We start from the raw sequence: 40715 nt of genomic DNA, 5'->3' as shown, positions 1-40715 counted from the left end.
CCCTTCCAGGAGAACTGCTCCACCTGGGAGACACCGAAGACGTCGTCCTCACCGGGGTCGGTGAAGTCGATCGGCTTGCCGCCGGAGGTCATCGGCTGCAGAGCACCGAGAGCGGTCTCACCGGTCGCGTTGCGCTTGAACCAGATGTTCGGGAACGCCAGGAAGCGGTGCCAGGCCACACCCATGCTGGTGTTCAGGCCGATGGTACAAGCCCACGCGAGCGAGATGGTCACCTTCAGGCCCGCGAACAGGTAGACCAGATTCTCCAGTGTGCCGGTGCTCAACCCCTCGAGCGCGCTGGCGATCGGGTAGGAGACAAGGTGCCGTACCCCGTAGCCGGACGGGTTCAAGGCGCCTTCCAGCGCCCGCAGCATCACGATGCACACGCCGATACCGACAATGGTGAACGAGACGTAGTAGCCCTGCCAGGCGGTGGAGCCCGCGAAGCGCGACTTGCGGCCCGGCCTCGACGGGCGGCTCAGCAACCGGATGACGATCAGGGTGGCGCAGCCCAGGGCGATCAGCGCGCCCAACAGCTCGGTATAGACCTCGTAGAGCACCCAGTGCCCGACGACGGGCAGGACGAAGCGAGGGTCGAAGAGTTCCCCGTACGCCGATACCAGGCTGAGCAGCAGGGTGTAGAAGCCGATGGCCACGAACCAGTGCGCGAAGCCCACCATGCGCCATTGGTTCATACGGGTGTGTCCGAGGAACTCCCGCACCAGCGTGGCCGTACGCCGCACGGGGGCGTTCGTGCGGGAGGAGACGGGTACTGACTGCCCCGACCTCACCAAGCGGAAGATATAGGCGGCTGCACGGGTCGCCAGCGCGACACCAGCCACGCTGACAACCAGTGAGACCACAATCGCGGCAATCTGCATGGGCTCCCCTGCCCCTCTCGTCCCTCTACTTGTTCTTCTTCCAACGGCCCCTGCGACACCCGGAATTACCGGACAGTAACATACTGGACGGTGTCGCCGGGGCCAGGCGGGACCGGCCACGCTGCGGCCCCCGGCGGGTGCGGCCGGGAGGTTCTCAGCGTCCGTGGGCAGGCTCTCAGGAGGCGCTGCGCCGGTCTTGACCGGACGGCTCGGGGTTGAGCAGGCCCAGCTCCGCGGCGCGCACCCCCGCCGCGAAGCGGCTGGTGACCCCGAGCCGCTGCATCAGCTCCGCAATCTGACGGCTGATGGTACGGGGCGAGACTCCGACGTTGCGGGCGATCTTCTCGTCCTTGACACCCTCCGCCAGCATGCGAACGATGGCCGTCTGCTCCTGGGTCAGGTCGACGGCGGCCTTGTCCCGCCGGCCGACGGGGTACGGCGTCGCACCGTGCCAGATGTGGTCGAAAACGGCCGTGAAAGAGCGGATGAGCTGCGGTCCACGGAGCACCGCCATGCCCTGCTCGGGCGCTTCCGGATCCAGCGGCAGCAGGGCCAGGCTGTTGTCCGCGATGAACATGTGCAAGGGCACCACGGGGGCGAGTCGCAGGGCGACGCCGATGTCGGCGAGGGCCTCGAAGTGCACGGCGTAGTCCGCAGTGGCGGCGTGCCGTTGCAGCTGCAGGTGGCGGACGGTGATGCCGCGCTCGACCAGGTGCCGGTCGCGGCTGAGGTCGCGGCGGAGCTCGAGCAGGGAGGGTACCCGGCCGGCGTGCATGCAGGACACGACGTCCTGAGCGGTGTCGGAGAGGTCGTTGAGAGTCTGGAGCAGTTCGATGCGGCCCGAGACGACACTCAGCTGGATCTCCGACCGTTCGGCCGCGACTGCCGGCATGTACACCTCGACCAGCGCCCCGACGGCCTGCTCCAGGCGGCGGACCTCCTGGGCGCGCTGCTCGGCGAGGGCCTGCTGACGGCGTAAAACTCGCAGCAGGGCGGCCTCCGGTGAGACCGGGACGATCTGCTCGCCCTCGCCCGGGGGGCGTGCGATCAGGCCCAGGGCCTCCAGAGACGGCCAGACGTGCGCGGCTTCTCCGCCGGACAGCCCCAACTCGCGGGCCAGGGTCTCCGGCTCGACCCCGCCCCGCGCAAGGAGCTCCAGATAGACCGAAAGCTTCGACGCCTCGGACATCCGGCTTCTGCCGGCGCTTTCGTCGACGTGTATCCCCATCGTCCCCCCTATGAACGAACAGCGACTGAACTCGGCGGTGCAGGAATCAAGTTGGCATGCCATTACTCACTGGTAGGCGCACTTCGCGTCCAGTGCGACGAATGTCACGACATGCTCGCGCGATGCACGAAGCGCGGGTGCGGCCTCGGTCTGTGCCCTGGCTGTTTCAGGCGGTCGCATCCGGTGCCGGTTCCGATGCGTTCACGGTCCTGCCGGGTCCGTGACGCGGGGCCGGCCTGCGGCTCTTCGAGCCTGGCCGCCCGCCGCGCGGGATCGATGACGCGGATCGGCACCCCGGAGCCTGCCCCGGTCCCAGCCACCAAGACCAGCGGATCGGGCGAACTGTCGTGGCCGAACGCCGGGCCGAGGCCTCCACCGTGGCAGCGACCTGCATATCGCGCCGAGGGCGGTGCGGCCGCAGGACCAGGCTCACATGTCATCCGACAGCGGACAAACCTACGGGATGGCATGCATCCGCCATGGCTCGTTTCCGCACCGCCCGCCGGGCTCCGCTGGCGAGTTCGGATGCATAGAGTGGCGTGGAAGGCGCCCTTGCGGAAGGCATTCTCCATGCCTTCGCTGCGCCACTCTTCGCATCATCGGTGTACATAACGGGGGATAGCATGAATCGTCGTCGCACAGAGTAAGCGCGAAGAGCCGATGTGAGGACAGCCGTCGGCAATCGGTATTCCACGGGCGGCTGGGCCGTCCCGGCGTGAGACAAGCAGCAGACCCTCTCCGGCATGCGGGGCATATCGGGCATACCCGTGCCCGGGTGCGTGTCATTCGCCAGCCGGATGCACGGCGGGCGCCTCTGTGCTGCACATCCGTCGAGCAACCGGGAGTTCGTCCCCCCTGCGGCGCGAATCGCGTCTCGTCGTCGGCTGTCGTCCGCATGCCAGAAATCCCCACCACTACGTTGGGTTCAGGAGCATGTTCGAAGTGAGTCAGAAGATCAATACGGGTTCGAGCGGCGTCACGATCCTGCTGAAGCGCGCGCAGAGCGGGGACGAGCGGGCCATGGAGGACCTGCTCCTGCACATCACCCCTCTCGTCAGGAAACTCTGCCTTCCCATAGCCCACAGGCACTGCGCCGACGCCACGCAGGAGGCACTGCTGGCGATCTACCGCGGGATCCGGGGCCTCAGGGAACCCGCGGCCTTCTACGGCTGGGTCAGGGCGGTCACCACGCGCGAGGCGGTGCGCACCTCCAAGCGGGTCGGTCAGCGCATCACCGAAGAGTTGTCGGACCTGCCCCACAGCGCTGATCCCTTCGTCCCCATCGATGTCGCCGACGTGATGGACCGGCTGCCCGGCTACCACCGCGAGGTGCTCACCCTGCGCGCCTACTACGGCCTGGACGAACAGGAGATGGCGGCAGTCCTCGCGCTGCCCGTCGGCACGGTCCGCTCACGGCTGTTCCGCGCCCGGAGGAACTTCCAGAGTGCCTGGCGCCAGCAACCGGCCTGAGTCGAGGGATTGCCGGCGCGCCCGGCCGCCTCTCAGCAGAGGTGTCGGCCGGTACCCATCAGCCCGCAAAAGCCCGTGGAAAGCGCACTCCGGGCCATCTGCCCGCCCTCTGTCCTTCCCGGAGGCCCTCAGCATGACCACCCGTCGCCTAGAGGTCTGCATCATCGGCGCAGGACCTCGTGGAGTCTCGGTACTGGAGAGACTCTGTGTGAACGCACGCGGCCACCAGGCCGAACGCACCATCACCGTGCACATGGTCGACCCGTGCCACCCCGGCGCCGGAAACGTCTGGCGCACGGACCAGCCGGGCCACCTGCTGATGAACACGGTCGCCTCCCAGGTGACCCTGTTCACCGACGACAGCGTGGAGATCGACGGTGTGCGGGCCCCCGGCCCCAGCCTGTACGAGTGGGCCGCCCGGGAGGCCACGACGCGGCCCTGCGACGACCACGACCCCCGGGTGCTGGGCGAGATGGCGTCGCTGACCCCCGACTCCTATTCGACCCGGGCTTTCTACGGCCGTTACCTGAAGTGGGTATTCCGGCATGTCGTGACGACCGCACCCGCCAACGTCCGCGTCCAGGTCCACCGCACCCGCGCAGTATGGCTGGGCAACGAGCAGCACGACAGCCAGAGCGTGAAGCTGGAGAACGGGACGCTCCTGTCCCGCCTCGATGCCGTGGTTCTGGCGCAGGGTCACCTGCCCGTCGAACCGACGGCAGCCGAAAGGGAGATGGCCGCCTTCGCGGCCGAGCACGGCCTGACCTACATACCCCCGGCCAACCCCGCGGACGTGGACCTGTCCATGATCGGCGCGGGCGAGACCGTCGTCCTGCGCGGCCTCGGCCTGAACTTCTTCGACCACATGGCACTGCTCACCGTGGGCCGCGGCGGCAGGTTCACCCGCCGCAACGGGCATCTGGTGTACATGCCCTCCGGGCGCGAGCCGCGGCTGTACGCGGGGTCGCGGCGCGGCCTGCCCTACCACTGCCGAGGACACAACCAGAAGGGCGCGCACGGCCGCCACACCCCCCAACTGCTCACTGCGGACGTGATCGAGGAGCTGCGACGGACCTCGGCGGCGGCAGGCGGCCTGGACTTCCGCCGCGACCTGTGGCCGCTGATCGCCAAGGAGGTCGAGACGGTCTACTACACGGCCCTGATCGCCAGAGAGCAGGGTGACCTGGGTGAGGCGGAAGGCTTCCGCAAGCGCTACGTCCCCCTGCCCCGGGGAGGCGACGAGGAGCGGCGGCTGCTGGACGAGGCCGGCATCGCCCCCGCGGACCGCTGGAGCTGGCGGCACATCACGCACCCCTACCGGGACCGCACCTTCGAAGGCCCAGAGGATTACCGGCACTGGCTGCTGGAAACGCTGCGCCAGGACCTGGCCGCCGCCCAGGAGGGCAACGTCGACGGGCCGCTCAAGGCCGCCCTCGACGTCCTGCGCGACCTGCGCAACGAGATCCGCCTGCTGGTCGACCACGGCGGCCTCACCGGCCGCTCCCACCGCGACGACCTCGACCGCTGGTACACCCCGCTCAACGCCTTCTTGTCCATCGGGCCGCCCGCCCAGCGCATCGAGGAGATGATCGCACTCCTCGAGGCGGGCGTACTCGACGTCCTCGGTCCCCGGATGAGGATCGACAGGGCCCAGGACGGCTTCTTCGCCGCCGGCTCCGACGCGGTGCCCGGCCCACGGATCCACACCCGCGTACTTGTCGAGGCCCGGCTGCCCGAGCCCGACCTGCGGCGCACCGCCGACCCCCTGCTGCGCCATCTGCTGAGCAGCGGGCAGTGCCGTACACACCGGATAGCCGATGCCGGGTCCGATTCCTACGAATCGGGCGGACTCGCGGTCACCGGCCGCCCCTACCGGCTGATCGACGCAGCCGGGCAAGCCCATCCCACCCGGTTCGCCTTCGGCGTCCCCACCGAGGGAGTGCACTGGGTCACCGCCGCCGGAATCCGCCCGGGAGTGAACTCGGTGGCCCTGGGTGACTCCGACGCCATCGCCCTGGCCGTCCTCGCCCTGCCGGGCAGGACCCCCCTCGCCGACGCTCCGTGCGACCCCACCACGGTGTGACCCCACGCGCTCCTGACCACGATCCCTTCCCGAAAGCAGACCGCCATGTCCCTCCAGCAGGACCCTGCGCCCAGCGTCGCGATCGCCGACGCCGGCCTTCTGTCTCCCGTGCGTGCCGGAACCAGGATCGAGGACACCACCTCCGATCAGGCATGGCTCCAGGCGATGCTCGACGCCGAAGCCGCCCTGGCCAGGACCCAGGCACGGCTCGGCACGGTGCCGGAGGCCGCCGCACGCACCATCACCGTCACGGCCCGCGCCGACCGGCTGGACCTGCGCGACATCGCACTGCGTGCCCGGGGCGCGGCCAACCCCGTGGTCCCCCTGGTTGAGGAACTCACCGCGGCCGTGGCCGCCGTCGACGCCGACGCCGCCGCATACGTGCACCGCGGCTCCACCAGCCAGGACGTCCTGGACACGGCGATGATGCTGGTCACAGCCCGCGGGCTGGAGCTGATCCTCGCAGATGTGTACCGCGTCGCGGACGCGCTGGCCGTCCTGGCAAAGCGGCACCGCGGCACACTCATGGCGGCGCGTACCCTCGGCCAGCAGGCCGTCCCCACGACCTTCGGGCTCAAGGCGGCCGGCTGGCTCCAGGGCGTGACGGACGCTGCCGGACGGCTGCACCGCATCGCTGGGCAGGGGCTGCCGGTCCAGCTCGGTGGCGCTGCGGGCACTCTGGCCGGATACCTGGAGTACGCCGGCCCGCAGCCCGACGCCGACCGCGACGCGTACGTGGAGCAGCTGATCAGGGGCTACGCCGCGGAGACCGGGCTGGCCGAACCTGTCACGCCCTGGCACACCGTGCGCACGCCGGTCAGCGACGTGGCCTGCGCCCTGACCTTCCTCTGCGGCATCCTGGGCAAGTTCGCACTGGATGTGCAGTTCCTCGCGCGCACCGAGGTAGGTGAGGTGGCGGAGCGCTCCGTGCAGGGCCGCGGGGTGTCCTCAGCCATGCCGCACAAACGCAACCCGGCCCTGGCCGCACTGGTACGCACCGCATCCTACCAGCTCCCCGGCCTTGCCGCCGGACTGGCGCAGACCGTCGTCGCCGACGACGAGCGCCCCGCCGGCGCCTGGCACGCCGAATGGCAGCCGCTCCGTGAGTGCCTGCGCATCACGGGCGGTGCAGCACACACGGCCGCCGAACTGGCCGAGGGCCTGGAGGTCTTCCCCGAACAGATGCGCCACAACCTGGACCTCACCGGTGGCCTGGTGATCTCCGAACGGATCGCGGCCGTACTCACCGGTGTCCTGGGCCGGGCAGCCGCCAAACAGCTCCTCGATACTTCCTGCGCCCAGTCCGCGCGAGGCGGCCGGCCCCTGCTGGAACTATTGGCCCAAGATCCCCGGCTCGCCGGGAAACTCACCGAGCAGCAGTGGCAGGAACTGGCCGATCCGCACAACTACACCGGCGCGGCAGGCCTGTTGGTGGACCGGGTACTGGCCGCCTACCATGCCACGCGGCCCTGCACGGGCATCGGCTGAGCCGAACACGACCCCTCCGGCCGATCACGCCGTGCGAGCCGAGCCCTACCAGAGGCTCTGCCACCCCGGGCCTGCCCGCTACGGTAGGCCGCACGTGGTGCGCACGGTGCCGGTGCGGGCGGCGCGCCGGCAGCCGCGGTTGATCAGCGTCATCAGCGAGCCGATGTGTCCGGTGGTGCGGATGTCGAGGTAGTCGGACAGCTCGTCGGCGAGCATGCCGGGGAACTTCCGGCACAGCACGATCCGCTTCTCCAGCGCGAGCAGCATCGTGCGCCACTCGATCCGGTGCTTGTCGTTGGTGACGGTGAACGGCTCCATCGGCAGCGGCGTCGTACGGCGCGCGGTCTGCGCGAGGGTGATGTCGCCGCGCGTGGCAGCGAACACCTTCTTGCCGGGCGGTCTGCTCGTCGGCCGGCAGGTCGCTTGAGGGGCACCAGCGGCGGTGCCGTTGCCGGTCGCCCGGTCAGTACTGCGCGGCGGTCCAGCTGAGCACTCCCGGGCCCACCGGGCGAACCGCGACGTCCAGTACGCGGCCGGGCAGGCGTCTCGGCCAGGCCCGGAACCCGCCCGGCACGGGCCGGATCGCGATCCCGAGCAGCATCGTCGGCGCCTCCTGAGGCGCCAGTAGCGTGGAGAACGCCTTGAAGGCGGCCTCCTTGGCGGAAAAGGCGGCGAGCAGTCGCCTCTCGTCCTCTGCTTCTCCCGCCTCGGTTCTCGGGGTGCGGTTCAGCCAGCTCTGTTCGTCCGGGGAGAGCACCAGACGGGCTGCCCGTGGGGGCAGCGGACGCAGTTCAAGGTCGATGCCCACGGACGGGGAGCGCCACCGGGGCGCGGCAAGGGCGACGGCCGCGCCCGCGCAGTGGGTGATCGATCCGACGCTTCCGGCCGGCATCCTCGGTCGGCGCCCTGCGCAGAGGATCTCGCCGGCCGGGATACCGGCGCGGGCCAGCGCGCGGCGTGCCGCGCACCTCCCGGCGGTGAACTCGCGGCGGCGTGCCGGGAGCATGTCCTGGAGGAGGCGCTCCTCACCGGGTCCGGCAGGTACGGCGTCCGGGCTGTCGACCGTGGCCACGCCGAGGAAGAGGCCGTGCTCCTCGACGGCGGGGCGCAGGCCGAGCAGCACCTGCTCGGCCCACGCCCCGTCGGGGGTGCTCAGCACCGGTCGCGCAGCAGGGCGGGCCAGGTGGCGGGATTGTCGTCCAGGTAGCCGGAGAGCCACTCGGCCCAGCGCTCCAGGCCGAAGCCCAGACAGACGGAGAACGCCGGCTGGTTGCCGAAGTCGATCTCGAAGCCCTTGCCGAAGTGTTGGTTGTGGTAGTTGAGCGAGGAGACCGCGACGGCGGAGCCGTTGTGCGCCATGCGCCCCACGAGTTCGTACTTGACGTCCATGGCCGCCTGGAAGTTCGCCAGTTCCGGGCGTTCCCTGGTGAAGAACGGATCCCCGGCGGGCGCGAGCCGGCAGGGGAGCGCCATGTCGGTGGCCAGGGTGATCAGTTCCCCGATTACGGCCTCCCGGAAGGCGCGGGCGGAGGGGCGGTCGCCGAGGAACACGATCTCGCGCATGCTGAACGACCACAGGCGGGTCGGCGAGGTGCCGGCCTGGCCCTCGTACCGGCTGCACCGGCCTGTCGCGGTGAGCGTGAGCGGTTCGGTCAGTCGGGTACTGCCGAACCGCTCGAACAGGCTCACGCACACGGCCGGGGCCAGTACGACGGGGGCGGTCTCCAGCTCTGCCTCCCGCGCCCGTTGGTCCTTGGCGGCCGAGAAGCGGTCCAGGGCGTCCAGGTCCGGGCGCACCACCGAGGTGGCCGTGACGTGTTGCGGGAAGTTGTGGGTGTAGTCGGCCTTCTCCAGGGTGGACCACGGCACCATCGCGGGCACCGTGTACTCGTCCGCGCCCAGCCGGGTGGCGAGTTCGCCGAAGAGCCGGTCCAGTGCCCGGATCAGCCGGGCGATCTTGGGACCGCCGACGAACAGCCCCGGGCCGATACGGCCGTCCTCCGAGGCGGAGCCGGCCGGCTGCGCGGGCAGGTCCCACTGGTCCAGCTTGGTGGTGCTGCGGCGCTTGATCGGGCCTCCGAACCGCCGGTATGCCTCTCCTATCATGCGCTCGATCCGGTCGGCCCGGTCGGTGCCGGCGGCCGAGAACTCGACCTGGGGTACGTCCTCCAGCAGCAGTCGGTGGCTGCTCGCTTCGGTGAGGCAGTACTGGAGCATCGCCGTGAACTCGCGCCGGTTCTCGTCCGCGACTTCGCCCGGTGCCCTCCAGAGCCGCCGGACGTCGGTAACTGGTCCCGTCATCGTCGAATTCCCTCTCTTCCTTCCTGGCCGGTCACACGCGGGCGAGCCGCGCACGCCGGACAAACCCGGCCACCACGTTGTCGATCATGGTGAGGCCGTGGTCGTCGAACTGGGTCATCAGGGACTCGGGGTGGAACTGCACTGCCGCCAGCGGCCTGGTGCGGTGTTCGACGGCCATCGCCACACCGTCGGCGGTCTCCGCCGTGACGCGCAGGTCTTGCGGCAGGGTGGCGCGGTTGGCGTACAGGGAGTGGTAGCGGCCGACCGTGATCCGCTCGGGCAGCCCGGCCAGCACGGTGCCGCCGTCCTCGAGGACTGTCATCGTCGACGGCTTGCCGTGGTAGGGGCGGTCCAGGACGTCCAGCCGGCCGCCCAGGTATTCCACGATGGCCTGCAGCCCGAGGCAGACGCCGAACACAGGGATCCCCCGCGTCTCCGCCATCCGCAGTGTCCGTGCGGTGTCGAAGTCCGCCGGCCGCCCCGGCCCGGGCGACAGGACCACCAGGTCCGGGGCGAACGTGTCCATCAGATCCTCGTGGAAGCCGCTACGGTACGTCGAGGCCTGGGCGCCGACGTGCCGGAAGTAGGAGGCCAGGGTGTGGACGAAGGAGTCCTGGTGGTCGACGATCAGCACCCGGGCGTCCGCCGCGGGGGATGCCGCCGGTACCGGACGGGTCGGCGTGGCCCGTGCCGGTACGGTCTTCGGGGCGGGTCGCTCCAGCGCGTCCAGCGGAGCGAGGGCCTTCAGTTCGGTCTCGCGCTCCTCGGCGTCGGGGTCGGAGTCGAAGAGCAGGGTGGCCCCGGTCCGTACCACCGCCTCCCCGTCGCGGATGTGCACGGTCCGCAGGGTCAGCCCGGTGTCCAGCGTGCCGTCGAACCCGATGCGGCCGACTGCCCCGCCGTACCAGCGGCGCGGGGAGCGCTCGTGCTCCTCGACGAAGGCGATCGCGGCCCGTTTGGGTGCCCCGGTGACCGTGACCGCCCACATGTGCGTCAGAAACGCGTCCAGGGCGTCGCGGCCGGGCTGCAGGACTCCCTCGACATGGTCCACCGTGTGGATCAGCGTGGAGTACATCTCCAGTTGGCGGCGACCGATGACGCGCACGCTGCCGGGCTCGCAGACCCGGGCCTTGTCGTTGCGGTCGACGTCGGTGCACATGGTCAGCTCGGACTCCTCCTTTTCCGAGCCGAGCAGCGCCTTGACCTGCTCCGCGTCCTCGAGCGCGTTCCGTCCGCGCGCCGCGGTCCCGCTGATGGGCGAGGACTCGACCCGCCAGAGTTCGCCGTCGGCGGTCTGTTGCGGATGTACCCGTACGAACATCTCCGGCGAGGTGCCCACCAGGAACTCGCCCTCGCCGAGGTTCATCAGCATCTGGTACGGCGAGGGGTTGCGGTCGCGCAGGGTGCCGAAGAGTTCTGACGGGGTGGTGCGGCAGGTGCGCCGGAAGGTGCGGCTGGGCACCACTTCGAACAGGTCGCCGGCCCGGAACCGCTCCTGGGCGGTGCGCACCAGGTCGGCGTACTCCCCGGGCGTGTGGTCGGTGGTGGCGGACACCGGTGCGGGGCCGGTGAAGGGCGCCGGCGGGGTCAGTCGGCCGAGCCCGGCCGTACTGCGGCCATCTGCCTCGAACTCGTAGTCGAAGCGGAACGCCGTGCCGGCCACCGGGTCGAGGACGGTCACCGAGTCCGGGATGTGCACCACCAGGTTGCGGTCGTTGTCGTCGCGCTGCTGCTTCAGCGGCACCGGGTCGAAGGCCAGCACCAGGTCGTAGCCGAAGGCGCCGTACAGGCCCAGGTGGGTGTCCGGCGGCCCGGCGAACAGGTTCTGCACGGCACGCAGGAAATCGAAGGCGTTGCGGCGGCGCGTACGGTCCTCCTCGCTGCGGGGGACCTGGCCCGGATCGGCGCCGACGGCACCTGCGAAGCCCGGGCCCGGATCGCCGTCCAGCGGTGCCACGTCGGCCAGCGACTTCTCCGCGGCGCGGCGCAGTACGGGCAGCAGCACCTCGCCCCGTGCGTTGAGCGCACGGACCTCCACGCGGTGGAGACCGCGTAGCACGATCTCGACCGGTGGGTCGGTGTAGCCGACGCAGTGCCGCCGGTAGCGGCCCGGGTACTCGTAGTCGGAGCGGAACACCGCTCCGCGGCGCTGGTCGAGCGCGGACTCCAGCCGGTGCGCGGCGGTCCCCGCGTCCAGCTCGGCCCGGTGCCGCTCGATCAGGACTCCCCCGTCCGTCACCCATTCGTCGGGCAGAGGGCCCGCTGTGCTGCCGGTCATGTGAGGGGCCTCACCGTGTCCAGAACCGGGATGGTGCCGTCCGCCAGCCCCGCGGCGAGGACGTTTCGCTTCACCTTCCAGGTGGCGGTGTGCGGCATGTGCTTCCAGGCGATGTGCACCGGATTCGCCACCTTGGGCAGCGTGGCGACCGCGGCCGCCCATGCCTCGCGGTCCAGGGGCTCGTCGCGCCGGGTGCAGACCACCGGCTGGACGCCGCCGGGGAGCGTGACGAAGACCGCCTCGGTCAGCGCCGCGAGCCGGTCGAGGACGGTGTCCTCGGCCGACAGCAGGCTGTCCAGCTCGGGTGTCTGGTCGAACTCGCGGTCCAGCAGGTGCAGGCATCCCCAGCGCGAGCGGTAGCCGATGTCCTGGAGGTTCCACCATGTGCCGTCGCGCCGTTCGTCGTAGAGCTCCTGCTGTCCGACGTAGGTGATGCCGAGGCCGGTGGAGGTGGCCTCGATGAAGCCGTGCCGGGTTCCGTCGTCGATGCCCGGCCTGGGCCTGATGCGTGCCTTGGTCATGCCGGGGAAGGGGTGGCCCACGCAACGGCCGTCCGCACGGCGGATGTTGCGGCGTGTGTACAGGCGCATGGTGACCGGGCCGGTCTCGGTCTGCCCGTAGGACTGCAGATAGATCGGCCAGCGCCGCTTGCTGGCGCCGAGCATGACGCGGATGCTGCGCGGGTGGATGGCGTCGAACGTGCTCATGAAGACGCGCACGTTCTCGAGCGGCCCGTCCGGGTCGTCCGCCAGCTCCTCCCAGTGGGTGTACATGTTCGGGTGCGCTTCCACGCCACCCGGCTTGCACTCCAGGAAGATCTTGCGGACGTTGTCCACGTCCGCGTCGGTCAGCGCGGCGATGCCGATGCCGAGCTCCAGGGCGGTGGCCAGCGCCGCGAAGGTGCGGGAGTGCACGAAGGAGATGCACATCGCGTACGTCTCGTCGAAGCGCAGCCAACGTGCCATCCGCGCCTGCATGTTGATCGGCAGCTGGGTGCCGCGCCGCGCCGCGGCGACCATCTTCGGCACGCCGGTGGTGCCGGAGGTGTGCGTGATCAGTGCGGGGTCGTCGCCGGGGATCTCGTGGTATGGGGGGCGCTGGTCTGTCGCGGCGTCCTCGAGCGCGGTGAGCCCGGCGGCCCGGCCGCGCACCAGCATCGTGGACGGCACGAGGGCGCGCAGCCGTTCGCCGTGCTCGCCCGACTCACCGATCTTGGTCAGGTCGGTGACGAAGTGGGCCGGCCGCAGTCGGTCCATCATGGTCACCACGGTCTCCCACTCCAGGAAGGGTGCGAGCATGGCCGGTACGGCCCCGATCCGGGCGACCGCGCAGGCGAGGAAGAGCAGGTCGGCGTTGTGGCTCTTGTAGACGCCGACGACGTCACCGGGGCGCACCCCGGAGGCGTACAGGCGGGCGGCGATGTCCTCGACGAGGTCGGCGACCTGGGCGTAGGTGGGCCGCATACCGAGTTCGGGTGCCAGGTCGAACGGTTTGTCGAGGTAGAACAGGGACGCGGGGTGGCGGAGCGCTGCCTGCTGGGTCATCAGTCCCAGCGAGAATAGCTTTCCGGGCTTGGGCAAGTCAGCTGGGACCGGCACCGTTGGTTCACCTCTCAGGGGAAGGGCGTCTGGTACGGCGGGTGCGGGGTGCGGGGGGCGGTGGCAGGCTGGGACAGGAGGCCATGGGGAGCGGCCGGTCAGCCGACGGTCTGTGGTGAGCGCCGCGCCCGGTAGGCGAAGTCGGCGCGCTTGGGTGCGGAGCCCCGGCCGTCCTCGCGGATCCGGTGGAGGTACCACTGGACGAAGTCCCGGATCACCGCGCGGTCCATCGGGAAGACGGAGGCGTCGGCGCCGCAGACGGCGTCGGTGTTCGACTGGTCGAAGTGCTTACCGTTGACCATGTACGAGGCGTAGAACTGGATGCCGTCGTCGAGTTTCTTGTCGACGGCCGTCAGCATGCCCTGGCTGGTCACGAACTGCGGCCGGCGCAGCCCCACCAGCTCGAAGACCTCCTCGATGACATGACCGACCTGCGGGGACGTGGAGTTGTTGAGGTGGTAGATCCGGCCCAGCTCGCCGGCGGTGCCGATGGCGACCGCGTTGCGGGCCACGAAGTCGACCGGGACCAGATCGCACTCGATGGTCGGGTCGGAGATGATCGGGACGCGGCGGTGGCTGAGCAGGTTGCCCAGCTCGGCCTCCACGGAGCGCTTGAAGCGCAGCACGGAGGACACGAACCCGTACATTCCGGTGAAGCTGGTGGCGGCCCGGGTCACGCTGTGGCCGATCACGATGGAGGGCCGCAGGATGCGCCACGGCAGTCCGGACTCCCGTACGGCCTGCTCGCCGACGGTCTTGGTCGCCTCGTAGACGTTGTTGGCCCAGGTGGTGTCCTCGGGGGAGGACTCGGTCTGCAGTCCGGTGCGCCTGCCCGCCACGTAGGCGGTGCTCACCTGGTTGAACACCGGTTCGCCGAGGGACTTCGCGAGCGCGAGGACGTTGTGCACGCCCGTCACGTTCATCAGGTTGATCTCATCGGCGTGCCGGTCCTCGTATTTCAGCGAGGCGGCCACGTGCCAGACCGCGTGGACCGTGCCGATCCGCTCGGCGGTCGCGGCCAGGTCGGCGTCGGTGATGTCGCCGGCCACGGCGCGGGTACGTTCGAGCACCGAGGGCACGAGGTCCTGGAGGTCGTAGACCTCGGCCGCGTGGACCAGGGCGTCGTGCAGCCGTTTGGTCGCGGTCGCGTCGTCCTCGCCGCGGACGAGGCAGACCAGGTCGACGCCGGTGCGGGTGAGCAGTTCCAGGGCGATGGCACCGCCGACGAAGCCGGTGGCACCGGTGACGAGATGCTGGGCGGCGCTCTGGCCGGTGGTCGGGTTGGTGGTCGCGGCCACTACTGGTTCTCCCCCTTGGACATCGCCGCGGTCACGGCGGCGTCGTGGTGTCGGCGCAGGTACTCGGCGATGCTGGTGAGGCTGTCGAACACTTCGGTGGGCACGTCCATGTCCCACTCCATGCCGAGGGCGTCCTCGATGTGTCCGAGGAGCTGGGTGAAGGCCCAGGACTCCAGGCCGATGGTGGACAGCAAGGTGTCCGCCAGGCCGCTCTCGGGCAGGTCGGTCCGGTCGGCGACGACGATGCGCAGCAGCTCGCAGAGTTTGGCCGTCAGCGGGTCGTGGCTGTCCTGCACGGCGGCCGGCCCGGCCTGGGGACCGGGTGCCACTTCCGCGTCGCGCAGGGCGAGCTGGTCCAGGAAGTTCTGGATCGCGACCTGGAAACCGTCGCCGTCCTCCATGTACGGCAGGTGGCCCACGCCGGGCAGCCAGACGGTGGTGGAGTCCTCGACGAGGCGCCCGGCCTCGGCGGCGTTGTCCTCCTCCCACAGCGGGTCCTGGTCGCCGAGGAGCAGCAGGGTGGGCACCTTGATCTGGGAGAGCAGTTCGGGGCCGTCGGCCGCCTGGAGGGCCGACCTGAGGTTGGCCAGCATGGGCTCTGCGGGGTGGACGGCGGTGAAGGCCTCCCGCAGCCCCAGGTAGCCGGCGGCACCCATCGCGCGCATGGCGTCCTCGGCGAAGACCACCGAGTACAGGTGGTCCCACAGCGCCTTGGTGCCGCCGTTGGCCAGGGAGTTGATGCACGCCTTCTCGGTGGCGCGGCGCTTGAGGCCGTCCGAGGGGGTGCACGACGGGCCCACCATGATCAGGCCGGAGACCCGCTCGGGGTAGGCGGTGGCGAAGTCGCGGCAGATGAACGCCGAGGTGGAGGTGCCGACCAGGTAGGTCTGTGCGACCCCCAGGCCGTCCAGCAGCGCCAACAGGTCGAGGACGTGGTCGTTCCAGTCGACGTCGGCCTTCAGCGACGAGGCGCCCTGGTTGCGCAGGTCGTAGGTGAGGACGCGGTTCTTCTTGGCGAGCTCGGCGGTGTAGTTGCGCCAGATCGGGGCGATGATGAAGAAGTTGTTGACCAGTGTGACGTGCGGTCCTTGCTCACCCTGCACCTCGTAGTACAGCTCGATGTCGTCGGACACCTTGAGGGTCTGCTCCGAGGTGTAACGGATGTCGACCCCGAGTGGCCTGTCCATCTCTTTCCTTCCCGTGGACACGATGTGAGGAGCGCGGTCGCCGGTCAGGCGCGCAGCAGTTTCTTGAGGATCTTTCCGGCGGGGTTGCGCGGCACATGGTCGATGAGTTCGATGCGGCGTGGGCGCTTGTACGGGGCGAGCTCCCGGGCCAGATGGCCCATGAGCTCGGCCGGCTGTGTCCCCTCGGTGGCCACGACGTAGGCGAGCGGAACCTCCCCGTAGTCGGCGTCCGGGATGCCGACGACCGCCGCGTCGCGCACCGCCGGGTGGGTGCGCAGCGCGCGCTCGATCTCCGCGGGGTAGACGTTCTGCCCGGCCCGGATGATGAGGTCCTTGCGCCGGTCGACGAGGTGTATGCGGCCGTCGCCGTCGAGGAGGCCGAGGTCGCCGGTGCGGATCCAGCCGTCGACGGTGACCTCCTCCGTGGCGGCCTCGTCGTTCCAGTAGCCGCGCATCAGGCCGGGGCCGCGGACGACGACTTCGCCGATGGCGTCCGGCCCCAGCACGGTGTCATCGGTGTCCAGGACGCGTACCGACATGCCGGGGATCACCCGGCCCGCGGGGATGACCTCGGGCAGTTCGCCCTGCGGGTCGGGGTGTTCGGCCGGGCCGAGGGTGACGTACGGGCCGCCCACCTCAGTCATGCCGTACACCTGGCGGAAGCCGCAGCCGAGCCGCTCGGCCGCCTCGGCGTACAGGTCGACGGGCATCGGTGCGGCGCCGTACAGGACTTCTTGCAGGCTCGACAGGTCGGTGCTCTCCAGCGTTTTGGCCTGGAGCATGAAGCGCAGCATCTGCGGCACCAGCCACACGTGCGTGGCGCGGTGTTCCGCGATCGCGGACAGCGCCTTTTGCGGCGTGAAGCCCGGCATCAGCACCACGGTGGCGCCCGCCGCCATGTAGGTCAGGGAGACCACCATGCTGCCGTGGTACAGCGGGCAGCAGTTCACGACGACCATGTCGGCGGTGGGCGCCGCCGAGGTGAGCCAGCCGAGCGCGATGGCCCGGAACGATGCGTGGTCGACCGTGACGCCCTTGGCCCGGCCGGTGGTGGCCGACGTGTGGAGGATCGCCGCCACCGCGTCGTCCGGCACGTCGGGCAGCGCCGCCGCATCGCAGGTGGCGGCGGGGTCGGCCAGGCCGGTGAACCTCTCGCTCTCGAAGGCGATCCGCAGTGTCACCGGGAGGTCCGGGTGCCGCTCCAGCAGGGCGGCTTCACCGATGACCGCGGTCGCGCCGGTGCGCTCTGCGATACCGCTCACCTCACCCGGCGTCAGACTGTGGTTGAGGGGGACGAACACGGCGCCCAGGCGGGCCAGCGCGAAGTAGGTCTCCAGGACCTCGACCCGGTCGAGGGAGATCACCGCGACGCGGTCGCCGGGCCTGATGCCGAGTCCGGCAAGCCCCTGCGCGATCCGGGCCGTCCGGTCGTCAAGCGCGGCCCAGGTGACCGAGCGGTGGTCGTCCACCAGGGCCGTACGGCCGGGGAAGCACTGCCGGTTGCGTTCGAGCAGTTGGGTCAACCACATCAGGCGCCACCGGCCTGCGCCGCGGTGTGACGCTGGGCGACGAAACGTTCGTAGTCGGCGATGGTGGAGAGGCCGTCCATGTCCTCGGCGGTGACCTCCACCCCGGTGCGTTCCTCGATGAGCAGGACCAGGCGCACCAGGTCACCCGAGTCGATGCCGCTGGCGCTGAGGTCGACGTCGTCTCCGATGCTCTCGGTGAACTCCGGCATACCGGTCAGTTCGACGAGCATCTGCCGTACCGTAGTCATGCGTTGTTGCCTTTCGCTGCTGTGCCACTGAACGTGTTGTCCCAGGCCCCGCTCCCGACCGGGCAGCGGTGCTCGGCGAGCGGTTCGCCCGCGGCCACCGTCCAGGGCAGGAAACGGCTGGGTACGGAGCCCGCGCAGAAGTCGACGAAGTCTTCCCGCGCACGCTTGTGCCGGAGGGCGAGCAGGGCGATGACCGGGTCGAGCGGCTTCCAGACGCCGTCCTCGTCCAGCACTTCCAGCCATGAGTGCTCGGCGTCGAGCACTCCCATGAAGCGCCCGCGCCGGGTGCGGACCGTGAGGCCCTCGGCGAGTGCCTGTCGCTGCACCCGGAGCGCGCACACGGTGCAATCCATGATCCGGATCTCCTCGGCCACGGCACTGTCGGTGCGCAGGCGGGGGTGCATCCACTGGAACCGGTAACGGCCGTCGAGGAGTTCGGCCAAGGTGTCGTCGAAGAGCCTGCGGGCCACCGCCGACTTCAGCGGGGTGTGCCGGCCGGCGGTGGAGACCCGGCCAGTCAGGCGTACCACCGGGCTGTTCTGCACGGTGAGCACGCCGTTCTCCGTCACCGACTCCTGGTCGCAGTCCAGTTCGTCGATGCGCCCGCCGAAGACCTCCGGTGTCGGCAGGACGACCCGCCACTGCCCGCCGGGGCAGCGGGCGTCCCGACAGCTGAGTTTCCACTCGATGTCCCAGCCGCGCGGCGGGGTCCAGGTCTCCGGGGCGGCCGAGGCGTACCGGATCATCATGCGCTGCCCGGCCAGCGGCACGCTGGTGACGGCGCCGGAGTAGAGCGCGATGTTCGCCAGGTCGTAGTAGTCGAACAGGACCGCGTCGCCGGTGCCGGTGTGCGGGATGCCGGCCGCCACGAGGCTGTCGAGCACGACGGCGCGGCAGCCGAGCAGCGCTCGGGCACTGGCGCGGTCCACGGCGAACCGGCGGTACTTCTGCGGCATCGGGATCAGGCCGCGCAGTGCGTCCAGCCATGGCTGCACTACCGCGTCGGCCGCGGCAGGGTCTTGGGTGCCCGCGTCGGTGGCGGTGCCCAACTGTGGAACCACAGGATCGTTGCTCCTTCCTCGTCACTGTCGTCGGCCCGGGAGTCGGGGGTGTGGGGCCAGGCCCGGAATCCTGCGAATGGTCTGGCGGTGATGGCTTCGGGCAGGTCTGTCGGATGCGTCCGTCGGCCGGGTCCGCCGGCGCACTGTCGGTGCACGGCGCTGAACCACCCGGTAGTTGAGAGGTGCCAAGGCGCCCGCACACTCCCCGTGTTCGCAAATTCCTGCGAACTGACTTCACAACGGCCGGTGAACCGGGCGGCCGCGCAGGCCAGTTCGGCCCTGGCGTGATCTAGCCAAAAGAGTGCGAGGGATTGATCCGCGTCGACGCGCACTCCTACTTTCCTGGGCGTACTGCCGTACTCGAGAAGACATAAGAGGAGTGGTCAAGTGTTTACGTGGCTCAATGGCCTCATGGAGAGGAGGCCGGGGCGGCTGCTGCTGGCGGTCGGCGTCCTCATCCTCGTGGGGCTGGGCGTCGGAGGAGGCTCCCTCGTCAAGATGACGATGGGTGTGGACGACTACGACGACTCCTCCTCGGCCGCGGTCAAGGTCCTGGACAAGGTCGAGAAGGCGTCCGGCGCCGATCTCGAACAGGGCTATGTCGTCCTGGTGAGGTCCGACACACCCATCGACCCGCAGTCCGCCGAGCAGCCCGGCGTGGTGCGCCGCGCTGTCGCCGTGCTCAAGAACCGCCCCGAGGTCAAGTCGGTGTGGGACTACGCCTCGGCAAAAAACCCGGCGATGGTCTCGTCCGATGGCAAGAAGACGTATCTCGTCGCCGCGGTCGGCAGTTTCGCTCCCGGTGACGCGGTGAAGAAGGCGGTCACCGAGCTCCAGGACCAGATCGACGCGGACCCGGTGCTGCGCGACAACGTCACCCTGGGCGGCCCGACCGCCTCCAACGTCGAAGGCAGCACCATCTCCAGCGAGGACCTGGGCAAGGCCGAGGCGATCGGCTTCCCCATCCTGCTGGTCCTGCTGCTCTTCATCTTCCGCGGGGTGATTGCCGCGCTGATCCCGCTGGGCGGCGCGATCTGCACCATCGCCTTGGCGCTGGGCACCATGGGCGTGGTGATGACCGCCATGCACCTGTCGATTTTCGCTCTCAACCTGGTCTTCGCCCTGGGCATCGGCCTGTCCATCGACTTCAGCCTGCTGATCATCTCCCGCTTCCGGGAGGAGCTGAGCCGCGGCGCCGACACCCAGGAGGCGGTGCGCACCACCCTGTTCACCGCCGGCCGTACGGTGTTCTTCAGCGGCATGACGGTGGCCGTGGCGCTGGCCTCCCTGCTGGTCTTCCCGCAGCGCTTCCTGTACACCATGGGCATCGCCGGCATCGCCACCGCGCTCGGCGCACTGGTCTTCGCACTCGCGGGCCTGCCCGCTCTGCTGGCCGTGCTGGGGCCGCGTATCAACAAGTGGGCGCCCAAGCGCTGGCAGCGCACCTTTGAGGAGGCGCAGACCGAGGGCCGCTGGTACCGCTTCTCACGCGGCGTCATGAAGCGGCCCGCCACCGTCGCGGTCGCCGCCGGCGTCACCCTGATTCTGCTCGGACTGCCCTTCCTCGGCATCAAGTTCACCGGCATCGACTCCGCCGCCATGCCCGAGGACTCCCACGCGGGCAAGGTCTACGACTCGCTCGACCGGGACTTCCCCGGCTCGCTCCAGTCCCCGGTCAACCTGATCCAGGAGGCACCCGCCAGCGCCGGCCAGAAGCTCACGGAGTACGCCGACAGTCTGGCGAAGATTGACGGTGTCGCCGCGGTCGCCCCGCCCCGCAACCTCGGCCACGGCCTGTGGCAGACCGACGTGTCGCTGAAGCAGGCACCCCTCTCCCTCGACGCCCAGGACACCCTGAAGGCGATCAAGGACACCCCCGCGCCGTTCCCGACGGACGCCACCGGCAACACCGCGCTGTTCCGAGCCATGCAGGACAGCCTCGGCGACCACCTGCCGCTCGCGATCGTCGTGATGGCGCTGGCGACGCTGCTCATCCTCTTCGTCATGACCGGGTCGGTGGTCCTCCCGGCCAAGGCGGTCATCACCAACCTGCTCACCCTCAGCGCCACCTTCGGGATCCTCGTCCTCGTCTTCCAGAACGGCAACCTGGAGGGCCTTCTCGACTTCCGCAGCCAGGGCGCGCTCCAGCCGACGATGCTGGTCATCATGCTCGCGCTGACGCTGGGCGTGTCGACCGACTACACCGTCTTCCTGTTGTCCCGGATCAAGGAGGGCGTGGACAAGGGCATGGCCAACCGCGAGGCCGTCGCGACCGGCCTGCAGAAGGTCGGCCGCATCACGACGCTGGCGGCGGTCCTGTTCTGCATCCCCGTCGGTGCCCTGGCGCTGTCCCGCCTGATCTTCATCAAGCAGCTCGGTTTCGGCACCGCCGTCGCCGTGATCATCGACGCCACCGTGGTGCGCGCCCTGCTCGTACCCTCGCTGATGGCGCTCTTCGGCTCGGCCAACTGGTGGTCCCCCGGCCCGCTGCGCCGCTTCCACGCGCGTTTCCTGGGAAGTCTCCAGGAGTTTGAGACGGAGGGCCCAGCAGGTGGACCGGCTGTCTCCGTCAGTGCCGGACGGGAAGCCGCCCGTGACCGCTGAGCCGGCCACGGCCACCGCGCCGCCGGACGACGAGGCGCGCCGTGAGGGACACTTCGAGGCGCTCCTCGCCGCCGACGAGCGGGTCGAGCCCCGGGACTGGATGCCCGCCGGATACCGGCGGATGCTCATCCGGCAGATCGCCCAGCACGCCCACTCCGAGATCATCGGCATGCAGCCGGAGGGCGCCTGGCTCACCCGGGCCCCTTCGCTGCACCGCAAGGCCAGTCTGCTGGCCAAGGTGCAGGACGAGGCCGGGCACGGGCTCTATCTCTACTCGGCGGCCGAGACGCTCGGCGTCACCCGCGCCGAGCTGCTCGACGCCCTGCACACCGGGCGACAGCGGTACGCGGCAACCTTCAACCACCCGGCCCTGACCTGGGCCGACACCGGCGCGATCGCCTGGCTGACGGACGGTGCCGCCGTCGTCAACCAGGTGCCGCTGTGCCGCACCTCGTACGGGCCGTACGCGCGCGCCATGCAGCGCGTCTGCCAGGAGGAGGCGTTCCACGTCCGGCAGGGCTACGACGTGCTCTGGTCGCTGTGCCGCGGCACCCCCGAGCAGAAGCAGATGGCTCAGGACGCCGTCGACCGCTGGTGGCTGCCCGCGGTGGCGCTGATGTTCGGCCCGCCGGACACCGTGGCCGGCGGCGCTCAGGACTCCCGTGCCGCGGCCATGGGCGCGCAGGTCAGCCGACGTGCGATCGCCTGGGGCATCAAGCGGCACACCAACGACGAACTGCGTCAGCGCTTCGTCGACAACGTCGTGCCGCAGGCCGAGGAATGCGGCCTGACCCTGCCCGACCCGGCGATCCGCTGGAACGAGGAGCGCGGTCACTACGACTTCAGCCCCATCGACTGGCAGCAGTTCCGGGACGAGCTCGCCGACGACTCGCAGTGCGCCAAGCAGCGGCTGGCGCACCGGGTGGCGGCACACGAGAACGGCGCGTGGGTGCGGGAGGCCCTGGAGGCGTACACCGTGCGCCAGGACCGCCGCCGCGAGGCCGCCCGCCACGAACCGGAAGAAGACAGGACCAGGAGGCAGACTTCATGAACCGTGGGGTAGCGAGGTCCCAGGCACCGTGGGAGGTGTTCGTCCGGCCGCGCCGTGGCCTCGCCCACCAGCACGTGGGTTCCGTCCACGGCGCCGACGCCGACATGGCGCTCACCAACGCCCGGGACCTCTACACACGCCGAGGGGACCTGGTGTCCATCTGGGTGGTGCGGGCCGAGGACATCCGCGCCTCCTCACCGGACGAGAAGGACCCGCTGTTCAGCAATGCCGCCGACAAGCCGTACCGGTACCCGGACCACTACGTGGCCCTGAACGGGGCGGGCAGCCATGAGCGTTGACCAGGCGGCACCGGCCACGTCGCTGCGCGCACCGGCCGGACAGCAGGTGGCTGCCTCGGACGTCGCCGCGTACGCGCTGCGCCTGGGGGACGACGCCCTGATCCTCAGTCAGCGGTTGTGCGAGTGGGTGACCAGGGCACCGACCATCGAGGAGGACCTGGCGATAGCCAACATCGCGCTGGACCTGCTCGGGCACGCCCGTACGCTCCTCGGCTACGCGGGCGAGCTCGACGGCACCGGCCGCAGCGAGGACGACTTCGCCTATACCAGGACCGAACGGCAGTTCCGCAACGCCCTGCTGGTGGAGGTCCCGGGCGGCGACTTCGCCACCACCATCGCCCGGCAGCTGGCGTTCGCCCACTACGGCCGGCTGCTCTACACCGCTCTGCAGGAGTCGGCCGACGCCGTGCTGGCCGGGCTCGGCGCCAAGGCGGCCAAGGAAGTGGCCTACCACTGCCTGCACGCCGGACAGTGGGTCGTGCGCCTGGGCGGCGGCACCGAGGAGAGCCACCGCCGGATGCAGGCGGGACTCGACCAGGTCTGGCCGTACACGGCCGAACTGTTCGACAGCGACGAAATGGTGGCACGGCTGGACGCCGACGGCACGGGGGTCGACCCGGCACGGCTGCACACCGAGTGGCAGGAGTCGGTGACCGCCGTCCTCACGGAAGCGGGGCTGAGCCTTCCCACCCCGCGCTGGCGGGCAGTCGGCGGCCGGGAGGGGCTGCATACGGAGGCGTTCGCCCCGCTGGTGGCCGAACTCCAGGCGGTGCACCGCCAGTACCCGGGGGGTACCTGGTGACCACCAGTGCGCGCAGGTCGGTGGAGGGGGTCAGGAAGCAGGTGGAGGCTGTCCCCGACCCGGAACTCCCGGTGATCTCCCTGGGCGACCTGGGAGTGATCCGCGACGTGGCGCTCGCCGACGACCGCGTCCTGGAGGTCACCATCACCCCGACGTACACAGGCTGCCCGGCGATGGAAGCCATCCAGGCCTCGATCCGGGCCGTACTGGCCGAGTGCGGCCATCCGGACGGGCGGGTACGGCAGGTGCTCGCGCCTGCGTGGACCACCGACTGGATCAGCGCCGACGGCCGGCAAAAACTGGCCGACAACGGGATCGCGCCTCCGGGCTCCACAAGCGCGCCCCTGCCGGTCCGGATCGGGATCGGCGTGCCCTGCCCGAACTGCGGCTCCGCGGCCACCCGCCCGCAGAGCCCGTTCGGCGCGACCCGATGCCAGTCGATCCTGGTCTGCACGGCGTGCCACGAGACCTTCGCGCACATGAGAGCGACGTGACGACATGGCATGGAGACTGGCCGTTGAACGACAGTAACGAAGCGGCGTCGACCCCACGCCTTGTGACGGGATTCCACCGGCTGCAGGTCACCGCGGTGGACAAGCTCACCGATAACGCCGTCGCGGTCCTCTTGGACGTGCCGGAGGAACTGACGGATACGTTCACCTTCCGGGCGGGTCAGCATCTCACCGTGCGCCACCTTCTCGGCGGGCCCGACGGGAAGGAGATCCGCCGCTGCTACTCGGTCTGCCCCCCTCCGCCGCCGACCCGGGCCGCCGGCCTGCGCATCGTGGTCAAGCGCCTCGGGGACGGCGGCTTCGGAGAGTACGCCACGACCCGGCTCACGGCGGGCGACAGCCTCGACGTCGGTCCTCCGACGGGTGGCTTCCGACTGGCCGAGCACCCTGGCGCGCATCACGTTCTCGTTGCGGGCGGCAGCGGCATCACCCCGCTGCTGAGCATGGCCACCGCGGCACTGCGCGAGGACCCCACGTGCCGGGTCTCGCTGATCTACGCCAACCAGACCTCGATGTCGGTGCTGCTCGGGGATGAACTGGCCGATCTGAAGGACGCCCACGTGAACCGGTTCTTCGTCCTGCACGTCCTCTCCCGGGAGACGCAAGGGGCCACGCTCCTGTCGGGCCGCGTCGACGGCGAGCGGCTGCCGAAGCTGCTGGACGTCCTCGGCGCCGAGCCCGACGGCAGCAGCCACTTCTACCTGTGCGGGCCTTGGGGCCTGGTCGACTCGGCCCGTGACGCCCTGACGAAGTGGGGAGCCGACGCCTCCCGTATCCGCGTCGAACTCTTCACCGCCGAGGGCGGCCCCGCAACGCGGGCCGCCGAGGGCGCAGGTCCGTCCGCCCAGGCGCGTATCACCGCCCGGCTCGGCGGCCGGGCCACCGTGCTCACCGTGGAGCCCGCGGACAGCATGGTCCTGGACGCCGTGCTGCGCGCCCGGCCCGAGACGCCGTACTCCTGCCGGGACGGCCTGTGCGGCACCTGCCGCGCCAAGGTCGTGAGCGGCAGCGTACGGATGGACCGGCAGTACGCCCTCGGCCGGGAGGAACTCGACCAGGGATACACGCTGGCCTGCCGCGCCCGGGCCGTCTCGGACGAGATCGAACTCGACTTCGACGTCTGAAGCGCCCGTCCGGCCCGATGGTTTGCGGGCCATCGGGGCAGAGGGGCCATCAGGTCAGACGGCCTTCAGGTCAGACGGCCTTCAGGTCAGACGGACGTCAAGTCAGACAGGCCATCAGGTCAGTCCCCTGTTCCCTTCGGGTGCGCCTGGACGGCGTGAAAACATGGGTGCGGCGCCTGCCCGCCGACGTCGGCAGCTCGTTGGGACGTTGAGGCCGTGGGTCAGTCCGGTGCCGGAGCCGCAGAGGGGCCACGCACTGTTGCCATCGAGCACGCCGGTCAGATTTTCGCTTCCCCTACGGCCCCCTGGGCAGGCGTCGGCCCGTACGGATCGATACCAGGGAGGTGCGCCTGGCGGACACCGACGACGCTGGCGTCGAGGAGATCGCGCAGGAGCAATCTCCGCCGCACGGACCGACACCTTCCTCGGCGCCCGCTGCCGCAGGATCGTCCAACGCCGCGGCCGTATGAAAGCCCTGTTCGCCGTCGCCCGCTCCATCCTGGTGTCCGGCTGGCACCCCATGAACGACCTGACCGCCCATTACCGACACCTCGGCCCCGACTTCCACAGCGGCAACCTCGCCCCGGGCCGCAAGAGCCGCGACCTCGTCCGCCAGGTCAAGGCCCTCGGTCACGATGTCACCCACCCCGGCAGCCGCCTGACATCCCACGACCCCACGGCCCCACACGAGCCCCCCCGACCGCCACGGTCGAGGGGCCGGCGCCATCCCCGTCTGACCGCTGGGTTTTCCGGTCAGACGGCCGTCGGGGCGAGGAGCCCATCACGTCGGACGGGCTGTCCCCTGCGGCGAACCCTCCTGCGCGCAGCCTGCGGTCTTGCGGCGCCATGTGGGCCGGCATCGGTCCGGGCCCCGGCGCAGGTCACGCGCCTGTGTCTGTGGGCATACCGCTCAGGCCGCCCGGCAGAGCTCGGCCACCACCTCCATGACCTGGGCGGTCTGCGTGCCGTTGAGCCGCGGGTCGCACGCGGTCTCGTAGCGCAGCGGCAGATCGTCCTCGGCCACGCCGGGAGAGCCGCCGAGGCACTCGGTCACATCGGCGGGGGTGGCCTCCAGGTGGATGCCACCCGGCCAGCCGCGGGCCTCACGGACCGCGGCGAAGAACCCGCGGATCTCCTCAACAACGGTGTCGGTGTGCCGGGTCTTGTGCCCCGTGCCGCTGGTGAACGTGTTGCCGTGCACCGGGTCGCACACCCAGACCACCGGATGCCCGCCCCGCGCCACCGCCGCCACCAGCGGGGGAAGGAGCTCGCGCACCCGCCCCGCGCCCATGCGGGAGATCAGGACGAGACGGCCGGGCCGGTGTCCCGGGTCGAGCCGAGCGCACAGCGTGACCAGTTGCTCCGGGGTGGTGGACGGGTCGACCTTCAGACCGATCGGGTTGGCCACGCCGGACAGGAAGCGCACATGGGCGCCGTCCGGGTCCGCAGTCCGCGCGCCGATCCACGGCAGGTGGGTGGAGGTCAGATACCAGGCCCCGGTGGCGCAGGCGCGGCGGACCAGCGGTTCCTCGTAGTCGAGCACCAGGGCCTCGTGGCTCGTCCACACAGCGGGCACGCTGCCGGCCGGCATGCCCGGCATCGGCATCCCGGAGTCGGCCAGCTCGCGCAGCAGGCCGAGGACGTCGTCGGCGTGGCGGTACCCCCGCAGCAGGCGTGTGGCGTCGGGGACGCGGGCGGCGGGCTCGGGCGCCGGGTCGTTGACCAGGTGTCCGCGGAAGGACGGCAGGACGAGATCGCCGACCTTCTCGGTGGGCGAGGACCGCGGCTTGGCGTACTGACCGGCGATGCGGCCGACGGGGACTGCCGGGCGATGCAGCGCCCGCTCGACAGTACGGGCCGCGGTGTGCAGCAGGTTCACGCGGGCGGTCGTTGCGGCGGTAGTGGGCGTGTCGAACGTTTCGGCACAGTCCCCGAGCTGGATGACGAAGGCCTGCGCATGGGCGGCTCGGGACAGCAGCCGCCGCAGGCCGAGGACCTCGTGCGGCGACACGAGGGGGGCGGAGGCGGCAAGCCGCGCGCGGACCCGGCGTAACAGCTGCGGATCCGGCCAGTCGGGCATCTGTGCGACCGGGTGGTGACGCCAGTCTGCCGGCGTCCAGATCGGCTGACGCCTCGGTGCGAGCCTTGGGGCGGCGTGCATGGCGGAAGTGCCTCCAGCAGGGTTTCCAGGAACGACGGCGGACGGACGGCTCGAGGTCAGGTGATGTCGGGTTCGATGTACGGCGGACAGCAGGCGACCAGGGACGGCCGGTGGCGCGGCCACCGCCGACCAGGCGAGCGCGGTGCCCTTGACCGACCGGTGGTCGGTAGCCGACGTCGTCGAAGGAGAGCCGGCAGTGCTTCGCCGAAGCACTGCCGGTTACGCGCCGGCAACTGAGTCAGCCTCATGCCGTTGCTCCCCCTCTGGCCGGGCAGCCGTGCAGGTTCTCCACGGGAAACAGAGACCGTGGAGGGCTGCTGCACTCCATCCGGGAGCGAAATCTCCCTCATTGTCTTTCTTCGCGGTCCTGCAAGCGGGCCGCTGGTCTGCGAGCCCGGCATGACCGTGCCCTCCTGGCGAACTGATGACCTGGGGTGGCGTCACCGGGCCAAGAGGCGCCGTCGGAGCCGCTGATGAGGGGTCCGGCCACCGGTCCTCGGCAAGCCGCTGCCCAAGAGCGAGCCGAAACTGCGGGCCGTCTTGGACAGGCCGATCAGCTGCCGCAGCAGTTCGCGCCCGCGTCCCCCGCGCCGGAAACCGGCCGCGAGAAAGGAAGCCGGTTCGCAACGGCCAGGGGGACGGTTGGCGAGGAGGCGCACGGTCGCGACCTGCGTTGATTCCCCCAGGTGACCCGGGGCGTACAAATCTTGGGCCGACGCGTCGGGGCGCCGGGTTGCCGAATGCCTCAGCAACGGGACCTTCGGTAGAGCGATCTCTGGGCCCGGTACCACGGGGACAACGAGCTTGCCAAGCAGATCACCGGGCTCGGCCAGTACCAGGTCCGCCCCCACCCGGCCATCCACCGCCCCGGACCGGCAGAGACGGGAAAAGCGCAGAAGACGGCGGGAAGGAGCACCTTCCGCTGACCCGGCTGGCCGTCCCGGCGCCGGCCTGCCTCCGCCCCTGGCGACGACCCGAGCAGAACCGATCACCACATCAAGATCTTATGCTGTAGTACTCGTTCGACAGCCGCGGGTTAAACGACAAGCTCAGGCCAATTCAGCAAACCGTCAACCGAGATCTGGCCACAGCGCGGGTGCCGGTCGACAGCGGCGTCACGCGACTGAAGGCGTGGCGGATCTCCCGCAGGCCCCGGTGCAATTCGAATCGAATGCCGTCAATCGCCGCGCCCCTTACCCTGGAGCGGCAGGTTTGAAACGGCTCGGTTAATATTTACCGTCGTTGTCGAGAGCGATCACATCAAGCCATGACGGCCAGGAAAGGCACTTGAAAGTTTAAATCGAACCTGAAAGCCTGATCGCTGAGGGGACGGGGGAAGGATTTTAAATGCCGGCAAGGTCATTTCTGGCAGATTCTGCGCGCATATTTCCCAATGCTGGAACATGCGCAAAATGTCAACTCATCCGACAGTCGATAGCTCTCTGGCTGAATGGCTGGTCCGATCGCAGTCTGTGTCTTGCTGAAGAATCTGCTGCCAAGACGGCTCCTGACTCTTCATGCGACTGTGACCTGCGTACTGTAATGTGGTTGGCTTTCCTGCTGACAAGGAGAGGAGAATTCAAACGCGTAACGAAACTTCTCTACCATCCAGAGAATCCGAATAGCAGTCTCTTCGGCCCGGTGGTCTCCTCGGCCGGCCTCTCGCTGGCTCGGTCGCACCTGGCTTTCATGGCGGGAGACCTGGACGCGGCAGCGGCCCTGAGTGACCAGGTGCTTGCCCAAGCCGAGGGTGACTCTGAAATCCGAATCGCGAGTCACCTCATCCTGGCATTGATCGCTTTGCGGCGTGCAGAAGTGAATACGGCTTCGTCGCACATGCAGAGGATAACCGACGACGCATTCATGGGGCGTCTCACCCTGCTGGCGGGACAGTGTGCATGGGTGAACGTGCGGATACGCGAAGCCCAAAGGGGGGCCGAGGGTGTCGCACCAGTCATCGAGGAACTCGTTGACTTCGGCACGGTCAGCAGGAACGTACTCCTGTCACAGTCGGCTGCCGCCCCCTGGATCGTGCGGCTGGCGCTGAAATTCGACCAGAAGCCAACGGCGCACAAAGCAGTGAAGCTGGCTCAGAAACTGGCTGAAATGAACCCGCAGCACCATGCGCTGGCCGCATCAGCCCTGCACGCGCAAAGTCTATTCGAGCGAAATTTGGTCGATCTCCGGCTCGCTGCGAAGACGCAGGTCCACCCCTGGGCGCGAGCTTCGACTATAGAAGACATCGGAAAGTTCTTGGCCCGTGAGCGGTCGCAACAGGACCAGGCCATAAGAGTATTGGAGCAGAGCGCTGACGCCTATATCAAGGCGGGGGCCCCGCTCGATGCCTTGCGCATCAAGAAGAGACTGTGGGGTCTCGGTGTCAGGCACCACCAATCCCGTTGGCGCGCAACCCCACCATCGGCGATCGCGAATCTCACGGAAACAGAAGCCAAGGTGGCTAAACTGGTAGCACAAGGAATGACCAACACCCAGACGGCTAAACACCTTTTCATATCGCCACATACTGTGGCCTACCATCTGAAGAAAATATTCTGCAAGCTGCAGATCTCCTCACGCGTGGAATTGGCCAGGGAGTGGACCAACATTGGGGGTTTGCAGGGTGGCCTCCGGACGGGGGACGGCGGAACCGCGTAGGCAACGGACAGGGCTCCCGTGCCGTCGAGAGAGGTGTCTGGCTCTCAACTGTTCAGCTCAGGGTGACGTGCTGATCGTCACCCGTGAGGGTGGCCGACGCTGCACACTCCGGCCGTCCGAGCATGCGGTGGTCGCTCCCGAGAGTTGCCTTCCACGTCCTGCATCACGAACATCCCCGCGTGTAGGGTGACCTGGCGCTGACGCAGCGGACCTCAGCGCGGTGCCGTGCCGGCCAAGGCCACGCTGTAGCGCCGTACGAACTCCTGCTTGGTATCGGGGGTGTCGGCTGGTCCCTGCCCCACTCGATCAGGTCCCGGACCGGCTGCGTCACATCCTCGAAGAGGCTGACGATGATCTCTTGCTTGGTCCTGAAGTTGTCGTAGAACGCCGTCTTGGTGACGTCGAGCCGCTCGGCGATCCTCTGAGGGACGTCTTCCCGTAGTCCTGCTCGGCGAAGGGTTCGAGCGCGACGTCCTGGATGCGCTGGAGGGTGTGCCGCGACGCTGCTGCTTGGTGCCGTCCACGGTGACGCCCGTCCTCGTACTCCTCGCATCGCCGTGGATACTTCAGAAGTGGTGTACGACGACGGCCGTCGAGAGCAGGTCCCGGTGTGCGGCCCAGCGGCCCGCGCTGTGCGTGATGCTGCCGATCAGCCCGTCGGGCCAGCGCGGCGCACAGGGCGTCAGTGCCCAGCGTCCCCACGACCGCGACCGACCCCGGGAGCAACTCCTCGAACGCGTTCTTGGTCCTCCCTCGGAAGGATTTGACGCAGCCTTCCGGGCGGCTGTGCGCGCGAGCCCCATTCTCGGGGGTAGCCCAGCGACACCTCTTCGAAGCGGACGCCTTCGTGGTGGGTGGTCCGCGGAATGTGCAGATGACCGTAGACCATGCATGCGACCCGGAAACGGCGGTGCCAGTCGGCGGTCAGGCGGGTGCCGCACCACATGGCGAACTCCGGGTAGCGCAGGACTCGCGTCGGATGCCGGTCCAGCGGATAGTGGTTCACCAGCACCACGGGGAGATCGCCGGGGATCTCCTCCAGCCGGCGTTGGGTCGCAGCCACCCGGGCCCGGCACCACGCCTCACGGCTGGGATAGGGATCGGGGTGTAGCAGGTACTCGTCGGAGCACACGACCCCGGTGTCGTGCGCGTACGCGAGTCCCTCCTCCTTGGTCGTGCAGCCGTCGGGGAGGAACGAGTAGTCGTAGAGCAGGAAGAGCGGTGCGATGGCTGCCGGTCCGTCCGGGCCGGCCCACACGGGGTAGGGGTCCTCGGGTGTGGTCACACCCATGTCCCGGCACATGGCGACAAGGTGCTCGTACCGTTCCACGCCGCGCAGGGTGATCGTGTCGCTCTGGTGGGTCCACAGCTCGTGGTTGCCGGGTGCCCAGATCACCTTGCGGAAGCGGCCGGCCAGTAGTTCAAGGGTCCAGCGGATGTCGGCGACGGTTTCGGCGACGTCACCGGCGACCAGCAGCCAGTCCTCCTCCGACGTGGGCTGGATCTTCTCCAAAAGGGCGCGGTTCTCGGCGTAGCCGACATGTAGGTCGCTGATGGCGAGCAGGCGTCCACGGCCGTTCGTCGACTCCACCTTCACCCCTTCTGGACAGTCGAATGGCGCCACGAAACACGTTGACCCACCGCAGGACACGCGACCCTGATCTGTACCTGACAGATCACTTCCCGCGGAATGCGCTGCCCGAGCCAGCCGTGGTCCAGGGGCCCATCAGCACAGCGGCCGGCCCAGACCAAGCTCGGTGCTGGGGAAGGCCTGTTGAGCTACGCATGATGCCAAACCTACATGCCATCTTCATGGGTCTCATGCCTTCGGTCAGGAGCTACCAGACCAGGGGATGCCTCGCGAAGACCGCACTGTCTAGAGTCATGCAGGTCAGCTCTCGGTTTCGCGGACCAACTGCGGTCTTGACGAACTGCCCAGCAAATTTCAGGGGTCTTTGTGTCTTCTCTTCTTCACATCGATGCGAGCATCCGCCATGAGGGTTCCACGTCGCGTCAGCTGACCTCGTATTTCGCGACTCAGTGGCGGCAAAACCACCCTGACGCCGGCTACGTCCACCGCGACCTGGCCGCCCAGCCCATCCCCCATCTCACCCATCCCGTACGCGAGTACGTCCTGGACCCCAGCCGCGATCACGGCCAGACGGACGAGGAGAAGGCGCTCGTCGACACGGTGGTGTCCGAGGTGCACGACGCCGACACGATCGTGCTCGGCGTACCGATGTACAACTACACGATCCCGTCAAGCGTCAAAGCCTGGATCGACCTGCTGGTCAGCCCGGCCCACGCGATTCTCCCGGGGGCCGATTCCGGTCCGCTCAGCGGCAAGGCGGTCATCGTGGTGACCGCGCGCGGCGGCTCCTACGCTCCGGGGACCCCGCGCGAGGGCCAGGACTACCAGGAGCCGTACATGCGGCACATCCTGAAGGCGATCGGTCTCGCGGACAACCTCACTTTCGTGCATGCCGAGTTGACCCTGGCCGCGAGCGTGCCGGCCATGGCGGAGCTCAAGCCGCTGGGGGAGAAGTCCCTGGCAACTGCCCAGGAGACGCTCAAGAAGCTCGCGGCCTGATGCCTGCATGCCCGCAGATCTCTTAGGAGTCCACACCTGCTTGCCGCAACCCGCTGGAGACCGCGGGCGGGCGGAAGTGCATCGCCGGCCGACCGAGGACACAGGTCTTCCGGGGCGGCCGCTTCTTCCTCGCCGACCGTGCAGCGGAGGTCCCGCCCCGGTGGCCTGGCGGCCGGCGCCCTGCTGCATCCGACCGGCGCAGGCCGATGACGCAACCACAAGAAGTGGTGCGCCGGGAGGACACCGCGATGTCCGAGGGCATGGACTCGAAGGCGAAGGATCTCCGTAGGTCCCTGCGGGTGCAGGAGGAGGGTGCAGGAGGTCGCGACACCGCAGCCGAGTCCGGGCGGGCCTTTGATCGCCGTGATGGCGAGCGCGATCGACTGCAACACCGTGTGGCCCTCGATCTTCGAGCCCGTGCCGACCTTCGGCTTCCTCGAGCGCTACGGATGCCTCAGTGAGCAGCCGGGCGCCACGACCTGCCGCACCACGTACTGGGCTCGGACCTGGCGGGTGGTGCTGCGCACCGGCCCTGGCGTGCACCGGTGGCACCCCCCGGGGACCGGGTCGCCGGCGCACTGCCTCTCCGTCGAGCTGGAGAGCTCCGACGGGCACGACGACACCATGCTCCATCCAGAGCAGCGCATCGGGGGCCTCGAGGCCAACCTCGGCGGCCTCGCTGAGCTGGCAACGGCGCGCAGCTGAAGCAGGGCGACAAAGTACTGATCTGGGGCGCGAGCGAGCGGCGGACTCGGCTCATACGCCCCCAGCTGGCGCCCGCCGGGGGAGCGAACCCGATGTGTGTGGTCTCCTCGCCGCAGAAGGCAGCCCGCCGCTCCGTGGAAGCCGAAGCGGTCATCGATCGCAGCGCCGAGGACTACCCGGTTCTGGAAGGACGAGCACCCAGGTGAGTTGCAGCACGGGTCACCACCACGCTCTCACACCTTCGACCGGGACCTACCAGAGCAGGGGATGCCCCGCGAAGGCCGTCCTGTCTAGTGTCATGCAGGTCAGTCCTCGACCTTCGCGGACCATCGGGAGTCTTTCGGCCCCGCGCAGGCTGCGTCAGCCGGTCCAAGACATCGCAAGCTCGGAAGCCGACCATCACACGGTCGAGCTGACTCACCCCTACAGACACACGTGCTTGCCGAACAGCATTTGGCCATCCCCGATAGCCGGCTAGGAGTTCGAGTCAAGGTGCTTCCCGACCTGATCACCCCGCTACCGGTCATCCTCAGTGAGAACGCGGGCCGGTTCCCGGACAAGACAGCTTTCGAGGACGACCGGTACGCGGTCACCTACAGGGAACTCGACGCACGGACGAGGAGACTGGCCGGTCACCTGGTCGACCTCGGTGTCCGGCGCGGCGACCGGGTGGCTCTGTGTCTCGGCAACTCGGTGGCGATGGTGGAGAGCTACCTCGCCGTGGTACGGGCCGGCGGCATCGGCGTACCGATCAACCCACAGGCCGCCCCGGCGGAAATCAAATACCTCCTGGCCGACAGCGCAGCGGCGTTCGCCCTCACCGGCACTGCACACGCAGAAACTTTCCTTCAGTCAATTCCCCGCGCAGCCCGCGGGGTTTCCGTCGTCGTGGCCGGCGCCCCCGGCGCCCCCGGCGCCCGTGCCGGGCACATGCTGCCCCCGGGCACCGTGGCGTTCGAGGAACTCGCCGCCACCGAGCCCGTCAACGATGCTCCGGACGACCTCGGCCTCGACGAGGTGGCCTGGATGTTCTACACCTCGGGTACCACCGGCCGCCCCAAGGGCGTCCTTTCCACCCAGCGCAACTGCCTCTACTCCGTTGCCTCCTGCTACATTCCCGTGCCCGGACTCTCCGAGCATGACCGCGTGCTGTGGCCACTGCCTCTCTTCCACAGCCTGTCTCACATTGCCTGCGTCCTGTCCGTCACTGTCTCCGGCGCCACCGCCCGGATCATGGACGGCAGTTCGGCCGACGACATTCTGACTGCCCTGCGCGAGGACCGGTCCACCTTCCTGGCCGGCGTTCCCACCACCTACCACCACCTGGTCGGCAGCGCCCGCCGCACCGGCCTCTCGCTGCCCGATCTCAGGGTCGGCCTCGTCGGCGGTGCCGTCACCGGCCCTGGACTGCGCCGCTCCTTCGAGGAGACCTTCGGCATCCCCCTCGTCGACGCCTACGGCAGCACCGAAACCTGCGGGGCCATCACCATCAACCCGCCCGACGGCCACGTGGTCGAGGGCTCCTGTGGCCTTCCCGTGCCCGGTGTCGGAGTCCGGATCGTCGACCCCCGCACCGGGCAGGACGTGCCCGCCGGGCACGAGGGCGAGGTCTGGGTCAGCGGGCCGAACGTCATGGTGGGCTACCACAACAACCCACAGGCCACCGCCGAGGCCCTACAGAACGGCTGGTTCCACACCGGCGACCTGGCCCGGCGCGACGAAGCCGGCTACTTCACCATCTGCGGCCGTCTCAAGGATGTCATCATCCGCGGCGGTGAGAACATCCACCCCGACGAGATCGAGGCCACCTTGCGCGTGGCCGAGGGCGTGGCCGACGTCGCAGTCGCCGGCATGCCTCACGACACCCTCGGCGAGGTCCCCGTCGCCTGGGTGGTCCCTGGTCCGGCCGGCGTCGACCTCGCCCGGCTGATCGACCACTGCCGCACCCAACTCTCGCAGTACAAGATCCCCGAGCGCATATACGAGGCCCGGACCATCCCCAGGACCGCCTCGGGGAAGGTCGTCCGGCGCCTTCTCGCTGACTTGCCGGCCCGGCTGCGATACGCCGCCGACGGTCACCACGAGGGACTCATGCTGAGGGACTGGAGCAGGGTGGCAGTCTCCCCTGACGCGCCGGAAGAGCTGCGCTGGGCAGTGGTGGGTCGGACCGCCGTCACCGACCGCCTGGTCGCCGCTCTTCGGAAGGCCGGCGTCGCCGACGTACGGCAGTACGCTGACCTTTCAACGTCACGCACCACCCCTGACACGGTCACCGACGTGGCGATCCTCACAGAGGCAGACGCGGACACGTTGACGCGGACCTGCGCTGGAGGAGGCAAGGAGACCGGGTCCCGGCTCGTCGTCCTTACCCGGGGCGCGATGGGCGTCACCGACGGGGACGCGACGCCAGACGGCTCCGAAGTTGCCCTCTGGGCAGCCGCACGGGCCGCACAGGCCGACGGGGGTGACGGCGCGGCGCCGCTGACAATCGTCGACGTCGAAGCCTGCACGCCGGAGTCCGAGTACGCCGCGGCGCTGATCGGTGCCGTCTCCTCGGGCCTGCCCCAGCTCGCCGTACGGGACGGGGAACTGATGCGGCCCAGGCTCGTGCGCCTCCCCGTCGCCGACAGGCCGGATCTTGCCACGCCGGGGATGGACGGCGTCGTGGTCGTCACGGGTGCCGACACGGAGACTGGCTTGGTCCTCGCCCGCCACCTGGTCACCGAGTACGGAACACGACACCTCGTGCTCGTCCAGACAACGAATACCTACGACAAGTGGAGCCAGGACGAGCCACTGCCGGAGGGGGCGGACATCGTCCGCGTCGTGGCCGACGGCTCGGATTCGCTGGAGTTGTATGAGGCGCTGACCAGGACCGGTCCAGTGACCGCAGTCGTCCACACCGCTGATGATCCCGAACTCGCCCGAACGCTGCATGAGTTCACCGCCGACGACGATCTCACCGCGTTCGTCGTGGTGACCGACGCTGCCGCACTGCTGGGCGCGCAGTCCGACGGCCTCGCCTCGACGGTGGTCACCACCGCCCTCACCGAAGCCGTGGTCCGCAACCGCCGACTGCACGGATTGCCCGGCTCGCTGCTGGCCCTCGGCCGGCCGGACGAGGGCCCCGCCGCCTTCGACGCGCTGATCGAGACCGGATCCCCTGCCCTGCTGGCGCTTTGGCCGAGCACCATCCACCCCGGCGACCGAGTGCAGACGCTACTCGACACTCTGACGGAACAGGAGCCCCGCGCCACCGCCCAGGCCGACGAGACGATCACCGCCGCCCTACGCGCGCGCCTGGCCGATCTGGACGAGCGGGCCCAGCTCGCCCTGCTCGGCGAGATGATCCGCAAGGAGACCGCCGCCGTCCACACCCACACGAGCACCGAACCAACCCCGGTGGACCGGTCCTTCCGCGACCTCGGCCTCGGCTCCCTCGCCGTCGTCGAGCTGCGCAACCGGCTGACCGAACGGACCGGGCTGCGTCTGCCCACGACCGTGACCTTCGACCACCCGACTCCCGAGGCCCTTGCCGCACACCTGCGGGCCAGGGTCCTGGGTCTGCACGACACGGCCGGGGAGGCGACGGCTGACAAGGACCGGACCGGGGCCGCCGACCCCGCGGAGCCGATTGCAATCGTGGGTATGGCGTGCCGCCTTCCAGGCGGTGTGGCGAGCCCCCAGGACCTGTGGCGGCTGGTCAGCGAGGGCCGGGACGGTGTGTCCGGCTTCCCGGAGGACCGAGGCTGGGATCTGGACGGCCTGTTCGATGCTGACCCGGAGAAGACCGGCACGTCGTATGTCGATCAGGGCGGCTTCCTGCACGAGGCGGGCCTGTTCGACGCCGGGTTCTTCGGGATCTCACCGCGTGAGGCACTTGCCATGGATCCGCAGCAACGGCTGCTGCTGGAGACCTCGTGGGAGGCGCTGGAGCGGGCCGGGATCGACCCATGGACGCTGAAAGGTCGTGACGTCGGGGTCTTTTCAGGCCTGATGGGACAAGGGTACGGGCTGTCGGGTGCGGCTCCGGCGGAACTCGAGGGCTTCGGCGAGACGGGCACGGCGTCGAGCGTGGCATCCGGGCGCGTGTCGTATGTGTTCGGTTTCGAGGGCCCCGCGATCACCGTGGACACGGCCTGCTCATCCTCCCTCGTGGCCATGCATCTGGCGGTCCAGTCGCTGCGCCAGGGTGAGTGCTCCATGGCGCTGGCAGGCGGCGCGACGGTGATGGCGGACCCCTCCACGTTCGTGGAGTTCTCGCGGCAACGTGCACTGTCCTCGGACGGCCGGTGCAAGTCGTACGCGGATGCCGCTGACGGCACCGGGTGGGCCGAGGGTGTCGGGGTGGTGGTTCTGGAACGGTTGTCGGAGGCGCGGCGGCACGGGCATCGGGTGCTCGCGGTGATCCGCGGCAGCGCGGTCAATCAGGACGGCGCGTCGAATGGTCTGACGGCGCCGAATGGTCTTTCGCAGCAGCGGGTGATCCGTAAGGCGTTGGCGTCGGCTGGTCTCTCGACGGCCGAGGTCGACGTAGTGGAAGGGCACGGCACGGGCACGGTGCTCGGCGATCCCATCGAGGCGCAGGCCCTGCTGGCGACGTACGGTCGTAACCGGCAACCCGGGCGCCCGTTGTGGCTGGGTTCCCTGAAGTCGAACATCGGTCACACGCAGGCGGCGGCGGGGGTGGCTGGTGTGATCAAGATGGTGGAGGCGATGCGCCACGGCGTGATGCCGGCGACGCTGCATTTCAATGCTCCATCGTCGCAGGTGGACTGGTCGGCGGGCGCCGTCCACGTGCTGACCGAGCCCCGGGAGTGGCCCGACACCGGTCGGCCCCGCCGTGCTGGTGTGTCGTCCTTCGGTCTCAGCGGCACGAACGCGCACCTGATCCTGGAGCAGGCACCGGAGACGGAGCCCGTCAAGTCTGAGCTGACGGTGGACGTCGTCGATGGAGTGGTGCCGTTGGTGGTGTCCGCGGCCTCGGGGGTATCCCTGGCAGGCCAGGCGGGGCGGTTGGCGTCGTTTGTGGGGTCGAGTGAGGTGTCGTTGCCGGATGTGGCTGCGGCGTTGGTTGGTCAGCGGGCGGTGTTGTCCGAGCGTGCGGTGGTGGTGGTCGGCTCGCGGGGTGAGGCTGTGGCGGGTCTGGAGGCGCTGGCGCGGGGTGAGTCTCGTCCTGGTGTGGTCGCTGGTGGATTGTCGTCGGCCGTGGGTGCGGGGCGGACGGTTCTGGTGTTCCCGGGGCAGGGTTCGCAGTGGGTGGGGATGGGGCGTGAACTCCTTGACTCTTCGCCGGTGTTCGCGGAGCGGGTCGCTGAGTGTGCGGCGGCGTTGGAGCGGTGGGTCGACTGGTCGTTGGTGGATGTGCTGCGGGGGGATGCTCCGGCTGGGCTGTTGGAGCGGGTGGATGTGGTGCAGCCTGCGAGTTTTGCGGTGATGGTGGGTCTGGCTGCGGTGTGGGCGTCGGTGGGTGTGGTGCCGGATGCGGTGGTCGGGCATTCGCAGGGTGAGATCGCGGCCGCGTGTGTGGCGGGCGCGCTGTCTCTGGAGGACGCCGCTCGCATCGTGGCGGTACGCAGTCAGGTCATCGCCGCAAGTCTGGCGGGCCGTGGCGGTATGGCGTCGGTGGCGCTGTCCGAGGCTGAGGTGGCCGGGCGTATCGAGCGGTGGTCGGGCCGTGTCGAGGTGGCGGCGGTCAACAGTCCCACGTCCGTGGTGATCGCTGGTGACGCCGGAGCCCTCGACGAAGCGCTGGAGGTTCTTGCCGCGGAGGGCGTCCGCGTGCGTCGGGTGGCGGTGGATTACGCCTCCCACACCCGGCATGTGGAGGCGATCGAGGAGACCTTGGGTGAGGCGTTCGCCGACATCCGGGCCCAAGCCCCGTTGATTCCTTTCTACTCGACGGTGACGGGGGAGTGGGTGCGGGAGGCGGGTGTCCTGGGGGGCGGGTACTGGTACCGGAACCTGCGGAGCCAGGTCCGTTTCGGTCCCGCGATCGCCGATCTTCTGGCCGGTGGTCACACCGTCTTCGTGGAGTCGAGCGCTCACCCGGTTCTGGTGCAGCCGGTCAGTGAGATCGTCGACCAGGCCGGCACGGAGGCGGTGGTCGGTGGTTCGCTGCGCCGTGAGGAGGGCGGCCTGGGCCGGTTGCTGGTCTCGATGGCCGAGCTGTTCGTCCGGGGCGTCCCCGTCGACTGGGCGGGTGTCCTCCCGGCCAGTGCTGCCGCCACCCAGGTCGAGCTTCCGACGTATGCCTTCGATCGTCAGCATTACTGGCTGCGTTCCGCTCCTGTGGTTGATGCGGTCGCGTTGGGTCAGGCGGGTGTTGATCATCCGTTGATCGGGGCGATCGTCGGCCGGCCGGATTCCGGTGGTTTCATGACCACTTCGCGGTGGTCGGTTGACGCGCACCCCTGGCTGGGTGGTCACACGGTGGGTGAAGTCGTCGTCGTGCCGAGCGCGGTGCTGGTCGAGCTGGCCATCCGGTTCGGTGACGAGGTGGGCTGTGCGGTGGTCGAGGAGTTGACCGTGGACCGGCCCGTGCTGTTGCCGCTGCGCGGCGGCCAGGTCGTGCAGATGACCGTCGGGGAGGCCGATGAGCGGGGGCGGCGGCCGGTGGAGGTGTACTCGCGTCGGGACAACGCCGGCTGGGAGGCGGTGTGGACACGCCACGCGCACGGCACGTTGGTGCCCGGCCCGGTGGCCCCGTCCCCTTCTGGTGGCGCGTGGCCGAAGGACGCTCCTGGAGTTGATGTGGCCCTGGATGAGGCGGTCGGTGATGCCGACCGCTACGGCCTGCATCCGGCGCTGCTCGACGCGGCGGTCTGCACGGCCCTGCCCGAAGGCATGATCGCGACGCGGTGGAGCGGGGTGTCCTTGCTGGCTTCCGGCGCGGCAGCGGTACGGGTACGCGCAGCCCGTGGTGCCACGGGGGTGACCCGCTTTGAGCTGGTGGACGCCACCGCAGTGCCGGTGCTGACCGCTGATGCCGTGGTCGCCGAGCCGTTTTCGCCCGAAGAGGCAGAGATCGCGGACGTGTCGGCCGCCGGCGGCCTGTTCCTGGTCGATTGGGTCGAGCTTCCCGTTTCCCCGGGTGAGGTGAGTGAGGACGCCGGTCATACGGCGGTCGTCGTCGATGCCGAAGACGTTGCTGTCCTTGCGGTGGACGGTCCAGGGGCAGCGGGCCTTGTGGTGTATGAGGCCGGGCATGCGCCCGCCGGTCCGCGTGAGGCCGTGGCCGCCGCGTTGGCCGTTGTCCAGGCATGGCTGGCGGCGCCGGCCCTGGCGCACACCCGCCTCGTTGTGGTCGTTGCTGACGCGGAGGACGATCTCACCGCAGCCGCCGTGTCGGGCCTGCTGCGTTCGGCACAGTCGGAGCACCCCGACCGTATCGTTCTTGTCGAGAGCGACCACGCCGAGCACTGGGGCAGCGCGGAGACCTCCCCGTACTCGACGATGGTGAAGGCTGTGCGGCTCGCGGTGGCCGCAGGCGAGCCCCGAGTCCGTGTGCGCGGTGGCGTGGCCTTCGTCCCCCGGCTGAAGCGGGCCCCGCTTGCCGAAGG

At 69.5% G+C, this 40715-nt stretch carries 25 protein-coding genes and 4 pseudogenes; 14 read left to right on the top strand and 15 right to left on the bottom strand.

Annotated elements, in window-relative coordinates; translation table 11 throughout:
* Both AB0958_RS34850 and AB0958_RS34845 read right to left on the bottom strand, forming a co-directional pair.
* Positions 1–881 (bottom strand): annotated as a pseudogene (locus tag AB0958_RS34850) (Fe-S oxidoreductase); the annotation flags it as partial.
* Positions 882–1056: 175 nt separating this feature from the next.
* A complete protein-coding gene (locus AB0958_RS34845) occupies positions 1057–2070 on the bottom strand; it encodes a LuxR C-terminal-related transcriptional regulator (protein ID WP_366894472.1) in 1014 nt (337 codons plus the stop codon).
* A gap of 1059 nt (positions 2071–3129) precedes the next feature.
* Here AB0958_RS34845 and AB0958_RS34840 point away from each other — a divergent pair.
* From AB0958_RS34840 to pcaB, 3 genes are all read left to right on the top strand, one after another.
* The gene (locus AB0958_RS34840) at positions 3130–3579 is read left to right on the top strand and encodes an RNA polymerase sigma factor (protein WP_366894474.1); all 450 of its coding nucleotides are present in this window, start codon (positions 3130–3132) and stop codon (positions 3577–3579) included.
* A gap of 133 nt (positions 3580–3712) precedes the next feature.
* Positions 3713–5662: an FAD/NAD(P)-binding protein gene (locus tag AB0958_RS34835; protein ID WP_366894471.1), complete on the top strand. Its 1950-nt coding sequence runs from the start codon at positions 3713–3715 to the stop codon at positions 5660–5662.
* Positions 5663–5707: 45 nt separating this feature from the next.
* Complete coding sequence (pcaB, locus tag AB0958_RS34830; RefSeq protein ID WP_366894470.1) at positions 5708–7150, top strand: 3-carboxy-cis,cis-muconate cycloisomerase; 1443 nt, start codon at positions 5708–5710, stop codon at positions 7148–7150.
* 78 nt (positions 7151–7228) lie between these two features.
* Here pcaB and AB0958_RS34825 read toward each other — a convergent pair whose 3' ends face one another.
* The 10 genes from AB0958_RS34825 to AB0958_RS34780 form a co-directional block, all read right to left on the bottom strand.
* Complete coding sequence (locus tag AB0958_RS34825; RefSeq protein WP_366894469.1) at positions 7229–7534, bottom strand: hypothetical protein; 306 nt, start codon at positions 7532–7534, stop codon at positions 7229–7231.
* Positions 7535–7613: 79 nt separating this feature from the next.
* Complete coding sequence (locus AB0958_RS34820; protein WP_366894468.1) at positions 7614–8309, bottom strand: 4'-phosphopantetheinyl transferase superfamily protein; 696 nt, start codon at positions 8307–8309, stop codon at positions 7614–7616.
* On the bottom strand, positions 8303–9451 hold the full coding sequence (locus AB0958_RS34815; protein WP_366894467.1) for a hypothetical protein: 1149 nt from the start codon (positions 9449–9451) through the stop codon (positions 8303–8305). Before AB0958_RS34815 ends, AB0958_RS34820 begins: the two co-directional genes overlap by 7 nt.
* Before the next feature lie 31 nt (positions 9452–9482).
* Positions 9483–11729, bottom strand: coding sequence for an anthranilate synthase component I (locus tag AB0958_RS34810; RefSeq protein ID WP_366894466.1), 2247 nt, complete (start codon positions 11727–11729; stop codon positions 9483–9485).
* Positions 11726–13273: a class I adenylate-forming enzyme family protein gene (locus AB0958_RS34805; RefSeq protein ID WP_366894465.1), complete on the bottom strand. Its 1548-nt coding sequence runs from the start codon at positions 13271–13273 to the stop codon at positions 11726–11728. Before AB0958_RS34805 ends, AB0958_RS34810 begins: the two co-directional genes overlap by 4 nt.
* Positions 13274–13425: 152 nt before the next feature.
* Positions 13426–14625 (bottom strand): SDR family oxidoreductase, encoded by a 1200-nt coding sequence (locus AB0958_RS34800; RefSeq protein WP_366894464.1) that lies wholly within the window; start codon positions 14623–14625, stop codon positions 13426–13428.
* Complete coding sequence (locus AB0958_RS34795) at positions 14625–15812, bottom strand: alpha/beta hydrolase (RefSeq protein ID WP_366894463.1); 1188 nt, start codon at positions 15810–15812, stop codon at positions 14625–14627. Before AB0958_RS34795 ends, AB0958_RS34800 begins: the two co-directional genes overlap by 1 nt.
* Before the next feature lie 44 nt (positions 15813–15856).
* Positions 15857–17341, bottom strand: a complete 1485-nt coding sequence (locus AB0958_RS34790) for an AMP-binding protein (RefSeq protein ID WP_366894462.1) — start codon at positions 17339–17341, stop codon at positions 15857–15859.
* Positions 17341–17589: an acyl carrier protein gene (locus AB0958_RS34785; protein WP_366894461.1), complete on the bottom strand. Its 249-nt coding sequence runs from the start codon at positions 17587–17589 to the stop codon at positions 17341–17343. Before AB0958_RS34785 ends, AB0958_RS34790 begins: the two co-directional genes overlap by 1 nt.
* Entirely contained in the window at positions 17586–18650 is a 1065-nt protein-coding gene (locus AB0958_RS34780) for a hypothetical protein (protein WP_366894460.1), read from the bottom strand. The genes AB0958_RS34785 and AB0958_RS34780 overlap by 4 nt, the downstream gene beginning before the upstream one ends.
* A 411-nt stretch (positions 18651–19061) precedes the next feature.
* Between AB0958_RS34780 and AB0958_RS34775 the strand changes: the two genes are divergently transcribed.
* From AB0958_RS34775 to AB0958_RS34750, 6 genes are read left to right on the top strand one after another with little or no spacing between them, the layout of a single operon-like run.
* Positions 19062–21254: an MMPL family transporter gene (locus AB0958_RS34775; protein WP_366894459.1), complete on the top strand. Its 2193-nt coding sequence runs from the start codon at positions 19062–19064 to the stop codon at positions 21252–21254.
* Entirely contained in the window at positions 21244–22305 is a 1062-nt protein-coding gene (paaA, locus tag AB0958_RS34770) for a 1,2-phenylacetyl-CoA epoxidase subunit PaaA (protein WP_366894458.1), read from the top strand. The genes AB0958_RS34775 and paaA overlap by 11 nt, the downstream gene beginning before the upstream one ends.
* The gene (paaB, locus tag AB0958_RS34765) at positions 22302–22604 is read left to right on the top strand and encodes a 1,2-phenylacetyl-CoA epoxidase subunit PaaB (RefSeq protein WP_366894457.1); all 303 of its coding nucleotides are present in this window, start codon (positions 22302–22304) and stop codon (positions 22602–22604) included. The genes paaA and paaB overlap by 4 nt, the downstream gene beginning before the upstream one ends.
* Positions 22594–23406, top strand: coding sequence for a 1,2-phenylacetyl-CoA epoxidase subunit PaaC (paaC, locus tag AB0958_RS34760; protein WP_366894456.1), 813 nt, complete (start codon positions 22594–22596; stop codon positions 23404–23406). Before paaB ends, paaC begins: the two co-directional genes overlap by 11 nt.
* Positions 23400–23900: a 1,2-phenylacetyl-CoA epoxidase subunit PaaD gene (paaD, locus tag AB0958_RS34755; RefSeq protein WP_366894473.1), complete on the top strand. Its 501-nt coding sequence runs from the start codon at positions 23400–23402 to the stop codon at positions 23898–23900. Before paaC ends, paaD begins: the two co-directional genes overlap by 7 nt.
* Before the next feature lie 23 nt (positions 23901–23923).
* A complete protein-coding gene (locus tag AB0958_RS34750; protein WP_366894455.1) occupies positions 23924–25042 on the top strand; it encodes a 2Fe-2S iron-sulfur cluster-binding protein in 1119 nt (372 codons plus the stop codon).
* A 910-nt stretch (positions 25043–25952) separates the two neighbouring features.
* Here AB0958_RS34750 and AB0958_RS34745 read toward each other — a convergent pair.
* The gene (locus AB0958_RS34745) at positions 25953–27203 is read right to left on the bottom strand and encodes a 3-deoxy-7-phosphoheptulonate synthase (RefSeq protein WP_366894454.1); all 1251 of its coding nucleotides are present in this window, start codon (positions 27201–27203) and stop codon (positions 25953–25955) included.
* A 1048-nt stretch (positions 27204–28251) separates the two neighbouring features.
* On the opposite strand from AB0958_RS34745, the pseudogene AB0958_RS34740 reads away from it, so the two are divergent.
* Positions 28252–28419 (top strand): annotated as a pseudogene (locus AB0958_RS34740) (IS5/IS1182 family transposase); the annotation flags it as partial.
* 332 nt (positions 28420–28751) lie between these two features.
* Complete coding sequence (locus AB0958_RS34735) at positions 28752–29858, top strand: LuxR C-terminal-related transcriptional regulator (protein WP_366894453.1); 1107 nt, start codon at positions 28752–28754, stop codon at positions 29856–29858.
* 77 nt (positions 29859–29935) lie between these two features.
* Here AB0958_RS34735 and AB0958_RS34730 read toward each other — a convergent pair.
* Together AB0958_RS34730 and AB0958_RS34725 are read right to left on the bottom strand one after the other, a co-directional pair.
* Positions 29936–30382, bottom strand: a pseudogene (locus tag AB0958_RS34730) (TetR/AcrR family transcriptional regulator).
* A gap of 158 nt (positions 30383–30540) precedes the next feature.
* A complete protein-coding gene (locus tag AB0958_RS34725; RefSeq protein ID WP_366894452.1) occupies positions 30541–31449 on the bottom strand; it encodes a metallophosphoesterase in 909 nt (302 codons plus the stop codon).
* 366 nt (positions 31450–31815) lie between these two features.
* Here AB0958_RS34725 and AB0958_RS34720 point away from each other — a divergent pair, with 366 nt between their 5' ends.
* The 3 genes and pseudogenes from AB0958_RS34720 to AB0958_RS34710 all read left to right on the top strand — a co-directional run.
* A complete protein-coding gene (locus AB0958_RS34720) occupies positions 31816–32448 on the top strand; it encodes an NAD(P)H-dependent oxidoreductase (protein WP_366894451.1) in 633 nt (210 codons plus the stop codon).
* A 227-nt stretch (positions 32449–32675) separates the two neighbouring features.
* Positions 32676–33348, top strand: a pseudogene (locus AB0958_RS34715) (crotonyl-CoA carboxylase/reductase); the annotation flags it as partial.
* Positions 33349–33645: 297 nt separating this feature from the next.
* On the top strand, positions 33646–40715 hold a 7070-nt coding region (locus AB0958_RS34710; RefSeq protein ID WP_366894450.1), incomplete at its 3' end, for a beta-ketoacyl synthase N-terminal-like domain-containing protein.

The sequence above is a fragment of the Streptomyces sp. NPDC006655 genome (genome assembly GCF_040703965.1).
In the GTDB taxonomy this organism is placed as follows: domain Bacteria; phylum Actinomycetota; class Actinomycetes; order Streptomycetales; family Streptomycetaceae; genus Streptomyces.
Note: the sequence above shows the minus strand (reverse complement) of the source record. Positions and strands in the feature narration are given on the sequence as shown.

Excerpts from the sequence above, each read along its gene's own strand:
- AB0958_RS34845 (WP_366894472.1), bottom strand. The coding sequence starts at position 2,070 with ATGTCCGAGGCGTCGAAGCTTTCGGTCTATCTGGAGCTCCTTGCGCGG.
- AB0958_RS34840 (WP_366894474.1), top strand. The coding sequence starts at position 3,130 with ATGGAGGACCTGCTCCTGCACATCACCCCTCTCGTCAGGAAACTCTGC.
- AB0958_RS34835 (WP_366894471.1), top strand. The coding sequence starts at position 3,713 with ATGACCACCCGTCGCCTAGAGGTCTGCATCATCGGCGCAGGACCTCGT.
- pcaB (WP_366894470.1), top strand. The coding sequence starts at position 5,708 with ATGTCCCTCCAGCAGGACCCTGCGCCCAGCGTCGCGATCGCCGACGCC.
- AB0958_RS34815 (WP_366894467.1), bottom strand. The coding sequence starts at position 9,451 with ATGACGGGACCAGTTACCGACGTCCGGCGGCTCTGGAGGGCACCGGGC.
- AB0958_RS34810 (WP_366894466.1), bottom strand. The coding sequence starts at position 11,729 with ATGACCGGCAGCACAGCGGGCCCTCTGCCCGACGAATGGGTGACGGAC.
- AB0958_RS34805 (WP_366894465.1), bottom strand. The coding sequence starts at position 13,273 with ATGACCCAGCAGGCAGCGCTCCGCCACCCCGCGTCCCTGTTCTACCTC.
- AB0958_RS34795 (WP_366894463.1), bottom strand. The coding sequence starts at position 15,812 with ATGGACAGGCCACTCGGGGTCGACATCCGTTACACCTCGGAGCAGACC.
- AB0958_RS34790 (WP_366894462.1), bottom strand. The coding sequence starts at position 17,341 with ATGTGGTTGACCCAACTGCTCGAACGCAACCGGCAGTGCTTCCCCGGC.
- AB0958_RS34785 (WP_366894461.1), bottom strand. The coding sequence starts at position 17,589 with ATGACTACGGTACGGCAGATGCTCGTCGAACTGACCGGTATGCCGGAG.
- AB0958_RS34775 (WP_366894459.1), top strand. The coding sequence starts at position 19,062 with ATGGAGAGGAGGCCGGGGCGGCTGCTGCTGGCGGTCGGCGTCCTCATC.
- paaB (WP_366894457.1), top strand. The coding sequence starts at position 22,302 with ATGAACCGTGGGGTAGCGAGGTCCCAGGCACCGTGGGAGGTGTTCGTC.
- paaC (WP_366894456.1), top strand. The coding sequence starts at position 22,594 with ATGAGCGTTGACCAGGCGGCACCGGCCACGTCGCTGCGCGCACCGGCC.
- AB0958_RS34745 (WP_366894454.1), bottom strand. The coding sequence starts at position 27,203 with ATGCACGCCGCCCCAAGGCTCGCACCGAGGCGTCAGCCGATCTGGACG.